This is a genomic window from Agarivorans sp. (assembly GCF_050295395.1).
Taxonomy (GTDB): Bacteria; Pseudomonadota; Gammaproteobacteria; order Enterobacterales; family Celerinatantimonadaceae; genus Agarivorans.
On sequence record NZ_JBNKPP010000101.1, the window covers coordinates 1 to 48,277 of the forward strand.

The window sequence follows — 48,277 nt, forward strand, 5'->3', positions numbered from 1 at the left end:
GAATCTTCATCGTCACCAATTGGGGTTTCCATGGAGATAGGCTCTTTGGCAATTTTTAGCACCTTACGGATCTTGTCTTCAGGCATTAACATGCGTTCTGCCAATTCTTCTGGCGTGGGTTCGCGGCCCATTTCTTGAAGCATTTGACGGCTAATACGGTTTAGCTTGTTAATGGTTTCGATCATGTGCACAGGAATACGAATAGTACGTGCCTGGTCTGCAATTGAACGGGTAATTGCCTGACGGATCCACCAAGTGGCGTAAGTCGAGAACTTGTAACCACGACGGTATTCAAACTTATCTACCGCCTTCATCAAGCCAATGTTACCTTCCTGAATTAAATCAAGGAATTGTAAGCCACGGTTGGTGTACTTTTTAGCAATAGAGATAACCAAACGTAGGTTGGCTTCAACCATTTCTTTCTTAGCTCGGCGGGCTTTGGCTTCACCGATGCTCATACGACGGTTGATGTCTTTAATGCTGTTAATGCTAAGGCCAGTTTCTTCTTCAACACTTTTAAGTTTGAAGATACAACGACGTACTTCTTCGTCTACTTCCATTAACGCTGGCGCGTAGTCTTTAGCTGAGGTTTTATGCTCGTTAAACCAGTCTTCGCTTGTTTCGTCTTTGGAGAAAGCTTTTACAAAGGCTTGCTTAGGCATTTTGCCTTGCTCAACACATAGCTTCATGATTAGACGCTCTTGGGTACGCACCCGCTCCATCATGTTGCGCATGCTGGCAACTAATTTGTCGAACAATTTAGGCACTAAGCGGAAAGTGTGGAAAATTTCACTTAGCTCAAAGATTTCTTTGGTTGCTTGAGCAGACAAACGGCCATGCTCGGCAATAACCGCGTGGGTTTTGTCGTATTGAGTGCGTAGCGTGTCGAAGCGCTCTTTCACCACTTCTGGGTCTAAACCTACGTCTTCTTCTTCTTCGTCATCGTCGTCGTCGTCGTCATCGTCTTCGTCATCGAGATCTTTTTCTTCAAGCTCTGAACCGATGTGAGTGGCGGTTGGCGCCGCTTCGGCTATTTCGTTTTCGTCGATGAAGCTGTTTACGATGTCGCTAATTTTGAGTTCTTCTGCTTGGTATTGATCATACATATCAAGCAAGATAGAAATAGTTTCGGGGTACTCTGAAACACTGCGTTGAACTTCATTGATCCCTTCTTCAATTCGTTTGGCGATGTCAATTTCGCCCTCACGGGTTAATAGTTCAACGGTGCCCATTTCGCGCATGTACATACGTACTGGGTCGGTGGTTCGGCCAAGTTCTGACTCTACTGTGGCAAGTGCTTGCGCCGCGGCTTCTGCTGCGTCTTCGTCAGTTGTATTCTCGGCCAACAGTAAGTCATCGGTATCGGGCGCATTTTCATGTACCTGAATACCCATGTCGTTGATCATTTGAATGATATCTTCAACTTGATCGGAATCTACGATATCAGCAGGTAAATGGTCATTTACCTCTGCATAAGTTAAGTAGCCTTGCTCTTTACCTTTTGCGAGAAGGAGTTTGAGTTGAGACTGTGGGGTTTGTTCCATAGATGTCATCCGAAGTAGATTAAGCTAGCAAAACCATAAACGTTCGCGCTGTAGGCGCAAACGATGAATTATATCAAGTATGGGTTAAAATTTCTATATCAAGGTCAATTTAGTAAAAAGTTTTTGTTTATTACTTAAACAAACCATTTAAGGCTTTAATTCGGTAATTAATTGCAACATTTCACGTTTCTCCTCGATACTCAGTGTGCCGTTTAAGGACTTTACATTGAGCTGTTCGTAACGTTGTAACAGCAGTTGTTCGATGAAACTGGCAATAATATCTTGCAGTTCGTCGGGGTAGCCGGACTCGTCGATTTCCAAATTGTAGCTGGCCAACGCGCTTAAATGTTTTTGCTCTGGTTGGTCACGCCAACGTTCTAACAACTGGGCGCTAGTAATATCCGGCTTATTATGGATTTCGGCGATTAAGGCCAGTAGTAGCGGCATGCCCTTGATGTTAACTTGCTGTAGCTCTTCCGAGGGCGGCAAGTCGTTGGCGATCGCCGGGCGTTGTAAAATCATTGCGATAGCTTTACGCATAGGCGTTAGGCTGAGCTTTTTAACGCTACTGACTTGGTTACGTTGTTGGCGCTCTAGTTGCGCCAGTTCTTTTTCTAGTTGGCTACGAATCATCCGATTTTGAGTGGCTAACTCGGTCAACAAGGTTTCTTTGTAAAAGTTAGCCTTTACTTGCGAAATGAGCTCGTAGGCGCGGGCAGCCATGTGGCTTTTACCGGCATCGCTGCTAATGTCGATTTCTTGACTTAAGCGTTCGAATAAAAAGCGCGACAAGGGCATCGCCTGATGCATACGTTGTTCAAAACCGTCTTTGCCTTCTTGACGTATTAAGGTGTCGGGATCTTCGCCATCGGGTAAAACATAAACTTCAGCTCTACCTCGTCACGTAAGTGCGGTAGGGCATTTTCTAGTGCACGCCAGGCAGCATCGCGTCCGGCGCGGTCGCCATCATAACAGCAGATAATTTTACTGCTGGCGCGAAATAGCGTTTGCAAATGCTCCGGCGTGGTAGAGGTACCCAGTGAAGCCACTGCATAGTCCACTCCAAACTGGGCCAGCGATACCACGTCCATATAGCCTTCAACCACCAGAATCTGTGGCACTTGTTTGTGGGCTTGGCGTACTTCGTATAGGCCATATAGCTCTCGACCCTTATGAAATACGCTGGTTTCTGGTGAGTTGAGGTATTTGGGTGTACCGTCGCCCAGTACTCGGCCGCCGAAGCCAATGTAGCGCCCTCGCTTATCGCGAATAGGGAACATCACTCGATCACGAAAACGGTCATAGCGGCGACCGCTTTCATTTTCAATCGATAAGCCTGCATCTAACAGTTGTTGACTCGCTTGTGCTGAGTAACCAAGCGTTTTACCCAGTGCATCCCACTCATCGGGTGCATAACCAATCGAGAAGCGTTGCACCACCTCGCCGCTAAGTCCACGACCTTTTAAATAGTCGATCACTTGCTGCTTTTTAGGATGGCTGCGTAATTGCTGCTGAAAGAAACGGCTAGCCTGAGCAATGAGCTCGTATAAGTCTTTGGCGGCTTGGCGTTGTTGCTGGCTTTTGGCTTGATCAAACTTGCTGTTGTTGCTGTTTTCCCGTTCAACTTCCAGGCCCATTTGGCTGGCCAGCTCTTCTACCGCGTCAACAAACTCGAGTCTGTCGTATTCCATTAAAAAGCTAATAGCGTTGCCGCTGACACCACAACCAAAGCAGTGATAAAACTGTTTGTCTTGGCTTACGTTAAATGAGGGGGATTTTTCGTTATGGAAAGGACAGCAGGCTGTATAGTTTTTTCCGGTTTTTTTTAGGCGCACGCGCTGATCGATTAGGCTAACAATATCTGTTCTCGCCAATAGGTCATCGATAAATTGTTGCGCTATTCTTCCGGCCATTCGCTACCAACTTCAGCGTTTTTGAAAAACAAACAAGCCGTGAACTCAAAGAGAACACGGCTTGTTCGAGTATTCTAAGGGATGGACTTAGGCTAGTTTACTGCGAACAGCAGCGCTAATTGCGCCCATGTCTGCACGGCCTTGTACCTGAGGTTTCAGGATGCCCATCACTTTACCCATATCTTGCATTCCTGCAGCACCTGATTGAGCAATGGCCGCTTCAATTAATGAAGCCACTTCTTGTTCAGTTAGAGCTTTAGGAAGGAACGTTTCTAAGATTTCAATCTCGGCGAGTTCTGTGTCTGCTAGGTCGTGACGCTCAGCGGCGAGAAACTGCTCTGCGGCGTCTTTACGTTGTTTAACTTGCTTTACGATGATGCTTAAAATGCGTTCGTCGTCTAGCGTAATGCGTTCATCAACTTCGACTTGCTTAACTGCCGCCAACAACATGCGCAGAGTGCCAAGACGAAATTTGTCTTTGGCGCGCATTGCTGCTTTTTGTTCGTCTTGTAACGTTGCTTTTAATGACATAGGGTCTATCAGCGCTTAGTACAAGCGAACGCGACGTGCGTTTTCACGAGCCAATTTCTTAGCGTGACGTTTAACAGCAGACGCTTTAGCACGTTTACGAGCTGTAGTTGGTTTTTCGTAAAACTCGCGACGGCGAACTTCAGAAAGAATACCTGCTTTCTCGCAAGAGCGCTTGAAACGACGTAGAGCTACGTCAAATGGTTCGTTTTCACGTACTTTAACGATTGGCATATGCCTATCACCTTCCGGTTTATTGAGGGCCGAACAAAAATCAGCCGTAGTGTTTAAAAATGGTGCGGAATTTTAAGCCGAACTGGGGGGCAATGTAAAGCCTATTTGTAATCCTCTGGTGAAATAAGCCGCGAACAAGTAAGATAGCTGCGATTTTTATAGGCTTACAGCGGCGAATTTTCGCCCATCCCAGAGTAGGAAAAGTAGAAACTATGCGTGTACTCGGTATTGAAACATCGTGTGATGAAACCGGTGTGGCCATTTACGATGACCAGCAGGGCTTATTGGCCGATGTTTTATACAGTCAAATTAAGCTACATGCTGATTATGGTGGGGTGGTGCCAGAGCTGGCTTCACGAGACCATATTCGTAAAACCATTCCGCTGATTAAAGAGGCAATGGAAAAGGCCAATTGTAGCCCCGAGCAAATTGATGCAGTGACCTATACCGCAGGGCCTGGCCTAGTGGGTGCCTTATTGGTGGGCTCGCTAACTGCGCGCAGTATTGCTATGGCTTGGGGAAAACCTGCTGTGCCGGTTCATCATATGGAAGGCCACTTGTTGGCGCCGATGTTGGAAGATAATCCGCCAGAGTTTCCGTTTTTAGCCTTGCTGGTTTCTGGTGGTCATACCCTATTGGTTGAAGTCGATGGCATTGGTGAGTACCAAATTTTAGGTGAGTCGATTGATGATGCCGCTGGTGAAGCCTTTGATAAAACAGCCAAACTATTGGGTTTAGATTATCCCGGTGGCCCTGCTTTGAGTCGCTTGGCGGAAAAAGGCCAACCAGGGCGTTTTACTTTCCCGCGACCGATGACCGATCGTCCCGGTTTGGATATGAGTTTTTCTGGCTTAAAAACTTTTGCGAAAAATACTATCGACAGTGAAGGTAAAGACGAGCAAACCCAAGCCGATATCGCGCTGGCCTTTCAGCAAGCTTTGGTGGACACCTTAATCATTAAATGTCGTCGCGCCTTGAAGCAAACCGGCTTAAAACGTTTGGTTATTGCCGGTGGTGTGAGTGCTAACAAAGCTTTGCGTGAGCAGCTAGGTGAGCTGTTGGCTTCGCGCGGCGGTCAGGTTTACTATCCGCGTCCGGCGTTTTGTACCGATAACGGCGCAATGATTGCCTATGCTGGAATGCAGCGTTTTAAGGCGGGGCAAACCGTGGGTTTGTCGGTGCAGGCGATGCCGCGCTGGCCGCTGGATGAATTGCCCCCAGCAAAGCAGGCTTAACTCAAGCTGATAAAAAACGCTCCTAGCTGGAGCGTTTTTTATTGCTTATTTTTGTTTACTACTTTGGTTTCGGTATGGTTGCGCAGCCGAGAAATATTCCCTTGATGGCGAATAATGATCAGGCACGATAGCATCGCTACCGGCAGGGTGTATTCGGGTTTGATGAGCCAAGTATACAGTGGTGCTAAACTCACGCTGACGATGGCGGCTAGCGAGGAATAGCCTCTTAGTTTTAGGGTAATAATCCAAGTCACGATTAATAGGGCGGCTAAATCCAGACCAATGGGCAGTACTCCGCCGAGCGCTGTAGCAACGCCTTTGCCGCCTTCAAAATGAAAGAAAATTGGATACATATGGCCAAGACAGGCGGCGATACCGACAAAGCCCAGTACTATCGGGGCTAAGTTGGCGTAGTAACCCAACCAAACCGGAATGGTGCCTTTGAGTAGGTCGCAAACTAACACTAATATCGCTGGGGTTTTGCCGCCAATGCGGTAAACATTGGTCGCTCCGGGATTATTTGAACCATGGGTTCGCGGGTCGGGTAGGCGATAAATTCGGCAGATGAGCACGGCACTGGAGATGGAACCCAGTAAATAAGCCGCCGTAATAAAAAATAAACCGAGTAAACCCATTAGCTTAGAAGCATTCCACCCATTGTTGAATTGCGGTATTATCGCGCTCTCTCAAAGGTCAAATCATACGCTGTTTTTTTAGCTAAGGCTAATTGGTAGGTAGGCAGCATAGCAGCTGGGAATTATGGATAAAGTATTTATTAAAGAGCTCACCGTATTGGCGACTATAGGCGCTTACGAGTGGGAAAAACAAATTAAGCAAAAATTGCTGATTGATTTAGAGATGGCTTGGGATAATCGCCCTGCAGGCTTGAGTGATGATTTGTCGCTGGCCTTGGATTATGCCTCGGTGAGCCAGGCAGTGAGTGACTTAGTAAGCCAGCAGCCGCATGAGCTAGTGGAAACCGTGGCGGAAAAAGTGGCCAGCTTAATCCTCACGCAGTTTGCAGTACCTTGGATTAAAGTCACCATTAACAAACCTGGCGCGGTAGCTTTTGCTGCCAATGTGGGGGTGCAGATAGAGCGCAGTCAAACGGAAGCCTCATCGTAATGGCTGATGTGTTTGTTGGTATTGGCAGTAATATTGAGCGCCAACGTTATATTCGCCAAGGGGTGGCTGCCTTAGAGGCCCACTTTGGTGAATTGAGCTTAAGCCCAGTTTATGAATGCCCAGCCTTAGGTTTTGATGGCCCCGATTTTTATAATTTGGTGGCCAGATTTACGACACCCTTATCACTTGAGGCGGTATTTGCCGCCATTAAGCGCATCGAGTTCGAACATGGGCGAGCAAAAGATGCACAAAAGTACTCGTCACGCACACTGGATATCGATATTCTTTTATATAACCAGTTGGTGGTAGCCGAACCCTGCCAGCTACCTAGAGCCGAAATAATAAAAAGTGCCTTTGTTCTGAAACCTTTAAGTGATATTGCTGGGGACTTAGAGCATCCAACACTCGCAAAAACTTACACTCAGCTATGGAAGGAATTTGCTGATAGTGCTCAAGTTTTGACTCGGATCGACAGTTTCACCTTTTAATTTTTAGCAAGGAACAGTGCATGAGTGCTTTCGAAACCATAATGTTGGCCTTGATTCAGGGCTTAACTGAGTTTCTTCCTATTTCGAGCTCTGCTCACCTAATTTTGCCTTCGCAGGTATTAGGCTGGCAGGATCAGGGTATTACTTTTGATGTGGCGGTCCATGTGGGCAGCTTGTTAGCAGTATTAGGTTATTTCCGAAAAGAAGTATGGTCGATGTTAATCGCTTGGCTGGCTTCGTTTACTGGCAAGCGTAGCCCTGATGCCTTGTTGGCTTGGTTGATTATTTTGGCCACCATTCCTGCGGTATTGTTTGGCGGTTTATTTAAGGATTTGATTGAGGAGTATCTTCGTTCAGCCTATGTGATTGCTGCTACCACCTTAATTTTTGGTGCCCTACTGTGGTGGGCCGATGCGCAGGCCAAGTTGTTAAATGATGAGTACCAGATTGGTTGGAAACAGGCCTTGTTTATTGGTATTGCTCAGGCGGTGGCGATTATTCCAGGTACCTCGCGTAGCGGTATCACGATTACCGCGGGTTTAATGTTGGGGTTAACTCGGGAAGCAGCCGCGCGCTTTTCATTTTTGATGTCGATCCCAGTGATAGTGGGAGCCTGTGTATTGATGACCAAAGACATGGTGGAAAATCCGGTCGCTGTAGATTGGTCGGCAATGGCTTTAGGAGTGGTGATTTCTTTTGTTAGCGCCTATTCCTGTATTCACCTGTTTATTCGTTGGGTAAGTCGAGTAGGGATGAAGCCTTTTGTAATATATCGCTTATTGTTGGGCGCATTTTTACTGGGCTTTTTAGCCTTCAGTTAAACGTTAAAAGCTCGCGTTTTGGCGAGCTTTTTTATTGGCTTAGTGTTGCGTTTGAGATAAATAACGCTGTTTTTCTTCGCTGAGTAACTGTAGTCGCTTCTGATGGAGCTGTTGCTTAATTTCTACACCTTTAAAACCGGCTTTTACAATGGCCTGCACATCGACACTATTGGCCACCTCTAATTGGCGAAGTAAATAGTTGTAGGGAGGGTAGTCATGGTCGGCAAAGCCGAGACGCCCTTTGATGTCTGCCACGCCCGCTTCCAGTACCTGTTGAAAGCGTTGAGGCTTACGCCAAGCATCACAGCGGTCAAACAGTTTTAATACGGTTTCTGGGCGCAGTTCTAAGGCACTGTGAATAGTAATGTGGTGCTCTGCCACTAGTAGCGCTAAATCGCGGTATTCGTTGGGAACTTTAATTCGCTGGCAAAATGCCTTAATTGGGCTTACACCAGCGGGGCCGTGGCCGGGATGAGACGGCAACTTTTCTTGGGGCGTTAAAGCCTTACCAAAGTCATGACACAACGCGGCAAAACGCACCACCGGGTGATAATCTAGCTTGGCGCTTTGCTCAATCACCATCAAGGTATGAATGCCGGTATCGATTTCGGGGTGCCACTTAGGGCTAGCGGGCACACCAAACAACTGGTCTAGCTCTGGAATTAAGGTGGCCAAGGCATCGGTCTGTTTGAGTACCTCAAAAAATACCTGGGGGGCTGGGCTAGCTAAGGCTTTCTCTAACTCCAACCAAATACGCTCTGGAGTCAGACAGGTCAGTTCACCAGAATGAGCAATTTGTTGCATTAGTTTTAGGGTGTCTTCAGCCACCTGAAAACCGAGTGGGTGAAAGCGGGCGGCAAAACGCGCCACGCGCAATACTCGAAGCGGGTCTTCTACAAAAGCGGGAGAGACATGGCGCAAGATCCGCGCTTGTAGATCGGCTTGCCCGCCATAGGGGTCGATGAGCTTGCCTTGCTCTGATTGGGCTATCGCATTAATGGTGAGGTCGCGACGCAGCAAATCTTCTTCCAGGCTGACATCGTCGGCGAAGTAGCAACTAAAGCCGGTGTAGCCACTGCCTTGTTTACGTTCGGTGCGTGCTAGTGCGTACTCTTCTTGGTTGTGCGGGTGCAAAAATACCGGGAAGTCTTTACCGACTTGGCTGTAACCCAGCTTAAGCATTTGCTCGGGGGTGGCGCCAACGACCACATGGTCACGATCTTTAACGGGTAAACCCAGTAGTTGATCGCGTACCGCTCCGCCGACTAAATAGGTTTCCACTTAGCACTCCTCAATAATCAATGTCCACAAACGCTTTGCGCAAGGGTATTATACACCTATCAATGCTTAATAGGGCTAGGATTACCGCTTCAGTGATAAGTGGTAGAACAGCTTCGGCGAAAGGACAGTGGTTTAATGTATTTGGATTACTTTGGCTTAAAGGAAAACCCTTTTTCAATTGCGCCAAACCCCGATTTTTTATTTATGAGCGAGCGGCATAAAGAGGCCTTAGCCCATTTAAGTTTTGGTTTGGGGGAAACCGGTGGATTTGTCTTGCTTACCGGGGAAGTGGGCACCGGTAAAACCACCGTCTCGCGCGCCTTATTAAAACAGTTGCCCGAAAATACCCAAGTGGCAATGGTGCTAAACCCTAGCCTGACAGAGCTGGAGTTATTGGCCACCGTGTGTGATGAACTCAAGATTAACTACGACAAAGCCAGCTTCAGTGTGAAGGACTTTGGCGACCTTATTCGTCAACGCCTGTTGGAGAACCACGCGGCTGGTGGCAATACCATGTTGCTGATTGACGAAGCGCAGCACTTGTCTGTTGATGTGTTGGAACAGCTGCGCCTACTGACTAACTTTGAGACCGATACCCGTAAGTTGCTGCGAGTGGTGCTAATTGGCCAACCGGAATTGCAGCAAAAATTGAAGCAACCCATTTTGCGCCAGTTAGCGCAGCGCATTACCGCGCGTTATCACCTATTGCCCCTCACCGTAACTGAAGTGGACGCCTATATTCGTCACCGCTTGCGGGTCGCAGGCTGCGAACGGCCGTTGTTTTCAAAGGCCTTGGTGAAACAGCTACACAGTGCTGCAGAAGGCATCCCTCGGGTGATTAATTTATTGTGTGACCGTGCTTTGTTAGCCGCTTATGGCCATGACCAGATGGTGGTGGACAAAAAGGCGCTAAAACAGGCGATTGCAGAAGTTGCCCTGTCTGAGCCGAAAGCGACAGGTTTGAATTTGGGTTATCTTGCTACCGGCGCGTTGCTGGGGGGCTTGTTACTGGTGGCTTTCTATTGGGGACCATCGTGGTTAACTCGTTTTACTGAGATAGACGTTCAAGCCTCGCAAACTATTTCGGCTAGTGCTTTAGACCAGCAGCGCTTGCAAGCCCAACATTTGGCCATGCAGCAACAAGCAGAGCGACGCGAGCAAGTCCAACAGCAACAGCAGCAATGGCAACAGCTTAAAGCCAGCAGTATTTTGCCGGATCGTTCATGGCAGCTGTTATTGCGTAGTTGGGGCTACGATGTGCCGCTAAGCCAAGCTAGTTGTAGCTTGGTTACGGCGGTGGATTTACATTGTTTAAGCTTAAGCGGTGGTGAAAAAGTGCTACGTGAGGTGAATTTGCCTGCTGTAGTGGCCTTAGAAGATCAAGGCGAGCGCTTTTATGCGGTGATTCGCCATTGGGGGGCTGAGGTAGAGTTATGGCTGGGTGAGCATTCTATGTTGGTGAGTGAACAATGGTTGGGGCAGCGTTGGCAGGGCGAATTTCAAGTATTGTGGCAACCACCACAAGGCTTTGACGGGGTATTAAAACAAGGTAACCAAGGACAAGCGGTATATTGGTTGGAGCAAAGCTTGTCGTTAATTCAAGGTCAGCCACCACGCCAAACCTTTAGTTTTGATCAGCAACTTAGCCAGCAGGTGTTGCAGTTCCAGCAGCAAAATAATCTTAATGCTGACGGCATTGTTGGGGTGTTTACCCTATTGCGCTTAAACCAGCAAATTTATGCAGATCAACCCCGCTTGCAGGAGATGAATTAATGTCGAGTATTTTAGATGCGCAGCGGCGTAACAGTAACGATGCCGTAGCATTGGTGGCCCCTGCTACAAGTAAACCTATATTGAGTGCAGTATTGGCGTCGCTTATTAGCTTGGCAATAGCGGGCGCCGGTTTTTGGTTTTGGCAGCAAAGCCAAAAACCAAGTGTTAGGCAGCCCAAGGTGGTGAAGCCAGCCGAGTTGCCAGTTTCGCAGGTGAAAGTGACGGCGCTAGAGCCGGCTAAGTTGGATTTTGAGTTACGCCCTTTGCCTCGCTTTGATGACCTAGAGAAAGTGGACCTGTTAGCTTTGCGCCAGCAGCAGTTTGAAGATTTGCTGGCGCAAGCACCCAATCAGGCAGCGCAAACGGAAGCGTCGCAGCAACAGCCGTTAGCGGCAACATCGGCAGATAATAATTCGGTAACTAACTCCGCTGCAGCAAATAAGTCGGCGTCTCAGCAAGGCAACTTAGAGCAGCGTTTTGCCGCGGCGGTACAAGCTACGGAAACGCTCAGCTGGGCGGAGCAAAACGATGTGACGCGTTATGACGATGCGCCATTAATTGGCGCTTTAGAGCCAGCTATTCAGGCTTTAATACCAGCAATTACCTTTAATTCTCATGTGTTTTCATCGGATCCTAGCCGTCGCTATGTCACTTTGAATAACCAAGAGTTCGCTGAAGGGGATTTTGTGAATGCCAATATCGAGTTGGTAGCGATCCGTATGGATGACATTGTGTTGCGGGTGGCGGGCAATTTATGCCGCTTAAATGCCTTGTCAGATTGGGGTTAACAAAAAAGGCGCAGTAAGCGCCTTTCTCATGCTTTAAAAAACACTACATCCACTGGTTGTCACGTTTCTTACGACGAGGGATCAACGGTAAGATTAAACCTAGAATTAAGCCGCCTGCAGCCACCCCTGCACCGTTGATAAACCATTGCATTTGCACGCTTTCATCTTTGGTATCTAGCTCGCGCTGAATTTGCACGTTCTGTTCTGTAACTTGTTGAAGTCGCTCATTGAGCTGATCATTACTGGCTTGTAATTGCTCGATTTGCTGTTGCTGAACTTCGATTTGTTGTACTCGGTCAGCCGAGGCTGTTTCGCTCTGCTCTAACTGCTGTTTAAGCGCCGCTTCACTTTTCTCTAATTGGCTTTTCACTTGCTCTAGCTGAGCCGCTAAACCGGGAGAGCGATTTAAGAATTTGGCTTCAACCCAGCCTTCACGACCATTATCTAAGGTGATTTTGGCGTATTCGGTTTCTTGGTTGTAGTCAACTTGGTTGATTTGGGTTCCAGCGTTGACGGTGCCAATAATACGATACTGGTTACTAGGGCCAGAGTGTATAAACACATATAGGTCATCGGAAATATAACGGGTTTGGGCTAAAGCGGGGAAAGCGAGGACAAGTGATACCAACGCTGCAGATAGGGTTCTGACCATCACGGCTAATCTCTTTTATTTAGATAATATTCGCCGTTAGTGTACGAAACAACGTTGCCAGTCTCAACCGACAACGCTGTTAATCTTGCTTAACTGAGTGGGTTTTTGAGCACTTAGTTAAATATCGCTAGTAGGATGTAGTAGAACACAATAGAAAGTGCCGCACCGGCAGGCAGGGTTACCACCCAAGATACTACAATACTACGAACTACGCCGAGATTAAGCGCCGCAATACCACGCGCCATACCTACACCTAATACCGCCCCCACTAGAGTTTGCGTAGTAGAAATTGGTAGGCCAGTGCCTGAGGCGACTACTACAGTGGTCGCTGCTGCAAGTTCGGCAGCAAAACCACGGCTAGGTGTAAGGTGAGTAATACCTTTACCAATGGTGGCGATAACTCGATGACCAAAAATAGCCAAACCCGCTACAATGCCTAGGCCACCTAACGGCAAAATCCACCAAGCAAGTTCTGCTTTGGCGCTGATTTCACCACTGTTATGAACCACGCTAACGACTGCAGCCAAAGGACCAATAGCGTTGGCTACATCGTTGGAGCCGTGAGCAAAAGCCATACAACAAGCTGTGATCACCATCAGTACCGCAAATACTTTCTCTACGTTGGTGTAGTGCATTTGGCGGTCGGCTTTGGGGTCGATTTTTAGTCGACTGATAATAATTTTGCCGACAATGGCTACCACTAAACCAATACATACCGCCCAGATGTAGCCCTCGACACTGCTCATTTCTAAGCCGACGTGTTTCAAACCTTTTTTAATGGTGACTAATGCCATCATGAAACCCGCGAGGAACATGTAGCCAGGCACGTAACGTTTGGCTGCTTCGAGTGGGTTTTCGTTTTCAAAAATCAGTTTTTGGGCGCTGATGAAGATGAAGTAGGCAAAGACCCCGGAGATGGCGGGAGTAATAATCCAGCTGCCAATAATTCCCGATACTTTGCCCCAAGCTACGGCTTCGGTACCTACACCTACCGCAGCAAAACCAATAATGGCGCCGATAATGGAGTGGGTGGTAGACACAGGCCAACCGTTGTAAGACGCAATTAGAAGCCAGGTTCCGGCTGCCAATAGCGCTGCAATCATCCCAAATACCAGTAATTCTGGAGTATTCGTAAATGCTCCTGAATCAATAATGCCCTTACGCACGGTATTGGTTACCGCACCACCGGCTAAATACGCGCCGGCAAATTCGAAGATCATAGCGATAATAATCGCTTGTTTAATTGTAATTGCGTTAGAGCCAACTGATGTACCCATAGCATTTGCTACATCGTTAGCACCAATGCCCCACGCCATCACGAAGCCAAAGACGGCCGCGATAATAATCAGCGTAGAGCCGTAAGTTGCAAGTATTTCCATTGGAGTTACCTAAGTGTTTTCTTTATCTTATCGGTAGATCATTAGCTCTAAGCGTGCGCCAACGCGCAAGGCTTGATCGGCCAGTTCGCCGATTGCTTCAATGATGTAATAAAGGAACATCGCATCAATTGGGTCTAGTTTTTTCTCTAGTTTTTGCAATTTGCGACGAATTTTGATTTGTTGTAGGTCGGTCTCATCTTCGATGATATCGAGTTCTTGGACCATTTTTCTTACTAACTCTACTTCGCGGCCTTTAAAGCCGGTTTCTAGTAGATCTTCTAGCTCGTTAATGGCTTCTTTGGCTTTAGTGGTGGCGTCTAAACAGCGCGCTAAGTAAGCCATAAACATTTCGGCGAGTTTTGGGGGTAACTCCATTTTGCGACCCAGCATTCGACCTGATATATCTTTTGCTTTGTTCGCAATGCGATCTTGGTGGGTAAGCAGTTCTAATACGTCAGAGCGCTCTACCGGCATGAAAATTCCGCCATGCAGGTTTAAGCGAATATCGCGTTTCATGCGATCAGCTTCTTTTTCTAGATTCGAGATATCACGACGACGCTTGGCCGCACGCTTCCAATCTTTCTCTAATACCGCTTCAAAAAACGGTACTAAACCCTCACAACATTCGCTGACGACGTTGATATGGTCTTCTAGTGGTTTAATTGGCGACTTAGCAAACAAACCTAGAATTGTATTTCCGGACATAATCTGTATTCCAATTAGCTATGCAAAGGATATATTTTTTGCGAGGCGCATGGTAACGTAGCAGAGCTTAGTTGCAAGCATTTATCTTACAAAATCTTGCTCTTTACTTGAGCTAAATCAAAGGTTTTGTATGAAAACTGAACAGAGGGAGCCGGTCGCTGCATCAGCCTAACATGGATAAACCATGAACAATGAAATAGAAATCAAGCTCTTAGCTACACCCCAATGCACTTCAGAATTACTGGCTCGACTCAACAAGTATAGAGTGTTGCAAACTGAAGTGAAAACTCTCACCAGTGTTTATTTTGATACGGCTGACCGTCAATTGATGCGTTGGGGCATGGGCTTACGCATTCGCAGCGGCGATGGCGACAACGTGCAAACCATTAAAACCGACGGAATTAGTCTCGGTGGTTTGCATCAGCGGCCCGAATATAATTGTGTTATTCAAGCCAATCAGCCCGACCTTAGCTTATTCGATTCTTCCATTTGGCCAGCCGGCACCAACTTAGAACATTTAAATAGTCAGCTTTATTCTTTATTTACCACTTCCTTTGAACGGCAGACTTGGCTGGTTGATTTAGCCAATGACACCTTAGTTGAAGTGGCTTTCGATCAGGGCGCTCTTACAGCCAAGGCCACCGAAGAAGCGATCTGCGAGCTAGAACTGGAGCTGGTGAAGGGCGATCTGAGCCAATTATTTGAATTGGCCTCAGATATTGCCGAGATCGACGGTCTACGCCATGCCAATATTAGTAAAGCCCAGCGTGGTTATATGTTGGTGGCAGAGGAAACGCCTCAGCTTAAATCCTTGAAAGCGGTTAAGTTAAGCGATGCTAGCAATAGCGCCGAGTGTTTAAGCCGAATTTTTGCCGCCGCTTTGTCGCATTGGCAATATCACGAACAGCTGTTTGTTGAACAACATAGTTTTGCGGCACTAGAACAAGTCTCCTTAGCGGTACAAACGCTGCATCAGGCCGGAAAAATGTTTAGTGAACTAGGTTTGGTAGAGTGTGACTACCTACCTGAACTACGTTGGTTAAGGCAGCAATTTGTTTGGCTTAATCAAGCGTCAAGCTTGTACCAACTTACCGCCGAACGTGGGGCCTTAATTAAGAAGTTACCTCAACAGCGCTGGTTATATAAGGGCTTGCAACAGCAACTACAGGCCTTGCCTCAGCCTGAAGATGTTTATGACTTGATGCACAGCGCTCGTTATTGCGGTTTGATGTTAAAAATTACCCGTTGGTTGTATCAAGCTAAATGGCAGCAAAACAAAGCGCTGCTAGAACAGCCCTTCATCCAGATTGCTAAGCAAGTGCTACAAACCAGTTGGGACTATTTGCGGCAATCTCCTTTGGCTCAGCCACACACTAGTGCCGATACCTATATTAAGCAGGCCACCAAACTACGCCGTAATTTACTGGTTGGTATTTGTGTGGGGGAACTGTTTGACGAAGAGTTACGTCAAGAGTTTCGCCTGCCTTGGATAGATATCCTGTCAGGCATAGAAGAGCTGAGTTTATTTGAGCCCTTGTATCCTTTGGCGGCTGAAATGGAGCTTGAGCCACAACAACAGGTAGAGAAGTGGATCCAGCGTAAACAGCAATCCTTATTGGATGCGCTAGAGTTCTCTCGCCAGCAGGCTTTTCAACAAATAGTGTATTGGTAGCGTGAGCGGCTTTGCTTTAAAAAAACTGCTCACGCTGTTACTCATGCCTAGCACCGCCTTGTGCTTATTATTGGCTTTGGCTTTCCTGTTGTGCTTATTCAAGCGGCGGCGTTTGGCCATGCTGTTGGGCTGTACTAGTTTATTGCTGATTTTTGGCTTCAGTCTCTATCCGTTGAGTGGCGCCATGCTCCGTTATTGGGAGAAACAGTATTCAGCGCTACAACAAGTCCCCGAAGATACTGAGCTGATTGTGGTGCTTGGCTGTTTGCATTATGTTGACTCAGGCCAGCCGATAACCAGTCAGTTACTTCCCTGTGCCACCATTAAAGTGGCTGAAGCGGTGCGCTTATGGAGGCAGCAACCACAAGCCAAAATCCTGCTATCTGGCGGGGACATTCAACACAGCGGAGCACAACATGCTGACATGTTAGCGCAGTTAGCGCTAGCCTTAGGGGTGCCAGAGACTCAGCTTATTCGCAGTTACCAACTAAAAAACACTGCCGACGAAGCGGCCAATGTCGCCCGCAACCATGCCACCAAGCACTTGGTATTGGTGACTCAGGCTTCACATATGCCCAGAGCGATGCATTTGTTTGAAATGCAGGGTTTGCAGCCAGTGGCTGCGCCCACCGACTATGTAATCAAGAATTGGCAGGCCGAGTTTACTTGGCAGAGTTTCATTCCTAGTTTGCGGCATATTGCCAAGGCAGATCGCGCCGTATATGAAGGTTTGGCGATGCTCTGGTTGCGGCTGGCCGGTTAAGCTTATTTTTGTTTCTGTTGTAGCTCGGTGAGTTGCTGTTGAATTTGGTTAAGCTGTTTCTTCAAAGCATGTTGCTCCTTTCTTTGCTCGCGGATAAAGTGCTCTAGCGGGGCATTTTTTACCGAGCGCCCGTGTAGTAATATCGCCGACATCAAACCCGATACCGCACCAAAAAAGCCAACACCGGTTAAAATCATTAAGCCTGCAATTACTCTTCCTGCATCTGAAACTGGCACGAAATCACCATAACCTACAGTTGAAATAGTGACGATGGCCCACCACAGCGCTTCTCCTGCGCTATGAATTTGCCCATTGGTTTGTTCTTGTTCCACTAACAAAATACTGATGGAACCGAGCAAGATAATCATCAGCAGAGTAAACAGGATGCTGGCAATGGTAGATTCAACTTGCTGATCTTTTAAGTCCCGCATGATGTTACGTTGGCGGCGCACCGCTCGAAGTAACTTGTAGGCGTGAAAGAAGCGTAAGAAGCGCAGTCCTTCCACCATAGGAATACTGGCTACTAAGTCTATCCAGTTTTGTTTGATGTAATTGATGATTGAGGGGCTTCTAATGGCACTCACCACAAAGTGCAAAATAAAAATGCTACAGATAAGCGTATCGAGGTTAACCAATAAGGCGCGTAATTCTGAATCAGCCGGGTAAAAAAACAGGCTACTGACAATGACAATGGCAATAAAAGATAGCAGCAGCGTGGCGATATCGAAGGCGGTGATGTTGTTTGATTTCATCAAAAAATCCCAAATTCATGTAGAGCCTTAACTATACCTAAGTTTTATTTTCTCAGCAGTGTTTTAAGCATGGAGTTTGGGGTTTTAGCTGGGTGTTTGTCGCGGTTTGGCTGCAATGCTTTGACCGCTGCAACACTGTTGGCTTTGTGGCTTGTACTGGGGTGTTTTTCATGATGATATTAAACAAATTTTGGATGTGAGTTACCTCAATTATGGCGATTAACCAGCCCCTACCTAGTGAACTTTTAAGTGTTGCCAATCATGCATGGGAGCGACTCATAGAGTTAAATCCACAGCTACTAGAGCAGCTTAGCCCCAGTCAGCAACAGCAAACCCAACAGGCCTTTGCCCTGAGTGATTTTATTGCCAGTAGCTGCATTAGCCAGCCGCAGCTGTTGTTAGACATCTGGCAACAGGATTTGCTGAATAGCGCACTGGATGAAACGGCGATGCGAGCTCTGCTGAGCGAGCAGTTGGCGCTGCAGCTTAGTGACGATGGGGCGAAGAAGGTGTTACGTCAGTTCCGTCGTCAGCAAATGGTACTTATCGCTTGGCGAGACCTGTTATTACAGCAGCCCGTTACTGACAGTTTTTCCCAGGTTTCAGCGGTGGCTGACAGCTGTGTAGATAGCGCCAATCAATGGTTATACCAACGTTGCTGTGCCGAGTCTGGAACCCCTATGGATGCCGAAGGTAATGCTCAACCCTTAGTGGTGATCGGCATGGGTAAGTTAGGTGGACGTGAGCTGAACTTTTCCTCAGATATTGATTTGATTTTTTGCTACCCAGAAAACGGCGAAACCCAAGGTGGCCGCCGCAGTATTGCTAATCAGCAGTTTTTCATTCGTATGGGGCAGCGGCTGATTCAATTGATAGATCAACCCACCATCGATGGTTTTGTATTTCGAGTAGACATGCGCCTGCGCCCGTTTGGCGAATCTGGGCCTCTGGCGATAAGTTACGCCGCCTTTGAAGATTACTATCAGCACCATGGTCGTGACTGGGAACGTTATGCCATGGTTAAGGCGCGGGTGATTAATCAGGACTTGCGTTTTGATCAAGATATTCAAGCCATGCTCAAGCCTTATGTGTACCGTCGCTACATCGACTTTAGTGCGATTCAAGCATTGCGTTCGATGAAGGCGATGATCAATTCTGAAATTCGTCGTAAGGGGCTGCGCGATAACATTAAACTGGGCTCTGGTGGGATCCGCGAGATTGAATTTATTGTGCAAACTTTTCAGTTGATCCGCGGTGGGCGAGAGCCGGTGCTGCAAACCCGCTCCTTACTGAATGCACTTGTGCAACTCGGCGAATATGGGGAGTTAAGTGCCAGCCAAACGGCGATGTTACGTCAGCATTATCTGTACTTGCGTCAGGTGGAGAATATTTTACAGCAGATTGATGATCAGCAAACTCAGACTTTGCCTGATAAAAGCATCGATCAGCAGCGGGTGGCTTGGATTATGGGTCAGGCAGACTGGCCCGCTTTTTACCAGCAGTTACAATTGCGCTTGGCCGAAGTGAATGCTTGCTTTCAAAGTGCCATTGGCGAAGAAGAGCCAGAAGAGCATGCGGCCAGCCAAATCTATATGGATTTATGGCATTGTGGCGCCGACCGAGAGGCTTTGGCCAATTTGCTCAGCCAACATGCTTGTTGTGAGCAAGAGCAGCAGACCCGAGTGGATAGTTTGTATCATTTCATGCATGCGGTTGAGCACCGCCATATTGGCCAGCGCGGGCGACAAACCCTAGAGCGGATGATGCCCAGTTTATTGCAACAGCTGTTTGAACATCCACAAACGACCTTGGTTTTGCCTCGAGTAATGGTACTGCTGGAAAAGATTTTATCGCGCACCGCCTATTTAGAGCTGTTGGCAGAAAACCCCGGCTCTTTACAGCAGTTACTACGTTTGTGTGCAGGCAGTGCCATGTTGGCGGAGAAGTTGGCTAACTTTCCTATTTTGCTGGACGAGCTACTCGATCCCAGTTTGTTGTATAACCCGGTCAGCCCCGACTCTTATGCTCAGCAGCTGCGTGAATTTATGTTACGCATTCCCCCCGATGATATGGAGCAACAAATGGAGGCGCTGCGTCAGTTTAAGCAAATTCAGCAATTGCGCATTACAGCCGCCGATATCGCTGGCGCACTTCCCTTAATGAAAGTAAGTGATCACTTAACCGCAGTGGCTGAGGTCATCGTTAATGCGGTGGTTGAGCAAGCGTGGACGCAAGTGGTAGAGCGGCACGGTTACCCCGAACATTTGAGCGAGCAGCAACGCGGCTTTGCTGTAGTGGGCTACGGAAAAATCGGCGGTATTGAAACCGGTTATAGCTCAGACTTAGATTTGGTATTTTTGCATAACAGCGATAGCAGCACTTATACCAATGGCGCCAAGCAAATTGACAGTAAGCAGTTCTATTTGAAGTTAGCGCAGCGCATTATGCATTTATTTAATACTCGCACCGCTTCCGGGGTATTGTATGAATTGGATATGCGCTTACGTCCATCTGGCGCTTCGGGTTTATTAGTATCGGCCATTCAAGCCTTTGAAAATTACCAGTTGAATGAGGCTTGGACCTGGGAGCATCAAGCCTTGGTGCGAGCGCGAGTGGTGTATGGTGATGCAGATCTAGCAGAAGGTTTTGCTCGAGTGCGTCATCAAATTTTATCGCTACCACGCGAGGCCAAAGAGCTCGCCGAACAAGTTCAGCAGATGCGCACCAAGATGCAGCAGCACCTTAGCCGAGAAACCGACGAGCTGTTAGACCTTAAACAGTCTCCCGGTGGTATGGTAGATATTGAGTTTATTGCTCAATATTTGGTGTTATTACATACCCAGCACTTCCCTGAGTTAAGTCAATGGACTGACAATGTGCGGATCTTTGAAACTTGCGCCAAGCTGGGTTTGTTAGCGCCAGAGCAGGCTCAAGGTTTAACTCAAAGTTATTTAGACATTCGCGATGAGTGCCATCGCTGTGGCTTGCAAGGCATCTCTCGTATGGCTAAAAAAGCCGAGTTTACTCAGGATTTAAGTGTGGTGACCGAGACTTGGCAGCAGTTGTTTGCTGGTTAGTTAGGTCTCCGGTCTAGCACTTTGTAAGCCGCTCGGCGAGTTAAGGCGCCGAGCGGGCTACCTATCCCTCTAAGTTTCATTATTTCGTTTTGGCTTGAATAAGCAAAACGTGATGATTTAACCACCAATTGTAGCTTTATATAACCTTTATTGAAGGGTTTGATCCTTCAATAGCGAGTTAGCCGCTAGCCAATCCAGCAGTAACATTCCCTTATTGAAGTTTTCAATGCCGAGCTCCGCCCCCTTGGAGCCAACGACACTCTTCATGAGTCTGATTCTTCGGTCAGTTCACTACGAAAATGAATCACGAGAAACAAAATATGTGGAATAAATTAAATAAGTCGATGATGGTTTGCCAGATGCTGTTTGGCCTATCATTTTATGGCGTGCTAGTTAGCTTGACTCGTTTCTTCCTTGAAGAACTCCATTATAGTGAAGCGGATACCATGATGGTTGTCGGGGCCTTCGCCGCAATCGGGCCATTATTTGCCATTGCCGGTGGCTTTATCGCAGACAAACTATTAGGTGCCTATCGTTCGTTAACCATTAGTTATATCGCTTTTGTTGCCGGTTACTTGTTATTGATTGCTGGCGCCACTTCGTTACATGTCCCTACCGCCATGGCCGGTATAGCTTTAGCCAGTTATGGCCGCGGCTTAATGTCTCCCTCTTACCCTAGCTTGTACAAGCGCACTTTTGCCTCGCAGCAAGATTTTGAAACGGGCTATCCAATCAACTATTCGGTTAACAATATTGGCGCATTTCTAGGCCAATATTTATTCCCCATGGTGGTGTTATACATTGGCTTTAGTGGCGGTTTTGCGCTGTCTGCGGCGATGGCTTTAGTGGCTTTGTTAGTCTTATTGGTGTTGCACAAACAGTTTAAGCCAGTCGGTAAAAATATCGATCAAGCCGCGGTAAGCATCAAAACTTGGGGACTATTTGCCGCACTTTCATTAGCGATGATCCTATTAGTGTTCTTCATGTTTTCAAATATGGATGTGGGGCAAAACATTGTTTATGCGATTGGCCTATTAGCCATTGGTTACTTTATTTCGCTGATGTTTCGGGTGAGTCGTTCAGAAAGCTACAAGATGGGCACGATTCTCATTGTGACCTTCTTAACGACCTGTTTCTTTGTTTATTACGGGCAAATGATGACCTCGATGAACATTGTTGCGATAAATACCCTACAAGGTGAGCTGTTTGGTTTTATTCCTCTTGAGCCAGAAGCGGCCATGGCGATGAACCCGCTGTGGTGCATGCTGGGTGGGCCGATTGTGGCGCTGTCATTTCGTACACTAGAAAACCAAGGAATAAACTTGAGTACCTCTACTAAGGTGGCGGTAGCCTTTGTGTTAACCGCTATCGCGTTTGGTATTTTAACTTATTTTGTATCAACCGTAGGGGCTGATGTGGCGATTCGACCTGAAGTCTTCCTTGCAATCCATTTCTTCCAAGCTATTGCCGAGGTGATTGTGGGTTCAATGGTGGTGGCCTTTATCCTTTCGGTTGCGCCTCATCATATCGAGAACTTTTCGGTGAGTTTGTTTTCAGTAGCAATCGCCCTAAGTGGTATTGTAGGAGCCGCGCTCTCCACTAATATCGCCTTAGAAAAGGGCCAGGCAATCAGCCAAGATATAGTGCAAAACGTCTATGGCGAATACTTTCAGCTGTTAACCATTATGGCGCTGCTAATGATTGTGATTGCGCTAATTTCGTCGCGCATCATCAAATTGATGTTAGATAAAGCCGATGCATGTGAACAGCCTGCGCCGCAGCAAGAAGTGGCGGATGTATTAGCGGATGCTCCGCTTAGCTAAATTGGCAACGACCTATAAGCAAAGGCCCATTTCAGCACTGAGATGGGCCTTTTGCTATGCGGCGTAGGGCTTGAGTCCGCTCTAATAGACGCTGGCTTCGCCTTTGGGGCGAGATTTAAAGCGACGATGGATCCACATGTATTGCTCGGGCGCACGTAAAATGGCTTGCTCGATCACTTGGTTGATGCGTAGGGCGTCTTGTTCATCATCACCCAGCGGGTAATTCTCTAGGGCGGGCTCTATTACTAAGGTAAAGCCAGAACCATCTTGATTACGCAGCGCATAAGTGGGTAACACCTGCACATTTTTTACTTTAGCTAAAGTGGCGGTACCGGTAATCGTGGCGGCTTTGTCTTGAGCGAAAAAAGGCACAAATACCGCGGCGTGAGTGCCGTAGTCATGATCTGGGGCGTACCATACCGCATTCTCATTTCTCAGCGCCTTAATCATGCCGCGAACGTCGGTACGGTCAACCAAGTATTTGTTGGCTTTAGTACGCCCATGGTATTGAAAGTATTCATATACCGAATTTTTGTTAGGGCGGTAGATGCCTACACCTGGGTCTAAGCTGCCGTAAGCGCGAGCATGGCTTTCTAAGGTCCAGAAATGGGCACTAACGAGTAAAATACCACCCGGCTGTTGTCTGGCCTTTTCTAAGTGTTCTAAGCCTTCTACCTGAAAATGCTTAGCAAAGCGCCATTGTGGCCAAAACCAAGCGTTGGCGGTGTCTACCACCGAATGCCCAAGGTGGCTAAAACACCCCTCAAGTATTGCTTGGCGTTGCGCGTCGCTTTTCTCTGGAAAACAAATCTCCAGATTGCGTCGGGCAATATGTACCCGCGATTTGAGAATGGTTTTAGCTAAGCGGCCAATGGCTAGCCCTAAATAATGTTGTACAGCATAGGGCAGCAAACTAATGCTAAACATAAATGCAATAAGCAGCCATGCTCCCCAGTTTTTGGGGTGAAACGAGGCCGCATTAAGTTGGGGTGCTGAATTTTTCGCCATTTTTGTTTTATCACTGAAATAATGTGCAAAGTCTACCGTATATCCAACGATTATGCCGCAGACCATTAGTTTAACTATGATAAACTGTTAGTAATTAATTTTCGATGAGAGTGAACAATGAGAATAACCCTCCCTGAGTTTGCCCAAGCTAAAGTGCTGGTAGTTGGCGATGTAATGTTAGACCGCTATTGGCATGGACCCACCGGCCGAATTTCACCAGAAGCACCGGTTCCAGTGGTTAAAGTTGAACAAATTGAGGAACGCCCCGGCGGTGCCGCTAACGTAGCTTTGAACGCGGTGGCGCTAGGTGCCGGCTCAACCTTGTTAGGCATGAGCGGTGAAGATGAAGCCGGCGTGGCATTAGAGAATAAGTTAGCGGCGGTGGGTGTTGAGTGCCAATTTAGTAAATATGCAGGTTTTCCCACCATTACCAAATTGCGGGTATTAAGTCGTCATCAGCAGCTAATTCGGCTCGACTTTGAGGAAAACTTCCACGAAGTGGATAGCCAAGATCTTTGCACTAATTTTGCCCAGCAAGTTAAGTTACACCAAGTGGTGATTTTATCGGATTACAACAAAGGTGCCTTAAACCAGGTGGGTGAGTTAATTCGTCTAGCTCGTGAGGCTGGCGTACCAGTATTGGTTGATCCGAAAGGCAGCGCCTTTGATAAGTATCGCGGTGCCACCTTGCTCACCCCCAACTTCTCAGAATTTGAAGCGGTTGTGGGTAAGTGTAAAGACGAAGATGAGATTATTGCTAAAGGCGAGGCCTTAATTGAACAGCTAGATTTACAAGCCTTATTGGTCACCCGCAGCGAGCATGGCATGACCCTCATTCGTAAAGGCCAGCCAGAGTTACATTTGGCCGCCCTAGCGCAAGAAGTGTATGACGTAACCGGTGCCGGTGATACGGTGATTTCTACCTTAGCCAGCGCCTTGGCCGCTGGAGCATCCTTAGATGATGCTTGTGCGCTTGCTAATGCGGCTGCCGGTATTGTAGTGGGCAAACTGGGTACGTCTACAGTATCAACTATTGAGTTGGCCAATGCGGTATACGGCTCTCAAGAAACCGGTTTTGGTGTGCTTAGTGAGCAGCAACTGAAACTTGCCTTGGAAGCCGCAAAACGTCGTGGTGAGAAAGTGGTGATGACTAACGGTTGTTTCGACATTCTACATGCTGGCCATGTTTCTTATCTAAATCATGCGCGTACTTTAGGCGATAGACTAATCGTTGCCGTGAATAGCGATGCGTCAGTGAAGCGCTTAAAAGGTGAAGGCCGGCCAGTAAATAGTGTTGATCGCCGCATGGCGGTTTTGGCTGGTTTGGGTGCCGTTGATTGGGTGGTGGACTTTAGTGAAGATACACCACAGCGCTTAATTGCTAACTTATTGCCAGACTTACTGGTGAAAGGTGGCGATTATAAGCCCGAAGAGATTGCTGGTGGTGAAGAAGTGATCGCCAACGGCGGTGAAGTAAGAGTGCTTAACTTTGAAGACGGTTGCTCTACTTCTGAGATCATCAAGTCAATACGACAAAATCAAATTGACTAAGATAGTGAATCATAAATAACAAAGGCGCCTTAGGGCGCCTTTGTTATTTGGTTTGCTATAAGCTTATTGAGGAGGCATCAGACCAGAGTTAACCAGTATCACATCTTCCTCGCTCAGCGTTCCCGCCGCTTGTTTCAGTGCTAGCATGTTAAGGATGTAATCATAACGTGCGTTAGCTAAATCACTTTTGGCTGAATAGAGGTTACGCGTCGCATCTTGTACGTCAACGATGGTACGGGTACCCACTTCAAAACCAGCTTCAGTAGCTTCTAAGGCACTTTGTGATGAAATCACTGTTTGCTCGAAGGCTTTTACTGAGCCAATACTGGCGCTCACGTTGTTCACCACCGAGTTTACCGTGCTTTGTACGCTACGGAAGGTCTGTTCTAGCGCTTCTGAAGACGCGATGTAGCTGAACTGCGCTTGTTTTACTCGAGAATTAATGCTGCCACCTAGGTAGATGGGCCAGTTAAATTCAAGGCCGATATTACCCGCTGTATAACCGCCACCTTGGGCCGTGTCGGTAAGGTCGTTACCGTAACGATTGTTGTCGTAACCAATGCCTGCGGTTAAATCTAAGGTGGGAAGGTGACCACTTTGGGCTAAATCAATTTGCTCTTTAGCGATCTCTTTACCGATGCGCTGAGCATTTAGCTGTAGGTTGCGATCAATGGCTGTATCTAACCAGTAATTGGCACCTTGGCTAAGTGGGCTTGGTTCGAAACGCTCAGTATTAAGAATGTTAAGTTCACGGTGTTCTAAACCGGTTAATTGGCGAAGCCCTTCATAACTGTTTGATAGATTGTTACGCGCTTGAATTTCTTGGGCCAAGGTTCGGTCATATTCCGCTTGTGCTTCATGCACATCGGTAATGGCGGTTAAACCTACATTAAAACGTTGTTTGGTTTGCTCTAACTGACGACCCACTGCCGTTTTGTTGGCTTCAACAAAACGAACATTATCGATGGCACGTAATACGTTGAAGTAGGCTTCACTTACTCTAACAATTAAGCTTTGCACGTCGTTACCGTAAATCGCTTCAACGCGAGTGGCATTTTTTTCGCTAATGCTTAGGCTAGTCCAATTGCTCTGTGAATAAATTGATTGGCTTAAGCCCACCGAAGCATTGGTATTGGTAAGGCTATCCACACTATCATTGTTGGTGGTAGTGTATTTTGCGCCAGCCGAAAAGCCGATTTGCGGCAGCAACGAAGCGCGACTTTCTGTTATTTGCTCAAAAGCTACATCTCTTTGAGCTTTACTTTGTAAAATAACAGGATCTTTTTCCTGAGCGAGTTGATAAATTTGCAAGAGATCATCAGCTTGAGCTTGGAAAGCCAAAGGGCTAATACCACAAGCTAAGATTAACGATTTTATTTTCAGCTTCATTACGCCTTTCCTTTGGTCGCTTCTGTGTCGCGAGGTTATTCGGTATGAGTCATTAATTTTATGTAGACTGGGTATTAAATTTAACACGGCCTAATTAATGCTAGTCTATACCAGCTTGATTTCTAGAGTAAGACCTAGATTGTAAAGAACATTCATTAATTTATGTTTATTAGGACCTGTTGAGCTTTCGAGATGTTTTTTGCAGCCGTTTGTGGGGGTTTTTATACAAGGCAGAGGCTTTGCAATGTAGTTATTCTACCTGATACGCCGATAAGGTAGTAGAAAGCCCCCACAAACGCTGCCCGAAGGGTTCGGCTAAAAGCGTTTTACTCTTTGTTGAGAGCTGTTTTGCTTAGAATGCTAGGCTACAAACCTCTCGTCGCGATTAAAACGCTTTTATCTCGAACAAAAATTTACCGCGAAAGGTCAACAGGCCCTAGCTGTTCGATCAACAACAATCCTCAATTATACCTTCAGCTGGGGTCAGGGAGACGCAATTAAATGTCAAAAACAACCACTTACAGTCAGTTTTCTCATCAAGATCTTGAAATTAAACAAGTAGAAGATCTTTACCGAGGCTTTTTTAAATTGCAGCGCTATACCCTGCGCCATCGCTTATATCGAGGCGGATGGAGTGATTGGATCCAACGCGAGATGATGGATAGGGGCCATGCTGCGGGAATTTTGTTGTTTGATCCAAAGCTTGATAGTGTGGTGCTGGTTGAGCAATTTCGTATTGGTGCCGTGGAAACTGGGGCCAGCCCTTGGTTGTTGGAGATTGTTGCTGGCATGCTCGATAGTAGCGAATCTCCGCAAGAGGTGGCGGTACGCGAAGCCGAGGAAGAAGCGGGCTTGTTGGTGAAACGTGTGCTGGCTTGTAATAGCTTTTTACCTGGAGCTGGTGGCTTGAGTGAGCGAGTGCATTTATATCTTGGCGAAGTGGATGCCAGTGAAGCCGGCGGCGTTTTCGGTTTAGACAAGGAGAACGAAGATATTTTGGTTAAAGTGATTAAGCGGGAACAAGCCTTCGAGTGGGTACAAAACGGCCTAATTGATAACGCAGCTGCGGTGATTGCGATTCAATGGTTGCAGCTTAATTTGCAGAAAGTGATGCAGCAATGGCAAAATGGCGGCGAGGGTGATGGCTAGTAGCGGTGGGCCAAGTTCTTATCGGGTAAATTTAGACAAGCTGATGCAGCTTTATGCGGCAAATTACGGCTTGATGACTCGGCTTTTTCCGGCCGCTTTAGACGTCGGCGAAAAGCTTATCCTGCGGCCACACTTGGGAGAAAATTATCTCCTAGAAAGTAAAGAGCGTACTCGATACACCTCGTTGTATGAGATTAGGCAAGCTAACAGTCAAGCTTTTCACTACCTGCAACCGCAGCTATTAGTGCGTTTATACCACGACGCACGGTTGGCGGAAGTGTGTGCTAGTCAGCAGATTTATAAGCTAAAACCACGCTATGATTACCCGAATAAAAAGATGCATCACCAAGATGAAAAGCATCAAACAAATCAGTTCCTTAACGACTGGTTGCTATTTTGTTTAAAACAGCGGATGAAAGTTGAGTTTGCCTAAGCGAACAACTAGATAAGATTGTGGCACTAACTAAATTAAACATAACAACAGCCGAAGACGGATGCGTGCATTTATTGCAAGTGACCGATACCCACCTGTTTGCCGATGAGCAAACCGGTTTATTGGGGGTCAATACCAATGCAAGTTTTCAGGCAGTATTAAACGACATTAAAAACGATGGTATTCGGTTTGACTATATTCTTGCGACTGGCGATTTGTCTCAGGATCATAGTAAGGCCTCTTATCAACGCTTTGCCGAAAGCATTGCTCAATTGCAGCGCCCCTGTGTTTGGTTACCGGGGAATCACGATATGCAGGCTAACATGCAAACGCTTGAGCAACATGGTGTATTGGGTGCCAAGCAACTGATTAGTGAACATTGGCAAGTATTAATGCTTGATACTCAAGTTGAAGGTTCCCCGCATGGAATGATGAGCCAGCGGCAAATCGATGAGCTTAAACAGGCCTTAAGCGAATACCCCAATAAACATGTATTAATTGCCATGCACCATCAGGCCATTCCGGTAGGTAGTAAGTGGTTGGATCAGCATAATTTGAAAAATGCAGCACAGTTTTTTGAGGCTATCGCTGATTTCCCCAATGTGCGAGGGGTGGTGTTTGGTCATGTTCATCAAAACTATGAGTTTCAGTTTGATGGGGTCGCGTTTATCGCTACGCCCAGTACCTGTATCCAGTTTTTACCTCTCTCCGCCAATTTTGCCTTAGATCATCAGCAACCAGGCTGGCGTTATTTGCAGCTCACTCCTGAAGGGCGAATTGCTACTCGCCTACGTCGTCTGTCAGAGCGTAGCTTCCTTCCAGATCCCAAATCGAAAGGTTATTGAGTGGAGTCCCCATCGGTATTATTGTACTTACACGGATTTAATAGTTCGCCCAATTCGGCCAAAGCCCAAGCAATGGCCGATTACCTGCAAGCTTGTGAACCGAAAATTCAGTTTGTTTGCCCGCAACTGGCTTGTCACCCTCTAGCAGCTTGGCAGCAAATTGAACAGTTGTTACAACAACATCGCCAACAAAAACTGGCCGTTGTAGGCAGTTCTTTAGGTGGTTTCTTAGCGACCCGAGTTGCTCAATTAACTGGCGCTAAAGCGGTGTTAGTTAACCCTGCTGTAAAACCTTACCGTTTACTCAAAAATTTTTTGGGTGAGCAAGTTAACCCTTATACCCAGCAGCGTTACTTTTTAGAAGAACAGCATATTCAGCAATTAAAAGATTTAGAAGTCACCGAACTGAGCTGTCAGCAGCGGCTTTGGGTGATGTTGCAAACCGCCGATGAAGTGCTGGACTTTAGCTTGGCCGTCACAGAGTATAAGGGAGCAAATTTCACCATAGAAGAAGGCGGTGACCACAGTTTTCAAGGTTTTGAACAACACTGTGCCGCCATCCTCGATTTTTTGGCACTTAGGTAACAATTTCTATCATGGCTGATCAATATAATTCAGACTCTATTGAAGTATTAAGTGGTTTAGACCCGGTTAAGCGCCGTCCGGGAATGTATACCGATACCACTCGTCCCAACCACCTCGCTCAAGAGGTTATCGATAACAGTGTTGATGAAGCCTTGGCGGGTTACGCCAGAGCTATTACGGTTACCTTATTTGAAGATCAATCTATTGAAGTAGTTGATGATGGCCGTGGCATGCCCACCGATATTCACCCCGAAGAAAAAGTCAGTGGGGTGGAACTGATTTTTACCCGCCTACATGCTGGCGGTAAGTTTAGTAACGACAACTATCAGTTCTCCGGTGGTCTACACGGGGTGGGGATCTCGGTAGTGAATGCCTTGTCGTCTCGGGTTGAGGTGCAAGTTAAACGCGATAGCCAAGTCTTTGAAATGGCTTTTGAACATGGTGACAAGGTGCAAGAGCTGAGCGTTACTGGCACCGTTGGTAAGCGTAATACCGGTACCCGGGTGCGCTTTTGGCCCACCGCAAGCTATTTTGATAGCCCTAAATTTTCAGTAAGCCGCTTACGTCACTTATTACGCGCTAAGGCGGTATTGTGTCCCGGTCTGAATATTAAATTTGTTGATAAAATCAGCAAAACCAGTGATGAGTGGTACTTCGAAGATGGGCTAAAAGATTATTTAAGCCAATCATTTTCCGACTACCTCAGTTTGCCAGAAGATCCGTTTACCGGCACCTTTGCTAGTAAAGATGAAGCGGTAGACTGGGCCGTGAGTTGGTTACCCGAAGGCGGTGAGAGTATCACCGAGAGTTATGTGAACCTGATCCCCACCGCGCAAGGTGGTACTCATGTGAATGGTTTGCGCCAAGGTTTGCTGGATGCGATGCGTGAGTTTTGCGAGTTTCGTAATATCCTCCCCAGAGGTCTAAAGCTAAGCCCAGATGATGTTTGGGAGCGCTGCTGTTATGTGTTGTCGGTAAAAATGCAGGATCCACAATTTGCCGGACAAACCAAAGAGCGTTTATCGTCGCGTCAGTCGGCAGCCTTTGTTTCAGGTATTGTTAAAGACGCTTTTAGCCTGTGGCTTAATACTCATACCGATCAAGCCGAGTTGCTGGCGGAACTGTTTATTAGTAATGCCCAGCGTCGGCTTCGCTCCAGTAAAAAAATTGCTCGTAAGAAAGTGACTTCTGGCCCTGCGCTGCCGGGTAAGCTCACCGATTGTACCAGCCAAGATCCCATGGCCGGGGAACTGTTTTTAGTGGAAGGGGACTCTGCGGGTGGCAGTGCCAAGCAAGCGAGGGAGCGTGAGTTTCAAGCGGTGATGCCACTGCGCGGAAAAATCCTGAATACTTGGGAAGTGGATGCCAGCGAAGTATTAGGCTCACAAGAAGTCCATGATATTTCAGTGGCGATAGGTATAGACCCAGACAGCAAGGACTTAAGCGGTTTACGTTACGGCAAAATTTGTATTTTGGCCGACGCCGACTCTGATGGTTTGCACATCGCCACCTTGTTGTGTGCCTTATTTATGATGCACTTCAGAACCCTAGTGGAAAATGGCCATATCTATGTTGCGATGCCTCCGTTATATCGTATCGATGTGGGAAAAGACGTCTTTTACGCCCTCGATGAAGATGAAAAGCAGGGCATTTTGGATCGCATTGAAGCAGAGAAAAAGCGCGGTAAAGTGAATGTGCAACGCTTTAAAGGTTTGGGTGAAATGAACCCACTGCAGTTGCGTGAAACCACCATGGATCCAAATACCCGTCGTTTAGTTCAGTTAACCGTGGATGAAGAACAAGCGACCTTGCAGTTAATGGATATGTTGCTGGCTAAGAAACGCGCCTCTGACCGTAAGCAGTGGTTGGAAGCGAAAGGTGATATGGCCTCTGACTTAGTATAGGGAATGGCATGAGTATACGTGATTTTCGATTGGGCCTAACCAGTAAGGCGCTAATACTGCTGTGCGGCGTTTTGCTGATCACGCTGGTGGGCTTAATCGGCTTTAATCACGACAATCTCAAAAGCTTTTTTCTGCAAGGACGCTCTCAAGTTATTGAGAATCAACAATATCAATTACAACGTTATTATCGGGATGTGCGTAGTCGTTTGCAAAGCGTCACGCAGACTCAATCCTATCGTTTTAATCAACTAGATTCCGGACAAACTGAGCAACTAGACGCTATTTTTGATTCTTACTGGCAGGACTTACATTCTAATAGTGAGTTGCCGATCCGTAGCGTCAGTGTGATTGATAGCCAGCAAGGCCTAAAGTACGAGTTTGGTTACATCGCCCACAGTGAGAAAGCGCTGGAGTGGATGCTCTCTGCTGCTGATAATCCAGAGCAAAAATGGTTATTAGACTGTCCCTTAACCTGTCGGCTGATTATGGCTACAGATTTAGAGTTGGCCGATGGCAATGAACATTATCGGATTTTCTATAGTTTGGATTCATTACGCTTATTAGAGCTGTTTCCTGCCAGCCAAAGTAGCCATCACTTCCTGGTTGAGCTAAATAGCGACCAAAGCGTCAGTTTACTTTATGCCGAGTCGGCTTTTAAAACGGCCATTCAAGCCATTGTTAAACAGCTGGTGGCCGAAGATATTGTTAACGGTGTCGAGCAAATGACCGGCCAACTGGGCTTGTTTGAACTACACGCCTTTCGGGTTAATAGCACTAGCCATAGTCGCCCTGTGTATTATGCGGTGATCAATGACATTAGCACTCAGGTTTCGCAATTAAAACGGGCCGATTATAATAATTTTTTGTTTGGTATAGCGGCGTTATTTTTTGCCGGTGCGATAGTGGTATTTGCGCTCAGCCCGCCATTTCGCCGAGTTCGCCGAACCATTGACAATCTGCCGCTGTTAGCGCGCTCATCACATAATCTATTTCGGCGTAACTTAAAGCCCAATAAACGCCGTTTGGTGCAAGATGAGTCCGACGAACTGAACCATGCTTTGGTGCGTCTTTCCTACCAACTAGAGGCCTTAGAACAGCAACTTAAAAGCCGTGCTGAAGAGTTAGAGTGGGTGGCTAACTATGACGGCCTCACCGATTTACCTAATCGGCGCAAATTTGAAAGGATGGTTAATCAGAAGGTTGAACACAAACGGCATGGCTGTTTGCTAATGGTTGATTTAGACAATTTCAAATATGTTAATGACATTAGTGGCCATGGGGCGGGTGATGAAATGCTGCGCCAGGTTTCGTCTAGTTTAGAGAAATTACTGCCTAATAATACTTTGCTTGCACGCATCAGTGGTGATGAGTTTGCCATTTATTTAGAAGGCACCAGTTTGGTTTATGCCGAGGTAGTGGCGCAACGTATTATTAGTATATTGGCTCAGGTGAGTGTACCGGGACATAACATTATTCATACCGCCGCGGCGTGTGTTGGCATTGTGGCATTTCCCGAACATGGCAACAGCTTTGAAGACTTGATGGCCAAAGCCGATATTTGTAATAACCAAGCCAAAGAACAAGGTAAAAACTGCGTGGTGAGCTTTCAAGCTGAAACCGCCGACAGTGAACTGGCAAAGAAACACTACTGGCTAGACCTGGCGCAGAATGCGATTGAGCGTGACAGTTTGGAATTGGTCTACCAGCCGATTATGAATAATAGCCAAAATAAAGTAGAGCACTACGAAGTATTACTGCGAGTACGAGATGAGTTGGGCCAATTACACTCACCTTATCAACTTATTTTAGCGGCCGAAAAGAACGGCCAGATTGATAAAATTGATTTATGGGTGGTTCAACAGGCCTTACAGCAAATGGAAACCAATCTGCGTAATGGCTATAAAGATCGCTTAGCGATAAACTTATCGGCTCGCTCCTTCTGCAGTGAAAAGGTAATTTCGCGGATTGCTCGCGAGTTCGTTAGTCGCAATATTACCGGTGATATGATTATTTTTGAAATTACCGAAACCGCCGCCCTGCCAAATATGAAACAGGCCGAGGAGCACATCTTGCGACTTAAGTCCTTGGGTTGTGCGATTGCCCTCGATGACTTCGGTGTGGGTTATTCATCATTCCACTCGCTTAAACAGCTTCCCTTTGATTTTCTTAAAATTGATGGTTCGTTTGTGCGAGAAATTCTTAACCAGCATCAAGACCGCGTGTTTATTCAAGCACTGGTGGGCATTGCCAACAAACTGGGGCACAAAACAATTGCAGAGTTTGTTGAGTCAGAAGCTCTTAACAACGAATTGATCAGCTTGGGAGTTGATTACTCGCAAGGCTACTACATAGGTAAACCAGCTAGCGCACGCTATTTCTGGCAATTTGACAAAGCTTCAGCTGTGCTGGCTTTGCAAGGAACATAAAAGGTTATTCAAGCATGAGTGATGCGAATGAGCTCAGTCTAGAGGGCGTTGAACGTCTCCCTATGAGTCAGTTTACTGAGCAGGCGTATTTAAACTATTCCATGTACGTGATCATGGATCGCGCTTTGCCACATATTGGCGACGGCTTAAAACCGGTGCAGCGCCGTATTATTTACGCCATGTCAGAGCTAGGCTTATCGGCCAATGCCAAATATAAGAAATCGGCACGTACTGTGGGGGATGTACTGGGTAAGTATCACCCGCATGGCGACTCTGCCTGTTATGAAGCCATGGTATTAATGGCCCAGCCCTTTTCTTATCGCTATCCCCTCGTTGATGGTCAAGGTAACTGGGGGGCGCCGGACGATCCTAAATCTTTTGCAGCGATGCGCTATACCGAAGCCAAGTTGTCGAAGTTTTCGGAAGTTTTATTAAGTGAATTAGGCCAAGGAACCTGTGATTGGGTACCTAATTTTGATGGCACCATGAGCGAACCGAAAATTTTACCGGCGCGTTTACCTCATATATTACTGAACGGCGTTACTGGCATCGCGGTGGGTATGGCTACCGATATTCCTCCTCACAATGTGAGGGAAGTGGCCAACGCTTGTGTGCATCTATTAGATTCGCCCAAGGCTAGTCTTGAAGACTTACTGGGTTATGTTAAGGGGCCAGACTACCCTACTGAAGCGGAAATTATTACTCCGGCTAGAGATATTCGAAAAATTTATGAGACCGGACGCGGCTCAGTAAAAATGCGTGCAGTTTTCCATAGTGAAGAGGGTGAAGTGGTGATTACTGCTTTGCCGCATCAAGTTTCTGGGGCAAAAGTTTTAGAACAAATTGCCGCGCAAATGCAGGCAAAGAAACTGCCGATGGTGGTAGATCTTCGGGATGAATCCGACCATGAGAATCCCACCCGTATAGTGGTGGTGCCACGCTCAAATCGGGTTGATATTGACCAGTTAATGAATCACCTATTCGCTTCTACCGATTTAGAGCGTAACTACCGCGTTAACTTAAATATGCTGGGTTTGGATGGTCGTCCTCAGGTGAAGGGCTTGTTGCAAATCCTGAATGAGTGGCTACGTTATCGTCGTGATGTGGTGCGCCGTCGTTTGCAATACCGTTTAGATAAGGTATTAGCCCGTTTACATATTTTGGATGGTTTATTGATCGCCTTCCTCAATATCGATGAAGTTATTGAAATCATAAGAACTGAAGATGAACCCAAAGCCGCCTTAATGGCTCGTTTTGGTTTATCGGATAAACAGGCTGAAGCCATACTTGAAATCAAGTTACGCCAGTTAGCCAAGCTCGAAGAAATTAAGATCCGTGGCGAGCAAGCCGAATTAGCCGAGGAAAGAGATAAACTCGAAAAGCTATTAGGTAGTGAGCGACGCATGAACACCTTGCTTAAGAAAGAGCTACTAGCCGATGCTGAAAAGTATGGTGATGAGCGCCGTTCACCTTTGGTTGAGCGTTCAGAAGCGAAAGCCTTGAGTGAAAAAGAGCTAATGCCTAATGAAGCCATCACCGTGGTGTTATCGGAGAAAGGCTGGGCGCGTGCGGCTAAAGGCCATGATGTTGATGCTCAAGGCTTAAGCTACAAGGCGGGGGATAAGTTCTTAGCCAGCGCTAATGGCCGCAGTAATCAGCAGGCTGTGTTTATTGATACCGCAGGGCGCAGCTACTCGCTAGACTCGCACACCCTGCCGTCGGCGCGTAGTCAGGGAGAGCCTCTGACTGGGCGCTTTAATCCTGCTCCTGGCGAGATGTTTGCCCATGTGGTGATGAACGACGATGAACAGCGTTACTTAATTGCATCAGATGCGGGTTATGGCTTCATCGGTAAATATGCCGATATGCTGAGCAAGAACAAAAACGGTAAAGCCTATTTGAACTTGCCCGCTGGCAGTAAGGTATTGGCACCGATTAAGGTGAACGATTACCAAAGTGATAGTTGTTTGGCGATATCCAACGAAGGGCGAATGTTGGTCTTTCCTCTTACTAGCTTGCCAGAGTTGGCTAAGGGTAAAGGGAATAAGTTGATTAGTATTCCTAGCGCACGAGTGAAAAATCGTGAGGAGTACGTCACCTTGTTGAATGTGGTGCCAGCCGATGCTGCCGTTACCCTGTATGCGGGTAAGCGTAAACTCACCTTGAAGCCGAGTGACTTAGATCATTATCGTGGTGAGCGAGGACGGCGCGGCAATAAATTACCACGCGGCTTGCAAAGAGTAGATGCGGTTGAAGTGGAAACGCTCAATGATGCCAATGATGATATTCAGCCAGATGAAGCTTAGTTTAAGTTTTTCGGCTTACACTTGTTCACCTAATTGACAGCGCGTATACTGCGTGCTCATTTATTGGGGGTGACATGTTAGCCGTAATTCGAATTGTGTTTATCACTGTGTTGATGCTGAGCGCATTTCCATTTGTGATCCTATATTGTTTGACCAGACCACGTCATCCAGACTTGGTACACCAAATTGGTGTGCTGATTGCTAAATGTGGTTACTTTGTGGGTATCGATGTCGAAGTTCGTCATCAAAGTCAAAACTTGCCGGATAAAGCGGTTTGGATTGCTAATCACCAAAATAGCTACGACATGTTTACCTTACCCTTTGCATTGCGCAAAGGAGTGGTGTCTATCGGCAAGAAAAGTTTGGCTAAAATTCCTTTTTTTGGGCAGATTTATTGGATTACCGGCAATATTCTGATTGACCGAGATCGCCGTAATAAGGCGGCCGATACCATTAAACAGGCGGCTTCAGCGATAGACCAACGCCACTTGTCGGTGTGGATGTTCCCCGAAGGGACGCGTAGTTACGGCCGTGGCCTACAGGCTTTTAAAACCGGGGCTTTTCACTTAGCCATGCAAGCTAAGGTGCCGGTACTTCCTATTTGCTGTTCTTCTACACATGGGCAAATTAAGCTGAATCGTTGGAAAAACGGTAAGGTAATTGTGGAGGTAGGAAAACCGATTGACGTTGGTTTGTGGAAAGACAATTTACGTACTGAAATTCGCCACTTACACGATACTATGGAACAACGCATCTATGAGCTAACCATGGAAGCACGCGGCGAAGCCGCGGATTACCAAAGTGTGCATCAGCAACAAGCAAACAAACATTAACTGAATCTTGGAAAAGACTATGAGCCTTCAACAAGTCATTGCCGATTGGCAGGAAGAAACAGATTTTATCATTCAAGAGTTACTAGCCGACGGTAGTGATCCCGATGCGGAATACACCATTGAGCATCATCTGGCTAGCCAAGACTTCAAAGTATTGGAAAAGGCGGCGGTGGATGTATTTAAGGCTGGTTTTGAAGTGAGTGATGCCGAAGAAGCTGAATTAGAAGATGGAACCCAGTTGTGGTGTTTCGATGTCATCGTTGAAGCGCCTTTAGCTGCCGATGGTATCAAGCGAGACATTGAAACCTTGGCTAAAATTGCTGATAAACATCAGGTTATCTATGATGGCTGGGGTACTTATTTTGAGTCAGGCGAAGAGTCTAACAATTAGTTATCAACTAGTTATAAATTAGTCATCAATTGGTTGTGAAATAACAAATTAAACGACGCTTTAGCGTCGTTTTTTACTACAATGACGAGAGAACAATCGCTATAGGAGTGGCGGTGAAAACAGTCTTATTTTTTTTGCTTAGTGTTTGCTGTGGTAGCGTGCTTGCGCAAACCAGTTTGAAAACGGCTAATGCCCATTGGCCGCCTTGGCGTATGGAACGAGCCGATGGTAGTTTATACGGCTTAGAGATAGATTTGCTGGAGCAATTGGGTGCGCGGCTAAATTTGACGCTGGAAACTAAAAATTGCGGTTGGAAGCGCTGTCTTAAACACATGCAACTTGGTGAAAGCGACGTCATGACGGGCTTATACCGTAATGCCGAGCGTGAACGTTACATGATTTTTGTTGAGCCGCCATATCGAACCCAACAACACCACTGTTTTTATCTAAATAAAAACCATTCTGTTAAGTTGACCGATTATCAGGACCTTTATGCCCTTAAGGTAGGGGTACAGAGTGACGTTGTGTATTTTAGTCCGTTTGATGACGATCTGCGTGTGGATAAGCATTATGCGATTGATGACCAAGCTTTATTTCGCTTATTGCGTGGTGGTCGGGTTGATACGGTGCTGATGTCCTGCGCGGAAGGAGATGCCTATTTACAGCGTGCTGGTTTGTTCCTGTATTTTAACCATGCCGAGTACGTGCATAGTACCGAGCGCCCAGTCTACCTTGCAGTATCTAAACAATCCCCATTAGCTGGGCGTATGGAAGAGCTGTCTAGTGCCTTAAAGGCGATTATTGACGGTGGAGAATTAGCCGCATTATTTACCAAATATCAAATTAAGAAGCGTGATTAACACGCTTCTATGGGGTTTTATAGCAAGCCATTGACCAGGCCAAATAGGCCGCCAAATACGCCACCCCAAATGACTAACCACCCTAGATGTTGGCGGATCATTTGCTGAATAATTTGCTTAACTAATTGTGGGGTTAATTCAGCCAGGCGCTGCTCGATAATTACGGTGATTTTTTGCTGTACATCCCCTAGGTGCTCAGGTTGTTCCAACTCTTCGCGCAGCGCTTCACTAAACTGTTCATCTTGGCTGATTTCAATCACTGCGTTTTTTAGCTTTTCAACAAAGGGCTGTTCTAAGGGGGTAAGCGCTTCCTTACCTCCAAACATGGCTAACATGCCGCCAAAAGATGAGTTCTCGATGGTCTCAACCAGAGCGTGATAGGCCGGGCTGAAGTCGGTTTTATCGATGACCGGACGCAAATCCAGTTGTACCGCTTTACCACTGGCATCGGAAAGAAAACGGTCGATGTTTTCGGCGGTGAAAAACTGGGTCAACATCAGTTGTTTAATACCCTGTCTAAAGTCATCAAAGCGTGCCGCAATCACGCCTGAGCCGTATAAGCCGGGAACCTTTTCAAATAGCATATGAATGGCTATCCAATTGGTTGCCGCGCCGGAGAGAGCGAACAAGCCGATCGAAAAGACCAAGCTTTGCTCAGCAAAGTAGCCATAGCCTACCAGAGCTAGGGCGATGAGGTTGGTGACTAAACTTTTATTCATATTTTCATTTCCACAAACAAAAAAGTCCCCCAGTGGAGGACTTGATGATGTTGCTCTAATTACAGTGCTGCAATGGTCGCTTGTTGTTCAACAAGTTTAGCTTTAGTGGCTTCCATTTCTTGCTGCTTGGCTTGTTCTTTGGCAATCACTTGCGCTGGCGCATTAGCCACAAATTTTTGGTTGGACAGTTTACCCGTTACTTTACTTAGCTCTTTCTCAAGCTTTTCTAGCTGTTTGGCAATACGGCTCAATTCGGCTTCTTTGTCGATCAGGCCCGCCATAGGAATAAGAATTTCCATACCACCTAAAATCGCTGTGGCAGAGGCTGGCGCTTGTTCACCGTCTGCTAGCGGCTGAGTGCTTTCCAGTTTAGCTAACGAGGCTAAGAAAGGCGCGTTGTCGCTTAAGCGTCGCAAATCTTCATTTGATGCGTTTTTCAGTAATACATTCAGCGGTTTATTTGGGCTAATGTCCATTTCACCACGAATGTTACGGATCGCTATAATAAAGTGCTTGAGCCATTCCAAGTCAGCCACGGCAGCTTGGTCGATACGGCTGGCGTCGTACTCAGGGAAGCTTTGCAACATGATGCTATCAGTTGCGTTAGCTTTACCGGTTAACGGAGCCACCTGACGCCAGATAGTTTCGGTGATGTAGGGCGTGATTGGGTGCATTAAGCGCAGCAAGCTTTCCAATACTTTTAATAAGGTAAAGCGTGTACCACGTTGTTGTGCTTCTGTGCCTTTAAACAATACCGGTTTAGTTAACTCTAAGTACCAGCCACAGAATTGGTTCCAAGTGAAATCGTAAATATGCTGGGCGGCAATATCAAAGCGGAAGCTGTCTAAGGCTTCACGGTAAGCTTTAATGGTTTGTTGGTATTGGCCTTCAATCCAGCGGTCGGCTAGAGAGAATTCCATTTCGCCACCGTCTTTACCGCAGTCTTGCTCTTGGGTGTTCATTAATACGTAACGGCTGGCATTCCACAGCTTGTTACAGAAGTTACGGTAACCTTCTAAACGATTCATATCCCAGTTGATGTCACGGCCGGTAGTGGCCATGGCTGCGAGGGTGAAACGCAGAGCATCGGTACCGTGGGCTTCGATGCCATTTTCAAAGGTTTTACGGGTATCTTTCTCAATTTTCTTAGCCAATTGCGGCTGCATCATGTTGCCACAGCGCTTGGCTACTAGGCTTTCTAAATCAATGCCATCGATCATGTCTAAAGGATCCAGCACATTACCTTTAGATTTAGACATCTTATCGCCATTTTCATCACGAATAAGGCCGGTCACATATACCGTTTTAAATGGCACTTGTGGCTGGTTATTTTCATCTTTAATGAAGTACATGGTCATCATGATCATTCTGGCTACCCAGAAGAAAATGATATCGAAACCGGTAACCAATACATCACTCGGGTGGAAGGTGGCTAAGTTTTCAGTTTTCTCTGGCCAACCTTGAGTGGCGAAGGTCCATAAACCGGAAGAGAACCACGTATCTAGCACGTCTTCGTCTCGAGTTAAGCTTAGCTCGTCGCCCAAGTTGTGTTTGGCACGCACTTCGGCTTCGTTACGGCCAACGTAAACCTTGCCTTCTGCGTCATACCAAGCGGGAATACGATGGCCCCACCATAATTGGCGAGAAATACACCAGTCTTGAATATCGCGCATCCAAGAGAAATACATGTTCTCGTATTGCTGCGGGACAAATTTTATATCGCCGTTTTCAACCGCTTCGGTGGCCGTTTTAGCCAAAGGTGCAGCGCGAACATACCATTGGTCGGTTAACATTGGCTCAATCACCACGCCACCACGATCACCGTAAGGTACGGTATTATTGTGCTCGGCGACTTCTTCAAGCAGACCTAGCTCATCAAATTTAGCCACAATCGCTTTACGTGCTTCAAAGCGCTCTAAACCTTGATACTCTTGGGGAATGGCTGTTGAATAAACATCAGATGGCTCACCATTGCTGGTGAACACTTCAGCGGCCTCACGAATGTCAGCATTCAGGGTAAGAATGTTGATCATCGGTAGCTGGTGGCGTTTACCTACTTCACAGTCGTTAAAGTCGTGAGCGGGAGTTATTTTCACACAGCCAGTGCCTTTTTCCATGTCGGCGTGCTCGTCTCCAACAATCGGAATACGGCGACCCACTAAAGGCAGCTCAATAAATTTGCCAATGAGGCTGTTGTAGCGAGGATCTTCAGGGTTAACCGCTACCCCAGTATCACCTAACATGGTTTCTGGGCGAGTCGTGGCTACCACTAAGTAATCTTTACCTTCGCTGGTGGTCTCGCCATCGGCTAGTGGGTAGCGCAGGTGCCACATGAAGCCTTTTTGCTCGCGGTTTTCCACTTCTAAATCGGAAATCGCGGTGTGCAGTTTAGGATCCCAGTTTACCAAGCGTTTACCACGGTAGATAAGGTCGTCTTCGTAGAGGCGAACAAAGGCTTCCTCGACTGCTTTTGACATGCCTTCATCCATGGTGAAGCGTTCGCGTTCCCAGTCTACCGAGGCGCCCAAACGACGTAACTGCTTGGTAATAGTGCCGCCAGACTCTGCCTTCCAATCCCAGATTTTGTCGATGAAGGCATCACGTCCGTAGTCGTGTTTAGTTTTACCTTCTTCGGCTGCAATTTTACGCTCAACCACCATTTGGGTAGCAATCCCCGCGTGGTCGGTACCAACTTGCCATAGGGTGTTCTTACCCTGCATCCGTTGGTAACGAATTAAGGTATCCATAATGGTGTCTTGGAATGCATGTCCCATATGCAAGCTGCCAGTCACGTTTGGCGGCGGGATCATGATGCTATAAGCCGATTTTGAGCTATCGCCGTTTGGCTTAAAGTAGCCCTGTTGTTCCCATTCTTGATAGAGCGACTGTTCGATAGCGCTTGGGTTGTAGGTCTTTTCCATTGGATGTTTTGACTCTATATAATTTCTGGGTTTGTGTATGCTGCGGTGTCTAACTGTAGACCCAGTTGGCGATACACTCGATAACGTTCTCTTGCCGCAGCTTTACCGGTTTCATCTGCTGGCACAAAATCAATAATATGTTGAAAATTTCTGGCAAAATCGGGCACGCTGTTGGTGAGATTCACCAAGCACTGGCGACGTTGCCTTGGTGCCTGCCAAGTTATTTCTACAGGCGCCCCCCCTTGAGGGCCTTCACCACTGAGATTGTGCGGCACAAATTGCTCTGGCTCAAATTGCCACAACAGTTCGTCAAGCCGCTCGGCGTGCTGCTTTGATGAGGTATATACCAATATGCGCTCACCCACTCGATAGTATTGCGCCAATATTTGGCAGGCGATGCTATCGAGCGCTTCGCTGTCAGTGGTGACCGAATCGGGCATGATATAAAATTTCGCTTTCATACGCTAGAGAGTACTCGTTTGAAATAAGCTCGGCAATCAAACTTAGCGCCCTAAAAGAGCGGCTAGAAAAGCAAAATAGGGAGCCATTGCTCCCTATTTTAAGCTTTGCGTAAACGGCTATTCTTCGACTTCTTGACCTGTTTTAGTGATTAAGAACTGGGTCAACAGTGGCACAGGACGACCAGTGGCACCTTTCTCGCCACCTGTCTTCCAAGCTGTACCGGCAATATCGAGGTGAGCCCAAGTATATTTCTTGGCGAAGCGCGATAAGAAACAGGCGGCGGTAATTGAGCCTGCGGTTTTACCACCGATGTTGGCCATGTCAGCAAAGTTGCTGGCTAATTGCTCTTGATATTCATCGCCTAGTGGTAAGCGCCAAGTTTTATCGCCACTTTGTTCTGCACAGTTTAGGATATCGTGAGCAAGAGGATTGTGTGGTGTCATTAAGCCGGTGGTATGGTGGCCAAGGGCAATCACACAGGCGCCAGTTAGGGTGGCTACATCAATCACCAACTCTGGTTCGTAGCGCTCTACATAGGTGAGTACGTCACACAATACCATGCGCCCTTCGGCGTCGGTATTAAGCACTTCTACGGTAAGGCCTGACATGGTGGTAATCACATCACCGGGGCGATAAGCGTTACCTCCTGGCATGTTTTCACAACCCGCTAGTATTCCGGTTACTTTCAACGGCAGCTGTAGCTCGGCAAGTGCCTTCATGGTGCCATAAACGCTAGCAGCGCCGCCCATGTCGTATTTCATTTCATCCATGCCAGCACCGGGTTTTAATGAGATACCGCCGGAATCAAAGGTGAGGCCTTTACCCACTAATACGATAGGTTTTTGCTCTTCGCAACCAGGGGCGCAGTACTCAATGATGCTCATAATTGACTCATTTTCAGAGCCGCGACCTACAGCCAAGTAGGAGTTCATATTGAGTTCTGCCATTTCGGCTTCGCCGAGAGTGCTGACTTTAATATTGTCGTAGTTGTTTTCTAGCTGTTTGGCTTGTTCGGCCAAGTAAGCAGGATTACAAATATTGGGGGGTAGGTTGGCTAAATCTTTAGCGTCTTTTACACCATGTGAAACGGCTAAACCGTGTTGTACTGCGCTTTCGCCAATCGCCAACTCGCGGCGGGTAGGTACGTTGAAGACGATTTTACGTAGCGGACGACGAGTCTCTTCACGGTTGCTCTTTAATTGATCGAAGCTGTAGAGCGTTTCTTGGGTTGTTTCTACCGCTTGACGAACTTTCCAGTAGGTATTGCGTGATTTAACGTGTAACTCAGGTAAGAAACAAACCGCTTCCATAGAGCCTGTTTCATTTAGTGTATTAATGGTTTTGGTAATAATTTGGCGGTATTGGCGTTCATTTAGTTCGCGCTCTTTGCCACAACCCACTAATAGTACGCGTTCGCTAAGTACGTTGGGTACATGATGTAATAGCAAGACCTGACCCGCTTTACCTTCTAAGTCTCCACGACGCAGCAGTGCACTGATGTAGCCGTCACTAATTTTATCTAGTTGTTCGGCAACTGGGGATAAGCGACGTGGTTCGTACACACCAACAACTATACACGCACTACGTTGCTTCTCCGGACTACCGCTTTTTACGCTAAACTCCATGAATACTCCTACAATCACCAAAACTGGGTTAAGATAGATAACCTACCAGTTTCAACGGAATGACCATTTCTGGCTACTGTTTAAATAAATATGAGCTATACAGGCTCATATTGCTATGTGAAACTGTTAAAAATAGAAAGTTTATCTGAATTATTTGCTATTACCAGCAAAGTTCTACGTTTGAAGTGAATGACTGAGTGCTAATATTCCGTTACTTGTTTAAAGAAACAGCAAAAACACAACTCGCAGTGTTGGCCGTTTTGCTGTTGATCTTTACCTCGCAAAAATTTGTCCGAGTGCTGGCTCAGGCTGCCGAAGGCAACATTGCAGGTGAGATTATTGCGAAAGTCATGTTGTTAAACATGCCTGCCTTTATGATTCTAATTCTACCAATTAGCATGTTTATCGGTGTTTTAGTGGCTCATGGCCGTTTATATGCCGATAGTGAGATGGTGGTATTGCAAGCTTGTGGCTACAGTACCGCTCAATTGTTAAGAGATACCATGATTTTGGGGCTGATTTCGACCCTTGCTGCCGGATTTAATACCTTATATTTGAGCCCTTATACCAATGATTTAGAGCAAAAATTGTTTGACCAAATGGATGCCGAAGCGGGTATTTCGGTGTTGGTGCAGGGGCGTTTTGAATCTTTAGGTGGTGGAGTGGTGACCTTTGTTGAACAAATTGAGAACAAAGGTCAGCACTTAGAGAAGGTATTTGTTGCACATACTCCGCGTGGTGACGACGATACTCGTCCTTCGGTGGTGATGGCCAAAGAAGGTGGGATTGAGAGGCGCGCCGATGGTTCGCAGTGGATGGTGCTAAAAGACGGTAAACGTTATGAGCAAGCTCCGGACCAACTAGACTTCAATATTTTGCATTTTGAGCGCTATAAAGTGTATTTGCGCGAACAGCAAAGTAATCCCTCGCAGCAGCGTTTATATTCTATGCCGACAGCCCAGTTATGGGGCTCTCAAGAGTTAAACCAGATTGCTGAGCTGCAATGGCGCTTGTCTTTACCGCTGACTATTCCCATTTTGACCTTTATGGTGGTGCCGTTAGCGGCGGTGAATCCAAGGCAAGGGCGTTACGCCAAGTTGTTGCCAGCTATTTTACTCTATTTAAGTTATTACCTGATGCTGAGTGCCGCTCGAAGCGCCTTAGAAGATGGCAAATTGGCACCAGAGATCGGACTTTGGTCGGTGCATGCTCTGATGCTGTTGATTGCTATGAGCTACTTGTTTATACGAAGTGAATACTACTTAAAGCTGCGCGGAAAAATTAAAGGACAGGCCTGTGTTTCGAATTCTTGATTGGTATGTTGGCCGTACCATTATTATGTCTAGCATGCTGGTGTTAGTCACTCTACAAAGCTTGAGTATGATTGTTAAGTTCGTTGAACAGCTGGGCAGCGTAGGGCAAGGAGATTATCAAATTGCCGATGCTCTTTGGTATGTTTTGCTGAGTGTGCCGCGCGAGCTGGAAATGTTCTTCCCCATGGCTGCTTTGTTAGGCTCCTTGATTGGCTTAGGCTCATTAGCTAGTACCAGTGAGTTGGTAGTGATGCAAAGCTCGGGGCTTTCTCGTTTTAATATTGCCGTGGCGGTGCTGAAAACCGCAGTGCCAATGATGCTAGTGATGATGTTATTAGGTGAATATGTTGCACCTCAGTCGGATTTGGCGGCGAAACAATTGCGTTCTAGCAAGATATCTGGTGGTGCCATGGTGGCGGTACAGCGTGGTGTTTGGGCTAAAGATGGTGAAAGCTTCGTGAATATTGGTGAAGTGCAGGAAAGCCAAACGCTGTTCGATATTACCATTTATCGCTTTAATGCCTTGGGAGAGCTATACCAGCAAATCGAGGGCGTTAAGGCCAACTATCAGCAAGATCATTGGTTAATCGAAACCGGTCGTGTACTGGATTTTAGTGATGAGCAAGTGCAACAAACACCGATCCAGGATTACCCCTGGGTCAGCACTTTAACCCCCGATAAATTGGGCGTGGTAACGGTAAAACCGCATGACTTGTCAATTTCTGGTATGTTCTCTTACATATCCTACCTGCAGCAAAACAGCCAAGATCCTTCGCGTTATCAGCTAGCTTTGGCGCGTAAGCTCATGATGCCAATACTAACGGGCATTATGATGCTGCTGGCTCTGTCATTTGTATTTGGCCCCTTACGCAGTTCCAGCATGGGAGCCAAGATTATGCTGGGAGTGGTGGCAGGCTTCAGTTACTACATTCTTGATCAGGTCTTGGGCTCGATGAGCTTGGTATATGGGGTGCCACCCTATTTGAGCGCAGCCATTCCCAGCATTTTGGTACTGGGTATCGCCTTCTACTTGATTAATCGTCGGGTGTGATCACTTTGCTTTTTAGGGCAAAGCTGTTATTTGCCTCTTGCCCTAAGGGTGTTGCCGCTAGACAGTATTTTTGAGCTAAGCTATCGACGCTTGGTTGTTACTTTTTAGCTAAGGTCACCACTTGGCATTTGCCCCAAATGTCTTGAAAGGCGGTATTATCTTTGGTCAGCAGTACCATTAAGTTACCCAAACCTAAGGCTGCGGTGAATAAGCGGATTAGCGCCTGAGTGTAACTAATGTTAGAGCCGTCGTAGTTTTGCACGCGTAAGCGCCAAGCCCGCATGCCAATGGTTTGGCCATGGTTATGCCAAAACCAAACGTAGAACAAAATGATGCTGCCCCATACTAAGCCCTGAAACCAAATTTGTGCCACTAAGTAACTAGAATGCTCCATGCCTTCGGGAAGTTTGAGCAAGCCTATGCTATTGCTTACTGCGACCAACGCGAGGCATAACATACTGACTACCATCGCAATGGCAACGGTCATTAGGCTATCGTAAATAAAAGCGCCAAGACGACGAAAAAAACCAGCGCCACGTTGTGGGCTGACTGCGGTGGTTTGACTCATTAGTGCTTGTCTCCAAAAAATTTGTTATATGGTAACAAAATGGATTTGTTTGAGCTTAATCTAGGTTCGATTTTGCCGCAAAATATAGGATTAATTGCCCGCTCGCGCAATTCTTAAACACTTAGTCTGCTTTAGCAAAAAAAGCACTTGCCAATCTAAAAACGCGCCTTATAATGCCAATCACTCGCTAAGGCGAGGCACAAAGCCAGAGTGATGAAATTGGTAGACATAGGGGATTCAAAATCCCCCGTTCGCGAGAACGTGGCGGTTCGAGTCCGCCCGCTGGTACCATCTTTTTTATTTCTAGATCCAACAGATTATTTACGATTTGATATTTCGATTGATACCTTGGGATGCACTGGGGATACAAGCTGAAGTAATTTTAAAAACTCCGAGTAATCACATCGAGCTGGAACCCGCCCTGAAGATCACTTAACTCTCGGACTATAATAAATATTTGCCTATTTCGGCTGTTTTTATATCTATTAACACCCGCTGTTCAAGATACACTCTTTTTCTACTCATATCCCGACGGCTCCATAAGCTCATTTCGTAAAGATCCAGCAAGTTTATAACTATTACGCTTGTCGGTTTCGAGTACTCCAACGGTATATAACCCCTTTAGTATCTGCCTAATAACATCAATTCCCAAGCCATAATCAGCCGCTTTGATTCTACGCAACACGGGAGGTGTATTGCCTTTCAATATGTCATAAATCAATCGAGCTTTCATCTGTTGTGTTTCTACATCATTATTTTCGCCATCTCCCACCCCCAATTCGCCCCCGGAAGGATCTAAGGGGTATTTAACAGCTGAATCCAATTTAAAAGCATGTAGCAGACTGATCATTCCCAAGGTGCCAACCTCCAGCAACATGCTTAGCAAGCCATAACCGACAGCCCTGGTAACTTTACTGCTAACATTTAATATCTGGCTAATTTCATTAAAAAACTTGGTAGTGGGAACATGCTGAACCGCCACATCCAGCCCTATCCCGGAGGAACTTTCTGTCAATTCGGTTAATTTGGCTTTAAGGTCCGCGAGTTTTTCAATAGTAACTTCTCCCTGCTTCCACTGGCTGTGATATGAACTACTTAGCCGTTTTTCAAGCAATCGTTCATGAAAAGCAACCTCCTGTTTGATGCCATCTATCTTCTGCTGCAAAGCAACATACGGTGCAGACTGGATTTGTGATTCACGTAACAGATTGTACTCAGAAGAAACGAGGAAGGCACAGCTTGCCAACCATGAAAATCCCATAAGTACCAAACTGAGAAACCCGTAATAATGGCTGCGCTTACGCTGAGCCCAAAATAGATACTTGCCAATATCAATGCAACAGCCAATAAGAACAAACAGCACCGCTAAAAATACCATTTTCCCC

At 46.7% G+C, this 48,277-nt stretch carries 40 protein-coding genes, 1 tRNA gene and 1 pseudogene; 24 read left to right on the forward strand and 18 right to left on the reverse strand.

Annotation, left to right across the window (positions count from 1 at the left end):
• From rpoD to rpsU, 4 genes and pseudogenes are all read right to left on the reverse strand, one after another.
• Positions 1-1,544: RNA polymerase sigma factor RpoD (rpoD, locus tag ACQY6Q_RS06145; RefSeq protein WP_427979138.1), on the reverse strand; the 1,544-nt coding region annotated here is incomplete at its 3' end.
• A gap of 147 nt (positions 1,545-1,691) precedes the next feature.
• A pseudogene (gene dnaG / locus ACQY6Q_RS06150) lies at positions 1,692-3,457 on the reverse strand (DNA primase).
• An 87-nt stretch (positions 3,458-3,544) separates the two neighbouring features.
• Positions 3,545-3,988, reverse strand: coding sequence for a GatB/YqeY domain-containing protein (locus tag ACQY6Q_RS06155; protein ID WP_427979140.1), 444 nt, complete (start codon positions 3,986-3,988; stop codon positions 3,545-3,547).
• 15 nt (positions 3,989-4,003) lie between these two features.
• A complete protein-coding gene (rpsU, locus tag ACQY6Q_RS06160) occupies positions 4,004-4,219 on the reverse strand; it encodes a 30S ribosomal protein S21 (RefSeq protein ID WP_016403353.1) in 216 nt (71 codons plus the stop codon).
• Between the two features lie 212 nt (positions 4,220-4,431).
• Here rpsU and tsaD point away from each other — a divergent pair, with 212 nt between their 5' ends.
• Entirely contained in the window at positions 4,432-5,454 is a 1,023-nt protein-coding gene (tsaD, locus tag ACQY6Q_RS06165) for a tRNA (adenosine(37)-N6)-threonylcarbamoyltransferase complex transferase subunit TsaD (RefSeq protein WP_427979143.1), read from the forward strand.
• Positions 5,455-5,492: 38 nt separating this feature from the next.
• Here the strand turns inward: tsaD and plsY are convergent, their stop codons facing one another.
• Positions 5,493-6,089 (reverse strand): glycerol-3-phosphate 1-O-acyltransferase PlsY, encoded by a 597-nt coding sequence (gene plsY, locus ACQY6Q_RS06170; RefSeq protein WP_427979145.1) that lies wholly within the window; start codon positions 6,087-6,089, stop codon positions 5,493-5,495.
• Positions 6,090-6,213: 124 nt separating this feature from the next.
• Between plsY and folB the strand changes: the two genes are divergently transcribed.
• The 3 genes from folB to ACQY6Q_RS06185 are packed head-to-tail and all read left to right on the forward strand — an operon-like array spanning position 6,214 to position 7,888.
• On the forward strand, positions 6,214-6,579 hold the full coding sequence (gene folB / locus ACQY6Q_RS06175) for a dihydroneopterin aldolase (RefSeq protein ID WP_427979148.1): 366 nt from the start codon (positions 6,214-6,216) through the stop codon (positions 6,577-6,579).
• Positions 6,579-7,067 (forward strand): 2-amino-4-hydroxy-6-hydroxymethyldihydropteridine diphosphokinase, encoded by a 489-nt coding sequence (folK, locus tag ACQY6Q_RS06180; protein ID WP_427979150.1) that lies wholly within the window; start codon positions 6,579-6,581, stop codon positions 7,065-7,067. Before folB ends, folK begins: the two co-directional genes overlap by 1 nt.
• A gap of 20 nt (positions 7,068-7,087) precedes the next feature.
• Positions 7,088-7,888, forward strand: a complete 801-nt coding sequence (locus tag ACQY6Q_RS06185; RefSeq protein ID WP_427979152.1) for an undecaprenyl-diphosphate phosphatase — start codon at positions 7,088-7,090, stop codon at positions 7,886-7,888.
• Between the two features lie 39 nt (positions 7,889-7,927).
• On the opposite strand, the gene ACQY6Q_RS06190 is transcribed toward ACQY6Q_RS06185, so the two are convergent.
• Positions 7,928-9,169, reverse strand: coding sequence for a multifunctional CCA addition/repair protein (locus tag ACQY6Q_RS06190; RefSeq protein WP_427979155.1), 1,242 nt, complete (start codon positions 9,167-9,169; stop codon positions 7,928-7,930).
• Positions 9,170-9,304: 135 nt separating this feature from the next.
• On the opposite strand from ACQY6Q_RS06190, the gene ACQY6Q_RS06195 reads away from it, so the two are divergent.
• Both ACQY6Q_RS06195 and ACQY6Q_RS06200 read left to right on the forward strand, forming a co-directional pair.
• Positions 9,305-10,942 carry an ExeA family protein gene (locus ACQY6Q_RS06195; RefSeq protein WP_427979158.1) on the forward strand — a complete coding sequence of 546 codons (1,638 nt, stop codon included), beginning with the start codon at positions 9,305-9,307 and terminating at the stop codon, positions 10,940-10,942.
• Positions 10,942-11,730, forward strand: coding sequence for a general secretion pathway protein GspB (locus ACQY6Q_RS06200; RefSeq protein ID WP_427979160.1), 789 nt, complete (start codon positions 10,942-10,944; stop codon positions 11,728-11,730). Before ACQY6Q_RS06195 ends, ACQY6Q_RS06200 begins: the two co-directional genes overlap by 1 nt.
• 43 nt (positions 11,731-11,773) lie before the next feature.
• Here the strand turns inward: ACQY6Q_RS06200 and ACQY6Q_RS06205 are convergent, their stop codons facing one another.
• From ACQY6Q_RS06205 to ACQY6Q_RS06215, 3 genes are all read right to left on the reverse strand, one after another.
• Positions 11,774-12,382, reverse strand: coding sequence for a TIGR04211 family SH3 domain-containing protein (locus ACQY6Q_RS06205; protein ID WP_427979225.1), 609 nt, complete (start codon positions 12,380-12,382; stop codon positions 11,774-11,776).
• A gap of 113 nt (positions 12,383-12,495) precedes the next feature.
• On the reverse strand, positions 12,496-13,761 hold the full coding sequence (locus ACQY6Q_RS06210; RefSeq protein ID WP_427979162.1) for an inorganic phosphate transporter: 1,266 nt from the start codon (positions 13,759-13,761) through the stop codon (positions 12,496-12,498).
• 27 nt (positions 13,762-13,788) lie between these two features.
• The gene (locus ACQY6Q_RS06215; RefSeq protein ID WP_427979164.1) at positions 13,789-14,466 is read right to left on the reverse strand and encodes a TIGR00153 family protein; all 678 of its coding nucleotides are present in this window, start codon (positions 14,464-14,466) and stop codon (positions 13,789-13,791) included.
• A gap of 184 nt (positions 14,467-14,650) precedes the next feature.
• Between ACQY6Q_RS06215 and ACQY6Q_RS06220 the strand changes: the two genes are divergently transcribed.
• Both ACQY6Q_RS06220 and ACQY6Q_RS06225 read left to right on the forward strand, forming a co-directional pair.
• Positions 14,651-16,138: a CYTH domain-containing protein gene (locus tag ACQY6Q_RS06220; protein WP_427979166.1), complete on the forward strand. Its 1,488-nt coding sequence runs from the start codon at positions 14,651-14,653 to the stop codon at positions 16,136-16,138.
• Position 16,139: 1 nt separating this feature from the next.
• Positions 16,140-16,901, forward strand: a complete 762-nt coding sequence (locus ACQY6Q_RS06225) for a YdcF family protein (protein ID WP_427979168.1) — start codon at positions 16,140-16,142, stop codon at positions 16,899-16,901.
• A 2-nt stretch (positions 16,902-16,903) separates the two neighbouring features.
• Here the strand turns inward: ACQY6Q_RS06225 and ACQY6Q_RS06230 are convergent, their stop codons facing one another.
• Positions 16,904-17,653: a potassium channel family protein gene (locus tag ACQY6Q_RS06230; RefSeq protein WP_427979170.1), complete on the reverse strand. Its 750-nt coding sequence runs from the start codon at positions 17,651-17,653 to the stop codon at positions 16,904-16,906.
• A gap of 212 nt (positions 17,654-17,865) precedes the next feature.
• On the opposite strand from ACQY6Q_RS06230, the gene glnE reads away from it, so the two are divergent.
• Together glnE and ACQY6Q_RS06240 are read left to right on the forward strand one after the other, a co-directional pair.
• Positions 17,866-20,730 carry a bifunctional [glutamate--ammonia ligase]-adenylyl-L-tyrosine phosphorylase/[glutamate--ammonia-ligase] adenylyltransferase gene (glnE, locus tag ACQY6Q_RS06235; RefSeq protein WP_427979172.1) on the forward strand — a complete coding sequence of 955 codons (2,865 nt, stop codon included), beginning with the start codon at positions 17,866-17,868 and terminating at the stop codon, positions 20,728-20,730.
• A 320-nt stretch (positions 20,731-21,050) separates the two neighbouring features.
• The gene (locus ACQY6Q_RS06240; protein WP_427979174.1) at positions 21,051-22,553 is read left to right on the forward strand and encodes a peptide MFS transporter; all 1,503 of its coding nucleotides are present in this window, start codon (positions 21,051-21,053) and stop codon (positions 22,551-22,553) included.
• 81 nt (positions 22,554-22,634) lie between these two features.
• Here the strand turns inward: ACQY6Q_RS06240 and lpxL are convergent, their stop codons facing one another.
• Entirely contained in the window at positions 22,635-23,561 is a 927-nt protein-coding gene (gene lpxL, locus ACQY6Q_RS06245; RefSeq protein WP_427979177.1) for an LpxL/LpxP family Kdo(2)-lipid IV(A) lauroyl/palmitoleoyl acyltransferase, read from the reverse strand.
• Between the two features lie 117 nt (positions 23,562-23,678).
• Here lpxL and hldE point away from each other — a divergent pair, with 117 nt between their 5' ends.
• Positions 23,679-25,112, forward strand: coding sequence for a bifunctional D-glycero-beta-D-manno-heptose-7-phosphate kinase/D-glycero-beta-D-manno-heptose 1-phosphate adenylyltransferase HldE (hldE, locus tag ACQY6Q_RS06250; RefSeq protein WP_427979179.1), 1,434 nt, complete (start codon positions 23,679-23,681; stop codon positions 25,110-25,112).
• 63 nt (positions 25,113-25,175) lie between these two features.
• Here hldE and tolC read toward each other — a convergent pair whose 3' ends face one another.
• Positions 25,176-26,501 carry an outer membrane channel protein TolC gene (gene tolC / locus ACQY6Q_RS06255; protein ID WP_427979182.1) on the reverse strand — a complete coding sequence of 442 codons (1,326 nt, stop codon included), beginning with the start codon at positions 26,499-26,501 and terminating at the stop codon, positions 25,176-25,178.
• A gap of 501 nt (positions 26,502-27,002) precedes the next feature.
• On the opposite strand from tolC, the gene nudF reads away from it, so the two are divergent.
• The 10 genes from nudF (at position 27,003) to ACQY6Q_RS06305 (ending at position 38,233) form a co-directional block, all read left to right on the forward strand.
• Positions 27,003-27,650 carry an ADP-ribose diphosphatase gene (gene nudF, locus ACQY6Q_RS06260; RefSeq protein ID WP_427979185.1) on the forward strand — a complete coding sequence of 216 codons (648 nt, stop codon included), beginning with the start codon at positions 27,003-27,005 and terminating at the stop codon, positions 27,648-27,650.
• Positions 27,643-28,083 carry a DUF1249 domain-containing protein gene (locus tag ACQY6Q_RS06265; protein ID WP_427979187.1) on the forward strand — a complete coding sequence of 147 codons (441 nt, stop codon included), beginning with the start codon at positions 27,643-27,645 and terminating at the stop codon, positions 28,081-28,083. Before nudF ends, ACQY6Q_RS06265 begins: the two co-directional genes overlap by 8 nt.
• Before the next feature lie 20 nt (positions 28,084-28,103).
• Positions 28,104-28,928, forward strand: a complete 825-nt coding sequence (gene cpdA / locus ACQY6Q_RS06270) for a 3',5'-cyclic-AMP phosphodiesterase (protein WP_427979189.1) — start codon at positions 28,104-28,106, stop codon at positions 28,926-28,928.
• The gene (locus tag ACQY6Q_RS06275; protein WP_427979191.1) at positions 28,929-29,513 is read left to right on the forward strand and encodes a YqiA/YcfP family alpha/beta fold hydrolase; all 585 of its coding nucleotides are present in this window, start codon (positions 28,929-28,931) and stop codon (positions 29,511-29,513) included.
• A gap of 11 nt (positions 29,514-29,524) precedes the next feature.
• Positions 29,525-31,417 (forward strand): DNA topoisomerase IV subunit B, encoded by a 1,893-nt coding sequence (parE, locus tag ACQY6Q_RS06280; protein WP_427979193.1) that lies wholly within the window; start codon positions 29,525-29,527, stop codon positions 31,415-31,417.
• An 8-nt stretch (positions 31,418-31,425) separates the two neighbouring features.
• Positions 31,426-33,843 (forward strand): putative bifunctional diguanylate cyclase/phosphodiesterase, encoded by a 2,418-nt coding sequence (locus ACQY6Q_RS06285; protein WP_427979196.1) that lies wholly within the window; start codon positions 31,426-31,428, stop codon positions 33,841-33,843.
• Between the two features lie 14 nt (positions 33,844-33,857).
• Positions 33,858-36,149: a DNA topoisomerase IV subunit A gene (parC, locus tag ACQY6Q_RS06290; RefSeq protein WP_427979198.1), complete on the forward strand. Its 2,292-nt coding sequence runs from the start codon at positions 33,858-33,860 to the stop codon at positions 36,147-36,149.
• A gap of 74 nt (positions 36,150-36,223) precedes the next feature.
• The gene (locus ACQY6Q_RS06295) at positions 36,224-36,982 is read left to right on the forward strand and encodes a 1-acylglycerol-3-phosphate O-acyltransferase (RefSeq protein ID WP_427979200.1); all 759 of its coding nucleotides are present in this window, start codon (positions 36,224-36,226) and stop codon (positions 36,980-36,982) included.
• Between the two features lie 19 nt (positions 36,983-37,001).
• Positions 37,002-37,373 carry a ribonuclease E inhibitor RraB gene (rraB, locus tag ACQY6Q_RS06300; protein WP_427979202.1) on the forward strand — a complete coding sequence of 124 codons (372 nt, stop codon included), beginning with the start codon at positions 37,002-37,004 and terminating at the stop codon, positions 37,371-37,373.
• Positions 37,374-37,486: 113 nt separating this feature from the next.
• On the forward strand, positions 37,487-38,233 hold the full coding sequence (locus ACQY6Q_RS06305; protein ID WP_427979205.1) for a substrate-binding periplasmic protein: 747 nt from the start codon (positions 37,487-37,489) through the stop codon (positions 38,231-38,233).
• A 17-nt stretch (positions 38,234-38,250) separates the two neighbouring features.
• Here ACQY6Q_RS06305 and ACQY6Q_RS06310 read toward each other — a convergent pair whose 3' ends face one another.
• From ACQY6Q_RS06310 to pepA, 4 genes are all read right to left on the reverse strand, one after another.
• Complete coding sequence (locus ACQY6Q_RS06310) at positions 38,251-38,952, reverse strand: DUF445 domain-containing protein (protein WP_427979207.1); 702 nt, start codon at positions 38,950-38,952, stop codon at positions 38,251-38,253.
• A 59-nt stretch (positions 38,953-39,011) separates the two neighbouring features.
• A complete protein-coding gene (locus ACQY6Q_RS06315) occupies positions 39,012-41,873 on the reverse strand; it encodes a valine--tRNA ligase (protein ID WP_427979210.1) in 2,862 nt (953 codons plus the stop codon).
• 14 nt (positions 41,874-41,887) lie between these two features.
• On the reverse strand, positions 41,888-42,334 hold the full coding sequence (locus ACQY6Q_RS06320) for a DNA polymerase III subunit chi (protein WP_427979213.1): 447 nt from the start codon (positions 42,332-42,334) through the stop codon (positions 41,888-41,890).
• A 117-nt stretch (positions 42,335-42,451) separates the two neighbouring features.
• Positions 42,452-43,960, reverse strand: a complete 1,509-nt coding sequence (pepA, locus tag ACQY6Q_RS06325; protein WP_427979215.1) for a leucyl aminopeptidase — start codon at positions 43,958-43,960, stop codon at positions 42,452-42,454.
• Between the two features lie 197 nt (positions 43,961-44,157).
• On the opposite strand from pepA, the gene lptF reads away from it, so the two are divergent.
• Positions 44,158-45,273, forward strand: coding sequence for an LPS export ABC transporter permease LptF (lptF, locus tag ACQY6Q_RS06330; protein ID WP_427979217.1), 1,116 nt, complete (start codon positions 44,158-44,160; stop codon positions 45,271-45,273).
• Complete coding sequence (lptG, locus tag ACQY6Q_RS06335) at positions 45,257-46,324, forward strand: LPS export ABC transporter permease LptG (protein WP_427979220.1); 1,068 nt, start codon at positions 45,257-45,259, stop codon at positions 46,322-46,324. The genes lptF and lptG overlap by 17 nt, the downstream gene beginning before the upstream one ends.
• A 97-nt stretch (positions 46,325-46,421) precedes the next feature.
• On the opposite strand, the gene ACQY6Q_RS06340 is transcribed toward lptG, so the two are convergent.
• Positions 46,422-46,892 (reverse strand): RDD family protein, encoded by a 471-nt coding sequence (locus ACQY6Q_RS06340; RefSeq protein WP_055734250.1) that lies wholly within the window; start codon positions 46,890-46,892, stop codon positions 46,422-46,424.
• Positions 46,893-47,096: 204 nt separating this feature from the next.
• Here ACQY6Q_RS06340 and ACQY6Q_RS06345 point away from each other — a divergent pair.
• Positions 47,097-47,183: transfer RNA gene (locus tag ACQY6Q_RS06345), tRNA-Leu, on the forward strand.
• A 226-nt stretch (positions 47,184-47,409) separates the two neighbouring features.
• Here the strand turns inward: ACQY6Q_RS06345 and ACQY6Q_RS06350 are convergent.
• The coding region (locus ACQY6Q_RS06350; RefSeq protein WP_427979223.1) for a hypothetical protein at positions 47,410-48,277 on the reverse strand (868 nt) is incomplete at its 5' end.

Excerpts from the sequence above, each read along its gene's own strand:
- ACQY6Q_RS06155 (WP_427979140.1), bottom strand. The coding sequence starts at position 3,988 with ATGTCATTAAAAGCAACGTTACAAGACGAACAAAAAGCAGCAATGCGC.
- rpsU (WP_016403353.1), bottom strand. The coding sequence starts at position 4,219 with ATGCCAATCGTTAAAGTACGTGAAAACGAACCATTTGACGTAGCTCTA.
- tsaD (WP_427979143.1), top strand. The coding sequence starts at position 4,432 with ATGCGTGTACTCGGTATTGAAACATCGTGTGATGAAACCGGTGTGGCC.
- plsY (WP_427979145.1), bottom strand. The coding sequence starts at position 6,089 with ATGGGTTTACTCGGTTTATTTTTTATTACGGCGGCTTATTTACTGGGT.
- folB (WP_427979148.1), top strand. The coding sequence starts at position 6,214 with ATGGATAAAGTATTTATTAAAGAGCTCACCGTATTGGCGACTATAGGC.
- folK (WP_427979150.1), top strand. The coding sequence starts at position 6,579 with ATGGCTGATGTGTTTGTTGGTATTGGCAGTAATATTGAGCGCCAACGT.
- ACQY6Q_RS06185 (WP_427979152.1), top strand. The coding sequence starts at position 7,088 with ATGAGTGCTTTCGAAACCATAATGTTGGCCTTGATTCAGGGCTTAACT.
- ACQY6Q_RS06195 (WP_427979158.1), top strand. The coding sequence starts at position 9,305 with ATGTATTTGGATTACTTTGGCTTAAAGGAAAACCCTTTTTCAATTGCG.
- ACQY6Q_RS06200 (WP_427979160.1), top strand. The coding sequence starts at position 10,942 with ATGTCGAGTATTTTAGATGCGCAGCGGCGTAACAGTAACGATGCCGTA.
- ACQY6Q_RS06205 (WP_427979225.1), bottom strand. The coding sequence starts at position 12,382 with ATGGTCAGAACCCTATCTGCAGCGTTGGTATCACTTGTCCTCGCTTTC.
- ACQY6Q_RS06210 (WP_427979162.1), bottom strand. The coding sequence starts at position 13,761 with ATGGAAATACTTGCAACTTACGGCTCTACGCTGATTATTATCGCGGCC.
- ACQY6Q_RS06215 (WP_427979164.1), bottom strand. The coding sequence starts at position 14,466 with ATGTCCGGAAATACAATTCTAGGTTTGTTTGCTAAGTCGCCAATTAAA.
- ACQY6Q_RS06220 (WP_427979166.1), top strand. The coding sequence starts at position 14,651 with ATGAACAATGAAATAGAAATCAAGCTCTTAGCTACACCCCAATGCACT.
- ACQY6Q_RS06230 (WP_427979170.1), bottom strand. The coding sequence starts at position 17,653 with ATGAAATCAAACAACATCACCGCCTTCGATATCGCCACGCTGCTGCTA.
- glnE (WP_427979172.1), top strand. The coding sequence starts at position 17,866 with ATGGCGATTAACCAGCCCCTACCTAGTGAACTTTTAAGTGTTGCCAAT.
- ACQY6Q_RS06240 (WP_427979174.1), top strand. The coding sequence starts at position 21,051 with ATGTGGAATAAATTAAATAAGTCGATGATGGTTTGCCAGATGCTGTTT.
- lpxL (WP_427979177.1), bottom strand. The coding sequence starts at position 23,561 with ATGGCGAAAAATTCAGCACCCCAACTTAATGCGGCCTCGTTTCACCCC.
- hldE (WP_427979179.1), top strand. The coding sequence starts at position 23,679 with ATGAGAATAACCCTCCCTGAGTTTGCCCAAGCTAAAGTGCTGGTAGTT.
- tolC (WP_427979182.1), bottom strand. The coding sequence starts at position 26,501 with ATGAAGCTGAAAATAAAATCGTTAATCTTAGCTTGTGGTATTAGCCCT.
- nudF (WP_427979185.1), top strand. The coding sequence starts at position 27,003 with ATGTCAAAAACAACCACTTACAGTCAGTTTTCTCATCAAGATCTTGAA.
- ACQY6Q_RS06265 (WP_427979187.1), top strand. The coding sequence starts at position 27,643 with ATGGCTAGTAGCGGTGGGCCAAGTTCTTATCGGGTAAATTTAGACAAG.
- parE (WP_427979193.1), top strand. The coding sequence starts at position 29,525 with ATGGCTGATCAATATAATTCAGACTCTATTGAAGTATTAAGTGGTTTA.
- ACQY6Q_RS06285 (WP_427979196.1), top strand. The coding sequence starts at position 31,426 with ATGAGTATACGTGATTTTCGATTGGGCCTAACCAGTAAGGCGCTAATA.
- parC (WP_427979198.1), top strand. The coding sequence starts at position 33,858 with ATGAGTGATGCGAATGAGCTCAGTCTAGAGGGCGTTGAACGTCTCCCT.
- ACQY6Q_RS06295 (WP_427979200.1), top strand. The coding sequence starts at position 36,224 with ATGTTAGCCGTAATTCGAATTGTGTTTATCACTGTGTTGATGCTGAGC.
- rraB (WP_427979202.1), top strand. The coding sequence starts at position 37,002 with ATGAGCCTTCAACAAGTCATTGCCGATTGGCAGGAAGAAACAGATTTT.
- ACQY6Q_RS06310 (WP_427979207.1), bottom strand. The coding sequence starts at position 38,952 with ATGAATAAAAGTTTAGTCACCAACCTCATCGCCCTAGCTCTGGTAGGC.
- ACQY6Q_RS06315 (WP_427979210.1), bottom strand. The coding sequence starts at position 41,873 with ATGGAAAAGACCTACAACCCAAGCGCTATCGAACAGTCGCTCTATCAA.
- ACQY6Q_RS06320 (WP_427979213.1), bottom strand. The coding sequence starts at position 42,334 with ATGAAAGCGAAATTTTATATCATGCCCGATTCGGTCACCACTGACAGC.
- pepA (WP_427979215.1), bottom strand. The coding sequence starts at position 43,960 with ATGGAGTTTAGCGTAAAAAGCGGTAGTCCGGAGAAGCAACGTAGTGCG.
- ACQY6Q_RS06340 (WP_055734250.1), bottom strand. The coding sequence starts at position 46,892 with ATGAGTCAAACCACCGCAGTCAGCCCACAACGTGGCGCTGGTTTTTTT.